This is a genomic window from Buttiauxella sp. A111, from assembly GCF_014189855.1.
Classification (GTDB): domain Bacteria; phylum Pseudomonadota; class Gammaproteobacteria; order Enterobacterales; family Enterobacteriaceae; genus Buttiauxella; species Buttiauxella selenatireducens.
This window is the reverse complement of record NZ_BJFN01000001.1, coordinates 400,794-457,089: the sequence shown is the minus strand read 5'-3', so window position 1 is coordinate 457,089 and position 56,296 is coordinate 400,794. Positions and strand designations below refer to the sequence as shown.

The following is a 56,296-nucleotide window of genomic DNA, read 5'->3' as shown; positions in this document are numbered from 1 at the left end:
CTCATAAACTTAAAAACAGATTAACCATTAAAAGTGTAGGTGTTATGGGTGGTGAGAGGAGGTTAGTTGGAAAGATAAGATTCAAAATAGATGCTCTGCGGATAGGACGAACCACTCAGAAAACCCCTGTCCACGCGGCATCACGGTGAAGTAATGAGCCCTGAGCAAAGCCAATTGCAACGAGAATCAATTGTAAGTATCCGTTTAAACGAACCATACACTTTTAGATATTATCCGACATACTGATTATATTCCCGGGACAACCTGTACTGACCATTTCAATGCAGGAGACGACCATAAGCGACTTAGTCTCTTTTGCAGTAATGCTTGCAACATTACTTATCTTTAGCTTTAACGATACTGCATACGGAGCGGACAAGAGCGCTGTGCCATCTGCTTTTTCACAGAATTCAACCACTACGGATCCAGTCATTCTCTCCTTGCAACATTTCGAACAAATTCAATCTTACCAGGTGACGGTGCGTTCCGTGTCATCTCAGGATGGAACTAAAATCATTCGCTATAGCTATCGGAAACCTGGTTATGTACGGATGGATTTTACCACTCCACATTCCGGTGCGGTCCTAATCTATAGCCCGGTCAATGGCAAAGTTAAATTGTGGCCATTCGGAGTGGGAACAATTCCTGTTTTGAACCTGTCGCCAACAGATTCATTAATACAAGATGGGAATGGTCATCGGGTGGATCATTCAGATTTTAGCGTTTTGTTGAATAATATTCGTAGCCTGCAACATGGAGGGACAACAACCCATATCGGTGAAGAGGTTATTGGGGGGAAATCGACAATACATTTATCCGTGGTTGGCCCCGCGGGAAAGACAGTCGATGGTGTTCATCAATATGAAATTTGGTTAGATAAGCAATACGGATTTCCTGCCAAAGTAGTCAGTTACGCACTGCGTGGAAATATGTTGGAAACCGTCTTAATGGATGGAATGGTTATCAACATCCATTTTCCTCCTGATTTTTTCGCACCTTAATGGGAGCCTTGCTCTATGGCCGAGTATAAGTTTTCCACTATCTGGCGGGTTGAGGCTTCTATCCAGGAGGTGTGGGATATTTTATGCCATCCAGATCTTTGGCCCGAATGGTGGGGAAGTCTTGAGCAGATTATTGAGTTAAAGAAAGGTGATATTCAGGGGATTGGTGCCTTGCATCGTTATACCTGGAAAGGTGTACTCCCTTATCGAATAACCTTTGATATCCATGTATTAAATATTACGCCATTTTGCCTTTTGGAAGGGGAAGCCAGTGGCGAGGTGGAAGGGCGGGGAGTCTGGTCTTTTTCAAACAATGGGGTGGATACTATCGTCAGGTATGATTGGAATATCCGGACTAACACCCGATGGATGAACTACCTCGCTCCGCTGGCGGCACCTGTTTTCCGTTGGAACCACCATATGGTGATGCGTGATGGAGCGAAAGGTTTAGCCCGCAAATTAGGTACACATGTCGAAGTGTATTGATTCGGTAAAACTGTGCCAGCCTATAACGCAGTTAAAACATATCAATGAGATGAGCCAACTCACCATTTCATCTGCATTTTTGGCTACAACTAAACCATATTCTAAGTTATTACCAAAACCATTTTAGGAAATAGGTCAGTATTATCAGTCTGTTAGGGTGGGATCCTACTAATGGTGTTTTTGAATAATAGGTATTAATCGACAATTTAGATGGAAGTTGTGTTTGCCACAGCGACTTCTGTGAGCACCTGAACGGTATAGCCTGATCAATGCGCAAGGTTAAACGAGGTGTTTTGACCAGAAAATGACAAAACTGTGAATCTGCCGTTACTTTTTGAATTTTAGGACTGCTACATTAGTGCTAGTTCCAGAGTGAAACGGAGGTGCCAGAAAGTTTGAAACTGATCCTCAATAGTAAACTGGTGGAGTGGGTGGTGTAACTTGTTGCCACGATACTCTTAGGTGTAAGCCGCATTTAAACGCTTGAAGAAGCGACAAAATTTTACCAGATAACTCGTATCACCTCTCTAAAGGCTGCAGATTTGCAGCCTTTTCTATTTTTATCTCCGGCTCAATTTTTCCCACATGTCTGAGAAAACTTTCCTTTCATTGCGCTTATTGTTTCGTGAGAAGTATAACGGCAGAATCAATAAAAAAATGATTCGCCAAAAATGACTTATAAGGGAGTGAGCATGGTTAATGAAGCACCACGTCTTGAGACAGAGCGTTTAATTCTGCGACATTTTACGCTGGATGATTTCCCGGCGTTAGCCGCCTGTTGGGCTGACCCGGAGATGGTGAAGTTTATTGGTGGAGGCCAACCACAAGGGCCGGAAATGACATGGGCAAGATTGCTGCGTTACATCGGTCACTGGCAGGCCCTCGGTTATGGCTACTGGGCGGTTTTTGAAAAAGAGACTGAACGCTACGTGGGTTCTTTTGGGTTTCAGGATGCTAAACGTGAACTCACTCCAGCACTTGAACTTCCTGAAGCAGGGTGGTCGCTTATCCCTGCCGTACACGGTATGGGTTATGCGCAGGAAGCATTAGGCGCAATTTTAGACTGGGCTGACCGTGAATTGAGCACGCCGACTTGCTGCATTATTGATGATGATAACCATCGTTCCATTCACCTCGCCGAGCGATTTGGCTTCCAGTTCGAACATAACGTTGAGTACCACGGCAAGCAGATAAAAATGTTCATTCGCCAGACCCGCTAACCATTGCCGCACACTGGTTTATAATTGAGCAATAAATAATCAGTGTGGGGTCAGCATGTATCAGCGAATTGACGGTGAGAACTGGCGGCATGTGTTTATTGTCGGGGATCTACACGGCTGCCTTACTGAGCTAATCAGCCAACTCAAACTCCAGCATTTTGATTATCATCAGGATCTTGTTATCTCGGTGGGTGATCTTATTGACCGGGGAGCAAATAGCCCCGGTTGCCTGGCTTTGCTTGGCAGTAAATGGTTTAAAGCTGTGAAGGGCAATCATGAAGCGATGGCTCTGGAAGCGCTGGATGAAGGTGAGGGGATGCTCTGGCAGATGAACGGTGGCGACTGGTATCGGGAGCTAGACGCACCACACCAGCAAAGTGTGCAACAGGCTTTGCAACACTGTCGCGAATTGCCGTTAGTCATTGAGCTTCATACTCACGGCAAGACGCTGGTCATTGCGCATGCAGATTATCCTGCCTCACATTACAGTTGGAATCAGCCAGTAGATGAGCATTTGCTGGTCTGGAGCCGCGATCGACTCAATAAAAATTTACAGGGTCGAGGTGAGGATATTGACGGGGCAGATGAATTCTATTTCGGTCATACACCGCTCAAGGAGGCTGGTCATTTTCACAACCAGTACTACATTGATACGGGCGCGGTGTTTGGGAACAAATTAACCATGGTGCAGGTACAGTAATTTACAACGAACGGTATTCTTGAGCCGGGCGCCAGAAGCCATCGATAAAGTCTTCTATCGGGAAGCATCCACCAGAGCGTATCCGCTGATCATCCATAGCCACCACACATTGCTGTTCGGTGTTAAACACCTCCACCACAATATCTTCGCAGTCACCGTCCAGGTAACAAACAAATAAAACTAACGCGAACATTAACGCCTCTGAGTTGCCCCGTTTGGCTTAATTGTAGGGGATGTCATGGGAAGAGGTGATAATCGGGACCGATTAATTAACCCGCCTGAGCGACGGGTTCATTTGAATCATGCAAGGCGCATGACCCAGGCATCAGATTTTTGGTCGTAACGTTGACGGTAGAGGACTGAATGTTCGCCATCAAGGACGGCGGGAATGCTGGTTTCATCATCCCAGGCATCAAGTTGCATGCACAGGTCAGGGTCAGATTTGCAAGGGATACTCAACGTTCGGTCCCCTTGTTGCTCGCCATGTAATTCTGCATCATCAATTTCGAAGATGCCTATTCGTACGCTGGTTTTCGTCATCTCGCTCTCCTTGGGTCTGGGTATGTGTGGTATGACCAGTGAGGCCTCCCACAATAGAGCGTAGACAAACGTACAAAAACTGCAAATTACATGGCGACGATATTTTTGTGTTTCAGTTCTTTGACGCGAACAGCTTTCCATCCCGAACCAGTTCACGCGGGTAACTGTTTTTCAGCCGCGATCCAACCTTTCTAGCCAGACCAAGGGGTTGGCCTTGCCAGGTAACAATGACCTCGTTAAGTGACGGTGTCACGTCAGGATAAATATCGCGCCCGTGATACCATTCATCGGCCTCAAATTCTGTAAGAGCAAATGCCAGTGGGGAATCACCGGGTACCAGCGCGATAATGGCTTCGTGCTGCCAACGGTATCCTTTGTTGTACTGCTCTGCCAGGCGCAAGCCAATTCGCGAAAAGCGAACCTTGCCGATTAAAGAAATAATCTCTTTTGGGAATAACCAAATTTCTTTATCGCGCTGCCAGAGCTGTTGGTCATCTTGCCAGCTGATTCCTGATTTTTTGGCAGCAGCGGTGACTTCAGCCGCTTGTTTGCCATGCAGAGGGCTAAACGGGAAGTTACCTACTTTATACCCCGGCGCTGGCAGGGCATCGACCGATGATGTTTTACGCAGTCGTGCAACGAAAAAACCTTCGCAATCATAAATCTGCGGGAAAACATGCAGATAGCCTTCTGCCGTAATAGCTTTTCCTGCCTCTGGGAACAAATCGTTAAGCGGCGCGATTTCGACTGCATCAGGCCACTCATCAAGCAACCATTGGCAAATCTGCTGATTTTCTTCGCGGTTTAATGTGCATGTGGAGTAAATCAGTGTGCCACCCGGACGAAGTGCATGAAATGCGCTGGCGATGAGTTCACGTTGTGTATCAGCGATACTGGAGGTGCTTTCGGGCGTCCAGTTACGTAGCGCGTCCGGATCTTTGCGCACCACACCTTCGCCTGAGCAGGGCGCATCGAGCAATATCGCATCAAAGCACTCCGGAAGGGCTGCGCCAAAGACTCTGCCATCAAAATGGGTCAGCGCGACGTTGCTGATTCCGCAACGGCTGATATTGGCGTGCAGTACTTTCACCCGGCTGGCGGAATATTCGTTGGCGAGGATCGCGCCGTGATTGCCCATGCGCGCGGCAATTTGCGTGGTTTTTGAACCGGGTGCTGCGGCGACATCCATAATGCGTTCCGGATGATTATCGTCAGCAAACAGGGCGGCAACCGGCAACATGGAACTGGCTTCCTGAATGTAAAACAGGCCGCTTAAATGCTCCGCCGTGGAGCCAAGAGGCAGACTTTCTTCGTCATCCCGCTCAATCCAGAACCCTTCTGCACACCACGGAACGGGCGTCAGATGCCAGCCATAAGGGGCGACAAGGTCAAGAAAATCGCTGACCGAAATCTTGAGTGTATTAACGCGCAGACTGCGGCGCAGGGGGCGCTGGCAATAATCGATAAAACTTTCGAGCGTTTGATCTGCCGGGAGTGCATCGCGAATAACATCAAGAAAGGCTTGCGGGAGAAAGGCGTTTTGAGAATGAGCCACGAAGGAAGTCCAGAAAAAAGAGAAGGGCGCAGTGTAGCACAAACGCCCCGGCGAGAAACCGGGGCGCTGGTGTTAACGTGGTAGCGCAGTACCCCATTGGCGCCATTCTTTCGGTTCACTTTCCTCGAGCAAGAAGTGTTTACCGGTTTCGGCTTTTGGTGCCAGTGGTGTGCCTGGCGGCGTTGCGAATGCGATACCGCCACGAATGAACTGGCTGAAGGTGCCGGTTTTTACGACACCGCCTGTCAGGCCAAAATCAAGGCTGTAACCCGACGCAAGCCAGAACACTGAGCTATCGCGCACCAAATGCTGGAAGCGCTTACTGATTCGCAAACCGACCATGACGCGATCAGAAAGATTGCCAAGAGTTAAACTGGTCACTGTCCCGACTTCCACACCACGGAACAGAACAGGCGTACCAATGCTTAACGCACCCGCTTCAGGTACTTCCAGCACAATGCTCAGGCCGTCGGAGTAACGGGAGTCGGTGATAGAGGTTTCCTGCAGCTCGAAGTCACGCCGTGGCGCGCCACGTCCTGGTTCAACGTTGATATATGGCTGAAGAATGGTGTCGAGATTGTCCACACCTGAGGCTGAAATTTTCGGCGTCACAACGGAGAAGCGAGTACCGCTACGAGCAAACGTGTCCACAAATTCTGGATAGAGCACGGCTTTAGCTTCGACCTCGCTACGCGATTGCGTAAGATTCAGAGACTCAAGTTGCCCAATGTCAATTCCCAGGTAGCGAATCGGCATGCCCGCAGACAGTTTCCCGGCATCAAAGGTGTGCAACAAAATCTGACTACCGACGGCACGTGCAGCCGTTTCGGACGCGTACAGCATGCGTTTGTCACCCTTTTTCTGGCCGACACTTGCACCACTGAGGTTGTCAAAGCTGATCGCCCCTTTAAGAGCACGAGAAAGTGGAGAGGCTTGTACTGTCAAACCACTGCCGTTGAGTTGTACACGTGCGCCGCCTTCAGCCCAAAACACGCTGTTGGCCGTCAGCAGATTGCGGTATTCCGGCTTGATATTCACGTCGATATCAAAACTATTAGCGCGCGGACGCACACTAATAATCTCGCCGACCTGGAATTTACGGTACAGCACCACGGAGCCGGCTTGAATGTCTGGCAGGCTGGCGGCGGTTAGCGTCAATGTTGTTGTCGGCAGGTCGCTCAGGCTATTTTCTACGGCTTTTTCCAGGTTGGCGTACAGCGGATAACTCTTCTTCATCTCGCCTTTGTTGCCCGGAATAATCCTGATTCCGCCATTCACCCATTCGCCGGCGCTGGCCCCCAAAAATTCGACACCGTCGATACCGACTTTGACATCAAAACGGCTGTTGACGACGAATTTACTGTCGCCCTGAATCAGCTTGCGATATTCGGGTTCAATGGCGGCTGAGAAGGTGACGCCTTTGGCAGACAGGGTGCGTTCAAGAATTTGCCCCACTTGCACGCCATGGAGAATAATCGGCTGACCCGCATCAATACCGTAACTTTCAGGGGCTGTCAGGTTTAGCGTCAGAACGTTCGGTTGTTGCAGCGGCGTTTTATCGCTTGCGAATACCACAAAATGATTTTGCGGTTCACCTTCTCCCGGCACCAATTCAAAGGTACTGCCGGTTAACAGGCTGCTGAGATTGGGATTGCTGAGCGAGATTTTAGGGTTGCGTAACTCAATGCGCGTTCCAGTGCGCATCAGGTTGACGACACTCGGGTCAACGGTCATTTGGCCGGTCACCGTGCTACCAGGATTGAGGGTGAGCTTAGTCAGCGTACCCACTTCCAGGCCCTGATACATCAGCGCCGTCGAGCCAGCTTTTAAGCCGCTACCGTTAGGCAAATCCAGATCGATGATGACGCCACGCTGGCTGTGTGCCAGATCTTCATACAGACCGAATTCATCTTCCGCTTTGGCCTCGGCGGAGTGTTCCGGGGAGTCAAAGGCAATTGCACCGTTCACTAAGGCCGCGAGGCTTTCTAGCTGAACCTGAGCACCGGAGAGGCTGAAATCGGCCTTAACACCCGATACGTTCCAGAATCGGCTGCCTTTTTTCACCAGTTTAGTGAATCGACGGTCAATCAGTACATCAATGGTTACGCCCTGGTTATTGTTGTTAATGGTGTAGTCATACACCCGACCCACCGGAATTTTGCGGTAATAAACCAGCGAACCGCTATTGAGCGAGCCTAAGTCCGGCGCATGAAGATGAATCATCAGCTCGCCATTATTAAGGCGGTATCTTGGCTGGGTATCTAACGCGGTAAAGTGTTCTTGCGGTTTACCTTTGCCCGGCATCATGCCGATATAGTTACCGCCAACCAGAGCATCCAGACCGGAAACACCCGCCAGTGACGCTTTGGGTGTCACCAACCAAAACTGGGTATCTTCGCGTAACGCATCTTTCATGTCGCTTTTGACACTGACTGTCACTTCTATTTTGCGCAAGTCTTTGCTGAGACTGATGCTTTGCACCGTACCCACTTCTACGCCTTGATAACGTACAGGTGTTCGCCCGGCCACAATGCCGTCGGCTGAAAGGAAATCAATGGTCGCTGTGGTGCCGCGTTCTTCCCAGGTCGACCAGATGAGCCAACTGGCAATCATTAAGGCGATAATTGGCAACAACCAGAAGGGCGAAATTCGGCGTTTAGTTTTAATTCGCGCTTCAGTCGGTGAAGCGGGCATTTCCTGACTCATGTGCGTCCCAAAGTAGTCGGCTATCCAGCCATTCAACTGCAAGAATAGTTAAAATAACCGCTGCGCCAAAATAAAACGCAGCCGGTCCCATAGTGAATGCCAATAACTGATCGCGATTAACCAGCGACATCGTAAGCGAAATAACAAAGAGATCGAGGATAGACCAGCGGCCAATCCAGGTAATAAAGCGTAGCAATACTATGCGTGTTCTAAGCCCTCGTTCGCATTTGAAATGAATGCTTATCAACAATGAAATCAACACGATAACTTTGGTGAAGGGCACCAGAATACTGGCAATGAAAACCACTGCTGCCACGGCAACATTACTGTTGCCAAGGGAAATAATACCAGAAAGGATGGTGTCTTCCTGGCGCGAGCCATTGACGTAGAGAATCGAAATCGGCAACAAGTTGGCGGGCAGTAAAAGAATTAACGAGCCGATTAATGCCGCCCACGATTTTTGCAAACTATGGCGACGGCGTACTCGTAATGGCACATGGCAACGGGGACAACGCCCACGTTTATCCGGTACGCCAGTGAAATTGCAAGCGAGGCACACGCGCAGTTGCGCATTCCAGGCGCGAGGAGGGCGTTGTGGATAGAATCGCGACCACAGTTGCTCCACGTTCAAGTGAATCAGGGTTAATAAGCTCAACACGACAAGCGCGATAAACGCCACCAAACCCAGTCCGGGCTGGATGAATGCGAATTCTCTGACTTTGATACAGGCCACGCCGATGGCGACCAGATAAATATCGAGCATGACCCATTCTTTGAGCTTCTCCAGCATCAGTAACACCGGGCGTAAGTTCATCCCCAGAATATTACCGAAATAGAGATAGATAATACCGGCGACAAGCGTGGCAGGAGCTCCTACGGCACAAAACATGACCATTGCGGCCGTCAGAGGATCGCCCTGGCTGGTCATCTGCCAGATACCCTGAAACAGGTTGGCATCGATGCGTGTACCTAATAAATAGATACGGACCAGTGGCTCCGAAAAGGCAACGGGCATCAGTAACAACATCGCAATCGCCATCGCCGCCAGACGAGTGAGTGACCAGTCGCGGCCATGGAACACTTTTGCGTCACAACGGGGGCAGTACGCGCTCTGTGACGATTTAACCAACGGTAATGAGAAAAGTGTATCGCATTGGGGGCAACGCTGATAACGTGCCTGCGGTACAGCATGGCTAATAGCGTGTATTTTCATGTGTCATCGTATGCAGGGAATACCGTTGGCGCATTGGTGCATCTCATCGGAAAACTAAATATTCGTTAAGCGTATATTAATTCATGGAATGATACACCTTGTGGCATAACGCATTTAATGCTTATTTTACTATGCTATGCAGTTAAGTAAGACAACAGACTATGGTTAATCAATGAACAAAGAACAATTTTACGCGGACCTGAACCGCGATTTCAGTGCGTTAATGGCAGGTGAAACAAGTTTTCTGGCAACGTTGGCAAATACCAGCGCATTGTTGTTTGAACGTCTTGAAGGCGTGAACTGGGCAGGGTTCTATTTACTGGAAGGTGACACGCTGGTTTTGGGGCCTTTCCAGGGGAAAATTGCTTGTGTGCGCATTCCGGTCGGTAAAGGCGTATGCGGTACAGCGGTTTCTACCCATAGCATTCAGCGCGTCGAAGATGTGCATGCTTTTGATGGTCACATCGCCTGTGACGCTGCCAGCAATTCCGAAATTGTTCTGCCATTAGCAGTAAATGGCGAATTAATCGGGGTTCTGGACATTGATAGCACTGAGTTTGGTCGCTTTACACCAGAAGACCAACTCGGCTTATCTAAACTGGTAACGCAGCTTTCGCTGACGCTTGCCGACACGGATTTTAAAAAATTCTTCACTCGATAGCATGATAAACAACGGATAACGTGGCATTTGCTGATAGCGTCATTATAATGTCGCCTGTTCATGCCTGCGGATTGTTGGCAATTCCGTTGTAATCAGGAAATTTCATGGAAAATCAACCTAAGTTGAATAGTAGCAAAGAAGTCATCGCCTTTTTGGCAGAGCGTTTCCCACAGTGCTTTAGCGCTGAAGGTGAAGCCCGCCCCCTGAAGATTGGTATCTTCCAGGACTTAGTCGCACGCGTTGAAGGGGAGATGAGCCTCAGTAAAACTCAACTTCGTTCCGCGTTACGTCTTTATACTTCAAGCTGGCGCTACCTGTACGGTATCAAAGTCGGCGCGACCCGTGTTGATCTCGACGGTAACCCATGTGGTGAACTCGATGAGCAGCACGTTGAGCATGCTCGTAAGCAGCTTGAAGAAGCAAAAGCTCGTGTTCAGGCACAGCGTGCAGAACAGCAAGCGAAAAAACGCGAAGCGGCAGCGGCTAACGGTGAAACCGTTACCGAAAAACCTCGTCGTGATCGCAAGCCTCGTCCTGCTCCGCGTCGTCCAGAGACAACAGAGCGTAAACCACGTGCTGAAAAACCGGCTCCTCAGGCTCCGCGTGAAGAAAAACGCACTCCGGTTACGGACATTTCTGCTTTGCAGGTGGGTCAGGCAATCAAAGTCAAAGCGGGTAATAACGCGATGGATGCCACCGTACTGGAAATTACCAAAGATGGCGTCCGTGTACAGCTAACTTCTGGTATGGCAATGATCGTACGCGCAGAACACTTGCAGTTCTGAAACGGAGGCCAGACCCGGGCATGAACAAACTCTTTAAGCGTACGGCTGTCGCTAGTCTGTTGTTTCTTGCAGGTAGCGCACTGGCCGTCGAAAACATAACGCGCGCTGATCAAATCCCGCAGTTAAAGGAAGAGACGCAGCATGCTACGGTGAGTGAGCGTGTAACTTCACGCTTCACTCGTTCGCATTATCGTCAGTTTGATCTGGATGAAAATTTTTCCGCAAAAATTTTCGATCGCTATCTCAATCTCCTCGACTTTAGCCACAACGTACTGCTCGCCAGCGACGTTGAGCAGTTTGTGTCGCGGAAAAAACAGATTGGCGATGAATTGCGCACCGGCAAACTGGACGTATTTTACGATCTTTACAATCTGGCCCAGACGCGTCGTTTTGAACGCTATCAATACGCGCTGAAGGTGCTGGAAAAGCCGATGGATTTCACCGGCAATGACACCTTCAATGTGGATCGCAGCAAATCGCCGTGGCCTGCAAGCGTTGCAGAGTTAAATACCCTGTGGGACAGCAAAGTTAAGTTTGACGAGTTGAGCTTGAAGCTGACCGGTAAAACCGATCAGGAGATTCGTGAAACGCTAACCAAACGCTATCAGTTTGCGATTCGTCGACTGGCGCAGTCCAACAGCGAAGATGTTTTCTCACTGGCAATGACCGCTTTTGCCCACGAAATCGATCCGCATACCAACTATTTGTCACCACGCAATACCGAGCAATTTAATACGGAGATGAGTTTGTCTCTGGAAGGTATTGGTGCGGTTCTGCAAATGGATGACGACTATACCGTTATCAACTCAATGGTTGCGGGCGGTCCGGCGGCGAAAAGCAAAGCGATTACCGTCGGTGATCGTATTGTTGGCGTAGGCCAAACCGGCAAAGCCATGGTCGATGTGATTGGCTGGCGTCTTGATGATGTGGTTGCGCTGATCAAAGGACCAAAAGGCAGCAAGGTTCGTCTGGAAGTCTTACCTGCTGGCAAAGGGACGAAAACACGCATCGTCACGTTAACGCGTGAACGTATCCGTCTTGAAGATCGTGCGGTCAAACTCACCATTAAAACGGTCGGCAAAGATAAAGTCGGCGTGTTGGATATTCCGGGCTTCTATGTTGGTTTGACGGATGACGTCAAAGTCCAGTTGCAGAAGATGGAAAAACAGAACGTGAAGAGCGTGATCATCGATCTGCGTTCTAACGGTGGCGGTGCATTGACCGAAGCCGTCTCACTTTCTGGCCTGTTTATTCCTGGTGGCCCAGTCGTTCAGGTTCGTGATAACAACGGTAAAGTGCGTGAAGACAGCGATACCGATGGTGTTGTGTATTACAAAGGTCCGCTGGTTGTTATGGTTGACCGTTTTAGTGCTTCAGCATCTGAGATTTTCGCTGCAGCGATGCAGGATTATGGCCGTGCACTGATTGTCGGTGAGCCGACCTTTGGTAAAGGCACTGTTCAGCAATATCGTTCACTGAACCGCATTTATGACCAGATGCTGCGCCCTGAGTGGCCTGCTTTAGGCTCTGTGCAATACACTATCCAGAAGTTCTACCGCATTAATGGCGGAAGTACTCAACGTAAAGGTGTTACGCCAGATGTCTTGATGCCAACCGGCACTGAAGAGACCGAAACTGGCGAGAAGTTCGAAGATAATGCGCTCCCGTGGGATAGCATTAATGCCGCAACTTACGTCAAGTCAGGCGATCTGACTCCGTTTGAGCCGCAACTGCTTAAACTGCACCAGGACCGAATTGCAGCCGATCCTGAGTTCCAGTACATCATGAAGGACATTGCTCGTTTCAATGCCCTGAAAGAGAAGCGCAATATTGTCTCTCTGAATCTTGCTCAACGTGAGAAAGAAAACCAGGAAGATGATGCGACGCGTCTGGCTCGTATAAACGATCGCTACAAGAGAGAAGGTAAAGCACCATTGAAGAAACTGGATGACTTACCAAAGGATTATCAAGAACCTGATCCTTATCTCGATGAAACGGTTCATATCGCGCTGGATCTTGCAAAAATGCAGCAAGATAAATCCTCCGAGCAACCGACTCCTGCTAAGTAACTCCCCAACAGGCACAAATTTTTGTGCCTGTTTTTTTTACCTCTATCAAGCCGCGTAAACCAATCTCTTCTTGAATGTAAAGTTATGTATTATTAACGACTTGGTCACGATGAATGCTTGAAAATAGCAAGCTTGCCCCTACGATGTGGGGTAACGCAGAATGCGTATTTTTAACCGAGGTAAAAAGAAAATTATGATGCGTATCGGGCTTTTCCTGTTGACCAACCTTGCAGTCATGGTCGTTTTCGGGCTAGTGCTAAGCCTGACGGGGATCCAGTCGAGCAGCGTGCAGGGTCTGATGATCATGGCGGTGTTGTTTGGCTTTGGTGGTTCAATCATCTCGTTACTGATGTCCAAATGGATGGCGTTACGTTCAGTTGGTGGGGAAGTGATTGAGCAGCCACGTAACGAAACTGAGCGCTGGCTGATGGAAACGGTTCGTCAGCAGTCACAGCAGGCAGGTATCGCCATGCCACAGGTGGCGGTTTACCATGCGCCGGATATTAACGCCTTTGCAACCGGTGCACGCCGTAATGCCTCACTGGTCGCGGTGAGTACGGGTCTGTTGCAAAACATGAGTCGTGACGAAGCTGAAGCGGTTATTGCTCACGAAATTAGCCATATCGCGAATGGCGACATGGTCACGATGACGCTGATTCAAGGTGTGGTGAACACCTTCGTTATCTTCATTTCCCGAATCATCGCGCAGGTGGCTTCTGGCTTCCTGTCAGGTAACCGGGATGAAGGTGAAAGCAGCAACGGTAACCCGTTTGTCTATTTTGCGATTGCGACGGTACTGGAGTTGGTATTCGGTATTCTGGCGAGCATCATCACCATGTGGTTCTCACGTCACCGTGAATTCCACGCTGATGCCGGATCTGCCAAATTGGTCGGTCGTGAAAAAATGATTGCCGCGTTGCAGCGTCTGAAAACCAGCTATGAACCGCAAGAAGCTAGCAGCATGATGGCGTTTTGTATTAATGGTAAGGCGAAGTCCATGAGCGAATTGTTCATGACCCACCCGCCGTTGGACAAACGTATTGAAGCGCTGCGTAACGGCGAATACCTTAAGTAGTCGTGAGCGGTAATAAAAAAGCGTGCCATCGCTGGCACGCTTTTTTTATGCCTGCGAAGCAGCGGGTTGTGATATTCGTAAACTGCTAATGATGGCCGCGACGGTGGCAAAACTACCGGCCAGTAACAAAGAGGCGTGTGTTCCGTGAGTGGTGAAAAGGTTGAACATCAATGCCACCAGGGCTGCACCACAGCTCTGACCTAATAACCGTGCCGTGCCCAACATGCCGCTGGCGCCACCGCTGCGATGGCGTGGTGCAGAAGAAATAATGGTGTGGTTATTAGGCGACTGGAACAGGCCAAAGCCGGCCCCACACAAAAGCATCCGCCATATAATGTCGATATCTGAAGGGTTATGTGGCAAGAGTGCCAATGCAAAGAGACCACATGCCATAATGGTCAGCCCGATCCCACCCAATAGACCTGCATGTACCCGCTCAATAAGATGACCTGCAATAGGGGCCATTATCATCGTCGCAATGGGCCACGGAGTGAGAAGCAGCCCCGTTTCAACTTCACTGCGGCCCAAGGCTGATTGCAAAAAGAAGGGGAGCGAAACCATCGCTAACATTTGCGCGGCAAAGGAACAGACTGAGGTTCCCATAGATAATGAGAATACGGGGATACGCAATAAATCCACAGGTAGCAATGGGAAAGGCAGCTGCAACTGGCGACGGATAAAGAAGAAACCAATGACGACTAAGGCCAACAATTCAGAGAGAATAAGCCACCCTGGCTGCCCCTGTGCAAAGCCACTGATTGCAGAGATGAGCAAGCCAAATGTTAAGGCATTCATGATGGCGCTTGGAATATCAAAGCGTTGGCCCTGTGATTTTTGTTGATTTGGCGGCAGGAAACGCAAAGACAGTAAGAGTGCTACGATGCCAATCGGTACGTTAATCAAAAACAACCATTTCCAGGAAGCCACGGAAAGAATGGCAGCGGCAATTGTTGGCCCGGCAGCAGATGAAACAGCAACAATAAACGAGTTAATTCCCATGCCGCGACCAAGGTATTTTTGCGGATAAATAAGCCGAATGAGCGCGGTATTAACGCTCATTAATGCCGCACCGCCAAACCCCTGCAATACGCGAGCAAATGTCAGCATTGGTAACGAATTCGATAAGGCGCAAAAAAGGGAAGTCACACAAAATAGAATCAACCCGCACTGATATACCCGTCGATAGCCAAAAATATCACCCAGGAATGACATTGATAGTAACGAAATAATTATCGCAATTTGGTAACTGTTCACAATCCAGATGGACTCTGCCGGGCTGGCATTGAGTTCTCGGGCAATGGTGGGAAGGGCGACGTTGGCGATGACACCATCAAGTACTGCCATGGTAATACCTAGCGCAATGGCTAAAATAGCCCCATAGCGCAGCGGTAATGGCAGCCCATCAGCAAGAGTTTTATCCATAGGAAAGTAAGGCTTCACGGAGGCTATATTCGGGGAGAAATAATAATAGCACTAAATTTACGGGATATGTCGCAGATTCGTAACGAAATAGAATAGATCCGTTGCGATGACATGGTAGTCAATTTATACTAAAAACCAGTTCTGATTTTTATAAAACAAATGCGATCGAGGTGATTTAATGGCAATCGCAGATCTGGATAAACAACCTGATTCTGTCTCTTCTGTCCTGAAAGTTTTTGGCATTTTACAGGCTCTTGGCGAAGAACGCGAAATTGGTATTACTGAATTATCGCAACGCGTAATGATGTCAAAAAGCACCGTCTATCGCTTTTTACAGACAATGAAATCCCTGGGTTATGTTGCCCAGGAAGGTGAGTCTGAGAAATACTCGCTTACGCTCAAGCTGTTCGAGCTTGGCGCACGTGCGTTGCAAAACGTTGATTTGATTCGTAGTGCAGACATCCAGATGCGCGAACTGTCGCGTCTGACAAAAGAGACAATCCACCTGGGTGCGTTGGATGAAGACAGTATTGTCTATATCCACAAGATTGACTCAATGTACAACTTGCGTATGTACTCGCGCATTGGTCGTCGTAACCCGCTGTACAGTACCGCAATTGGTAAAGTGCTTCTGGCATGGCGCGATCGTGAAGAAGTCCGTGAAATTCTTGCTGAAGTGGAATACACCCGCAGCACTGAACGTACCATTACCAGCACTGACGAATTGTTAGATGTTCTGGATACTGTTCGCAAGCAAGGTTATGGCGAAGATAACGAAGAACAAGAAGAAGGATTGCGCTGCATCGGCGTTCCTGTATTTGACCGCTTTGGTGTTGTGATTGCGGGTTTAAGTATTTCTTTCCCAACGCTGCGTTTTTCTGAAGATCGTCTTCACGAATATGTCGCGATGTTGCACGACGCTGCACGGACAATCTCTGTGCAAATGGGTTACCACGAATATCCATTCTGATAAAAAACGCCGCTTAAACGCGGCGTTTTTTCCTTCGCTTTTCTACTGCCCGTCATCAATCACTTTGTCACTTTTACGCAATACAGGGCAATCGCTGAGTCCGATAATCCCGCTCTCACTATGAATGAATTGCGCAGTAGTAATATTTCGTGCAGTGAGATACTTGCATTGCAGCCCTAAACCCGCTGCATTTTGATGGCTCCCAATCAGCACGCCGTACCCTGAGAGCAGCAAACCGATCCACAGCAGCACGATTACAAGAAAAGTGCGGATCACAATATGCATAAATACCTCTTATTATTACTTTATTAGAGTGTTTAGCGTAGCGGGTAACGTTCAGGTATCAATATGATGATTCTGAAAGAATATATGCGTTGAGTGATGCCTGGTTTAGGTTGCTTATGCCAGACTTATCTACAAGAACTTATAATGTGGAGAATGCAGTGAAAAAGTACAGGTGGTTCATCTTAGTTGCAGTTTTTTTCGTCTGCTTGCTACTCTGGACTCAGATGGTCAACGTGATGTGCGATCAAGATGTACAATTTTTCAGCGGCATCTGCACGATTAACAAATTTATTCCCTGGTAGACTCTTTTTATCCGCATGATGCTTACCTTAAGGCGCGGCAGGTGTAGAATAGCGCGTTTTACTGAGGTGGTAAGATGAACGAATTAAGTGTTGGCGCGTTGAATATCGTGTCCCTGACAGTCTCCCTGGTGGTGCTGGTTATCGGCCTCGTAATGTGGTTCTTTGTTAACCGTGCGAGTAGTCGTAGTAATGAGCAGATCGAACTGCTTGAAGAGTTATTGGATCAACAGAAACGACAAAATGCGCTGTTACGCCGTTTGTGTGAAGCCAATGAACCGGAAGTCGTGAAGGAAGAACCGCAAGAGATTAAGGAAGAAGACGCGCAGGACGATGATTTTATTCGTCTGGTGGCTGAACGTTAATCCTGACGCACACGTTTGTGTCGCTATGGAGTGACTCATGCGTTGGAAGAATCCCTGGTTTGATCCCCTAAAATCTCATCATCAGATTGACGGTTTTCGTAATCTGGAACCTCACTTACGGAAATCGGGTGATGTTGAGCGTTGGCGAAGAGAGCGGAAAGAACAGGGATTGCCCCATCCACCTGATGGGGGCTATGCAGCCTTCATTAAAAAGTGGTGGCAAAAGGCTGAACTCAAAGGGCACGACAACCGTGTATGGTGGTTAGGCCATGCAACCGTTATGTTGCGCATCAATGGCCGATATTTACTGACTGACCCTGTCTTTTCCCGGCGAGCCTCGCCGCTCTCTTTTGCAGGCCCACAACGTAAGACTCCCCCTCCATTACGCATCAATGAATTGCACCAACTCGATGCGGTTCTGATTTCGCATAATCATTATGATCATCTGGACAGTGCTACCGTTCGTCAGATTGCCTGTCGTTTTCCACAGACACGTTTCTTTGTCCCACTGGGGCTGAAGCAATGGTTTCTCCGCCGAGGAATTCGTTGTGTGACTGAGTTGGATTGGGGTCAGAGCTTTAGCTGGCAGTTGATGACATTCACCGCAGTGCCTGCGCAACACTGGAGCATGCGTTCGTTCTGGGACCGTAATCGCAGTTTATGGTGCGGCTGGATAATCGAATGCGAAAGTTTACGAGTTTGGTTTAGTGGTGATACCGGCTATACCGCAAGTCTGGCAGACATCGCACTTAGCAGGGGCCCTTTAGATGTTGCGATGATTCCGATTGGCGCCTATTCACCACGCTGGTTTATGAGTAGCCATCATATGGATCCGCAGCAGGCAGTTGCGCTATGGCAACAGTTGAACAGACCTTTTGCGGTTCCTATTCACTGGGGGGTGTTTGAGCTGGCCGATGAATCACTGGATATGCCGCCACAAGAGTTGTTGCAAGCTCTGGATAACAATGATGACCAAAGCCGGTTCTTCACACCTCTCCGTATTGGTCAAAGTTTACCCTTTCTTAAAATAATAGTTTAAATATTATCCAGAAAGTTAAAGTGTTATTTGTGACAAGCTAAGATAATTATTTTATATGACTAATATAGCGAAACGTTTTTATTGCCTCTTCGTGAAGCAGGGTGTCATTAAACGTTCATTATTTTGGTGCAATATAAATAGCTTACTGCTCAAGCTTTATTCATTCTGGCAATCGAGCTATTTCATTCTCCTATTTCGATTTTTCTTGAGACGTACGGCATTGCTCGTTTTTTGAATAGCTATGCTAAAAAAATCATAAAGATAATGTCTACTATGTCGTCTTTTTCGCACTTCGTCTGGACGAATAGATAGGTTTGGGCTATGGTAAAAATGTTGTCTACGGTCATCGGCAGTAGGCTCTGAGTCACATTTGTTCGCTGTTAATTTTATGCACATTTTGTGCATTTCATATTGGTGAACAATATGAGTTTCAGAATCTGTGCGACAGATCGATACACACCGAAAAATGGCTTGCCATTGATTGCGTTGTATGTGATAACACGTTGGGTTAAACGAGGTACAGTTCTGTTTATGTGTGGCATTTTCAGTAAAGAAGTTCTGAGTAAACACGTTGACGTTGAATACCGCTTCTCTGCCGAGCCTTATATTAGTGCCTCATGCAGTAATGTCTCTGTTTTAGCTAAGTTATGCCTTCGGGCAAAGAAAACAATCTAAGGAATTTTGCAAAATGGCAAAGATTAAAGGTCAAGTTAAGTGGTTCAACGAGTCTAAAGGTTTTGGTTTCATTACTCCTGCTGACGGCAGCAAAGACGTGTTCGTTCACTTCTCTGCAATCCAGGGTAACGGCTTCAAAACTCTGGCTGAAGGCCAGAACGTTGAGTTCGAAATCCAGGACGGCCAGAAAGGCCCAGCAGCAGTTAACGTAACTGCTATCTAATTCCGTTGAATTAGACCTGGCGCGAATAACGCCAAATTTTGATGAAAGCCCCGCTCTTGTAGCGGGGCTTTTTCATGTTTGAAATCTGATCACTCCTTTTCTATATGTTTCTACAACTCGTACTCAGTTATGTTTTGTAGCAAAGCAGCGCATCTTGTAGCACTGTTCCTGTCCGGTTAATTTCACCATTATGTTTAAATTTTCAATCGCTTAGTTGTTGTTAAGGATTGAACGTGAGAAAAATTGCCCCTGGAATCATGGGTAACTTTATTCAGTGGCGTTTTACTCTACTTTGCATCGCAATTTTTATGTGTCTGATGTTTTTATTAGGGCGCGTAGCCTGGTTGCAAATCATCTCGCCAGATAATCTTGTGAAGCAGGAAGATATGCGTTCTCTACGTGAAGAACCGATTGTGGTTCCTCGCGGTATGATTGAAGACCGTACTGGCCGGCCATTGGCAGTCAGCGTACCGGTAAAAGCTATTTGGGCCGATCCCAAAACGGTGATGGAAAAAGGTGGCGTGCAAGTGAATAGCCGCTGGCAGGCGCTTGCGACGACGCTGAATATGCCTCTTAATGACATTGCCGCTCGTATTCGACGTAATCCTTCCGACAGGTTTATCTACCTTGCCCGTCAACTTGACCCACAACAGGCTCAATATATTGAGAGTTTAAAACTGCCGGGGATCTCATTACGCGATGAGTCACGTCGTTTTTATCCCGCGGGACATGTCGCGGCGAATTTGCTTGGCTTTACAAATATTGATGACCAGGGCATTGAAGGCATTGAGAAGAGTTTCAACCGCCAGCTTACAGGGAGGGCGGGTGAGCGATTAGTCCGTAAAGACCGACATGGTCACGTCATTGAAAATATTACCGAAAATCCGGCAAGCCCCGCACATAACCTGATGCTAAGCATTGATGAGCGCCTGCAAACGGTGACTGAGGATGCGTTAAGCAACGCGGTATCATGGAATAAAGCCGAATCTGCCGCAGCGGTCATCCTTGATGTTAATACCGGTGAAGTGCTGGCGATGGCAAGTTGCCCGACGTTTAACCCGAATAACCGTGAAGGCGCTACGTTGAACGATTTCCGTAATCGGGCAATAAGTGACACTTTTGAGCCCGGTTCAACCGTCAAACCAATGGTCGTTATGACCGCCTTGCAACAAGGCATTGTGCAACCGGACAGCGTTGTAGATACCCATCCGTATACAATAGACGGGCATCGCATTCGGGATGTGGGTTTTTATCCGCAGCTGACTCTGACGGGGATTTTGCAAAAATCGAGCGACACCGGGGTATCACGTCTTTCTCTGGCAATGCCTATCCAAAAACTACTGGATACTTATCAAAACTTTGGCTTTGGTTCCGCGACAGGGCTGGGTCTGACGGGGGAATCCAGCGGTTTTCTGCCGCATCGAAAATTCTGGGGAGAGCTGGATCGAGCAACCTTTTCCTTCGGCTACGGTTTGATGGTCACACCGCTACAACTCGCCCATGTTTACGCAACCATCGGCAGCTATGGGATATCCAGACCGCTGTCGATTACCCGCGTTGACCCTCCTGTTGTTGGGCAACGGGTTATGCCGGAAGTCATTGCTCATCAGGTTGAACATATGATGGAAAGCGTGGCGTTACCGGGTGGGGGCGGTGTAAAAGCGGCTGTTCGCGGATATCGAGTGGCGATAAAAACGGGCACGGCCAAAAAGATTGGCGATGATGGTAAGTACATCAATAAATATATTGCTTACACCGCAGGTGTAGCGCCAGCCAGCAACCCGCGCTTTGCATTGGTCGTCGTGATTAACGATCCAGAAAATGGGGCTTACTATGGCGGGGCCGTTTCGGCTCCGGTATTTAGCCAGATTATGAGCGAGGTCTTGCGTCTGGAAAATATTAAACCCGATGGTTTATCCGAGGGTGACCCCAATTTAATGGTGTTAAATAAGCCCATCGCAGATAACTCAGCCGGTTAGTGGCTTTTCGAAACAGGGCGTTTAGCGTTACACTTGCGCCCTTTATTATTGCCTGGAGTTCCCATGTCCTATCTTTGCCCGCTTTGTCATGCGCCGCTTGCAGCCGTTGGGAAGAGTTTTCTTTGCCCAGATGGCCATCAATTCGATAAAGCGAAAGAAGGGTACGTGAATTTGCTGCCCGTTCAGCATAAGCGTTCTAAGGATCCAGGTGACAGCAGCGAAATGATGCAGGCGCGTAGAGCATTTCTCGATGCCGGACATTACCAGCCTTTGCGCGAGGCTATTTGCCTGCAACTTGAGCAAGCCGCTCCGGTTACCTTGCTGGATATTGGTTGTGGAGAAGGGTATTACACAGCCGGTTTTGCGCAGGTTGTCGCAAAAAAAAGTGGCACCACATGGGGATTAGATGTCGCCAAAATAGCGATTCGCTATGCAGCGAAACGTTATCCGCAGGTACAGTTCTGCGTCGCATCGAGTCATCGTTTGCCGTTTGCAGATAATAGCCTGGATGCGGTAGTCCGAATTTTTGCACCATGCAAAGCCGAAGAGCTCGCTCGCGTTGTAAAACCCGGTGGCATTGTCATCACTGCGACACCTGGCCCACGCCATTTAATGCAGCTTAAAGGCCAAATCTATGACAATGTGATGCTACACAGCAGCGAAGCTGAAGCCTTGCCGGGCTTTGTGGTGGAACATGTGCAAAGTATTGGCTGGACGATGACGTTGCAAGGTAGCGAAGTGGTTGCCTTGCTGCAAATGACGCCGTTTGCCTGGCGAGCACGCCCGGAAGTGTGGCAAGCCTTAGCGGCTGAAACGGCATTCAATTGCGAAACGGATTTTGTTGTTCGCGTCTGGCGACGCGAAACCTTAGCTTAAGGTACTGAAATGGCTGTACAGGATCTGACAGCCAATCCCGATAAGCACCAGGCCGCCGAGGATTTCGGCGCGCTTCCCAAGCATCGGGCCAATAAAGCGGCCCAGCATCATACCCAGCGTGGACATGATCATGGTCGCGCAGCCAATCGCCAACGCGGTTTCAATAATATTGACTTGCAGGAAGGCAAGACCCACACCCACGGCCATCGCATCAAGGCTGGTGGCAATTGCGGTCGTGACTAGCAGCCAGAAACCGTGGCGCTGCAGTTTTGGCGCATCTTCATCATCGTTACCCCGCACACCTTCGTAGATCATTCTGATGCCGAGAAACACCAGCAAAATGAAGGCGACCCAATGGTTCCATTCCAGCACGACTTTGCTTGCCAAAAGACCCAGGCACCAGCCGATAAGTGGGGTGAGTGTTTCGATTACACCAAAGATAAGACCGGTACGTAAGGCTTCAGAGAATTTAGGTTTATGGAGCGAGGCACCTTTCCCGATTGATGCAGCAAAAGCATCCATCGACATGCCAAAAGCGAGAATAATTGTAGCGGAGAGATTCATGCAAACGCCTCAGTTGGGAATATCCATATACACGCTAGCCATCCCCAACTTAAATGATGGTAACGTGCCTATGGTCTCGCCTACTCAGAATCTGAGTCGTACATGCCACGTTCTTAGAACGAGTATGTTGACATGTACATTTTCACGGGCGTGAAAATCGGCTACTCCCCAACGACGGGCGCAACCTTAACATATTTTTCAAAGATAAAACAATAATTGAAAGCTATTATTCTTGACATTTAAATGATAACGATTTTCATTTACTTTAATAGGTAAATAAAAGGTTAAAATAACAACATGCAAACTGTGCGAAATAGCATCGGCTATATTTTATTAGCCTCAGATACTATATAAAATATAGTCTTTGCTATGTTTGCAATCTATTGATTATCAATCATTAATTTATAAATTTTCTCAAGATCATCAATATTTTTCACCCGGATGAGCAAGCGTCGCTGTTCTAATTGCATAACCAGTACGCCGTCTTCAGATAAATTCATTTCTTTAATTCTGGAATATAAAATCCAGACATTTGCGAAGAAGAAGCCTTCTGTTTTGAACAGCAATTTAGGTTGGCGAATCCAGGAAATATAAATAGCTATCAAAGCCAGTGCAGATAATAACCACGTCGTGAGGGGGGTGCCGTGAGTGGTCACGTTGTTATAGATGAGGATTGCAACCAGCCCCACAAAGATGGTGCTGTCGATGCGGTTGCGGCGAAGCAGGGTGATTTTAAGAAGCGTTTTGCCCTTGAGCTTATCCATGATGAATTCATCGTAAACCGCCCAGGCAAGTAGCAGAACAATGAACACAAGCAAGACTATATCCGTTAACGTCATAACCAAACCCTTTCTACAATAAAAAACCGGGGGCAGGTGGACTGACCCCCGGTTAAATTCACAAGCTTATTACAGACCCAGCAGGCCGATTGCGTAACCGACAATACCGATAACAAAGAAGCCCATGATAATCCACAGCGCGTTGACTTTCTTACGCAGCAGCCACATACAAGCAAAGGTTAACAGCAGTGGAACGAGGCCAGGCATCAACTGATCAAGAATCGTTTGAACCGTAGTCACTTTAACTGCGCCAGTCTGGTCGGTTATCTTCGACACGACGAGCGGTATGTTAACGTGCGTCCACTTGTTAACCAGCGCCCCCATGACAAACAGGCCGAGAATTGACGCCCCCTCTGTCAGTTTTTGCAGGAAGCCACCGCCCATATCTTTAACGATATCGATCCCTTTGCGATACCCGTAAGCCACACCGTAATAACGAGTCAGCAAACGTACTGCGTTGAACAGGATGAAGAACAACAAAGGACCTAACAGGCTACCGCTCATCGCAATACCGGCACCCAGTGCTGCGAATACCGGACGTACAGTACCCCAGAAGATTGGGTCGCCCACGCCCGCCAGCGGCCCCATCAAACCAACTTTGATACCGTTAATGGCACCATCATCAATTTCTGCACCGTTCGCACGTTGTTCTTCCATCGCAAGCGTAACGCCCAGAACTGGAGCGGCCACATATGGATGGGTATTAAAGAATTCCAGGTGACGCTTAATCGCTTGTTTACGAGCATCGTTATTCTCAGGATACAGGCGTTTGATTGCCGGAATCATGGAGAAGCAGAAGCCCAGCGCTTGCATACGTTCGAAGTTCCATGAACCCTGGAACAGGTTAGAACGCAGGAATACGCCACGAATATCACCTGGGGTGAGTTTCTTCTCGGTAGTCGTTGTTTTGGTGGTATCAACCATTTCGCTCACCTATTAATCTAATTCGTTATCGAGATCGTTAGAACCAGCAACCTGCGCTGGGGCTGCGGAACGGTTGTATTTCGGGCTGAGTTGGATGTACAGAATTGCCATCACAGCACCAATCACACCCAATGCAACCAGGTTGAAGTTGGTAAATGCCGCGGTTACGAAGCCCAGATAGAAGAATGGCATCAGGTAGCCTGCGCGCATCATGTTGATGACCATCGCATAACCAACCACCACGATCATGCCACCGGCGATGTTCAGACCGCTGGTGACCACTTCAGGAATGGCATTCAGCATGTTCTGCACTTCGCTGGTACCGACGGAGATTGCGACGATAACGGCAGGAATTGCGATACGCATTGCTTGCAAGAACAGAGAGGAAACGTGAATCCAGGAGAGCGCGGATAGGTTGCCATTTTCGGCGGCCTTATCAGCGGCATGCTGGAAGCCCACGGTAATAGTACGAACGATAATGGTCAGTACCTGGCCTGCTGCTGCCAGCGGGATGGCCAGCGCGATACCGGAACCAATGCCCTGGTGTCCGGCTATAACCAGAATGGTGGAGATAATCGACGCAAGAGCCGCATCGGGCGCAACCGCCGCACCGATGTTCATCCAACCCAGCGCGATCATTTCAAGGGTACCACCGATAATAATACCGGTTTTCATATCACCCAGTACCAGACCAATTAAGGTACAGGCGACCAGCGGACGGTGGAACTGAAATTCATCGAGCACCGACTCCATACCGGCAATACAGGCTACGATAAACACCAGCACAATCTGAAGAGTGGTAATCTCCATTGTACTTCTCCTTAAACGTGTGACTTATGTGTGAAAACTGAGTAACCCGTTGTCTTTCAAGCTGCATGTGTGTTGGCTACGTTCTTCCTGCAACTCGAAATCCATTGGGTATACGTTAGTAATTAACTTTTCACCTTCGCGATCAGGTCCATCATTTTCAATTTTTGATCGGTTGAAACTTTACGCGCTTCCAGCTCAATGCCACGCTCGTTCAGCTTCTTAAAGGCTTCAATATCTTTTTCATCGACAGAAATCGCGTTGTTCACCTGGGTTTTACCCTGGCGGAACGCCATACCACCGATGTTGACTGACTTAATATTCACACCACCTTCCACGACGCGTTCAACATCGGTTGGGTTGGTGAAAAGCAGCATCACACGGTCGCCTGCATATTTCGGGTTGTTGTAAACACGGATCATCTTGGCGACATCAACGACGTGAGCCGTCACACCAGGAGGAGCAACTTGCGTCAACAGTGTTTTACGCACGGTATCGGCAGCCACTTCATCACTGACAACAATAATACGCGTTACGTTGGTTTCTTTGGTCCAGCGGGTCGCGACTTGACCATGAATCAAACGGTCATCAATACGGGCCAAACCAATATTCATGTAATCATTTGGACCCATTGGTTTAGCCGGGGTTGCTGCTTTAGGGGCAGCGACTGGCGCAACAGGTGCGGCTTTTTCAACAGGTTTTGCTTTCAGGGCTTTCACCCCTTCACGGCCTGTTTCTACCGCCAGTGCCACTAACTCATCAAAAGAAGGGTTATCATCACGGGCCATCAAGGTTTCAACCAGCATCGGAATATTGACCCCGGCGACGACCTCGTAATGCTCTTTATCGACGACAATACGGCTTGCCGCATTAAATGGGCTACCGCCCCAGGTATCGACGAGAAACAGCACACCTTTGTCGGTGTTCAGGTTTGCCAGTTGAGCGTTATATTTTTCGATCAAAGTTTCGGCGTTTTCACCGGGAACGAAATCTATCCAGCCAACATTTTCTTGTTCGCCTAATAGCATTTCTGCGGTTTTCAGCAATTGTTCTGCTGCCCAGCCATGCGTGCCTATGACAATAGCAATAGTCACTTGCTACCTCCTGTGTTGGTCATAACCACACCCTTAAAATGGGTGTTTTGTAGATTATCCGTTTCATTGAGCGAATCGATTCAGATAACGGTATGAGTAAAGATGTGTAACTTGAGACGGATTTATTTTAGACAGTGAAAAAATTATTTTATGTGATGAAGATCCGTAATTTAGCTTTGTTTCAAACATATTGAACTACTCCCTAAATTATGAGTCTGGTCAATGACAGTAAAATTGCAAAATCAGGTAAATCTTTGCAAAAGGGGTTTTTGCTCTGATATTGTTTATATCCCGTTTAATAACTAAGGAGTAAAGGGCAGTAGCCCACCGTATGGACCGTCACCGACGTCTTTTCATTATCAGGTCTGAATCTTCAGCCTTTCACATTGGCGTAGCACGCCCCGTAAATACCTTAGCTCAACTTTCTGCATCCGCATTTTGCGGGTTGCTATTGAGTCATTCCCAAAGCAGGAGCTTGTCATGGAACTCTTAATGGATCCCCAAATATGGGTGGGTTTACTGACGCTTATTGTTCTGGAAATCGTGCTGGGTATTGATAACCTGGTCTTTATTGCGATTCTTGCAGACAAACTTCCACCAAAACAAAGAGATAAAGCAAGACTTATCGGTTTATCACTGGCTTTAGTGATGAGGCTGGGCTTGTTGTCGTTAATCTCATGGATGGTGACGCTCACCCAACCGCTGTTTAGCGTCGCTAATCTGACGTTTTCCGGTCGCGATCTCATCATGTTATTCGGTGGCTTATTCTTGCTGTTTAAAGCCACAACCGAGCTGCATGAACGGTTGGAGAATCGCCAGCATGACGATGGGCATGGGAAAGGTTATGCCAGCTTCTGGGTCGTGGTGCTGCAGATTGTGGTGCTCGATGCGGTGTTCTCGCTCGATGCGGTGATTACCGCGGTGGGGATGGTGAATCACCTGCCTGTGATGATGGCAGCAGTCGTGATTGCGATGGGTGTGATGCTGATGGCATCAAAACCGTTAACGAATTTTGTTAACCAACATCCAACGGTCGTGGTGCTGTGTCTGAGCTTCTTATTAATGATCGGTCTGAGCCTGGTTGCTGAAGGCTTTGGTTTCCATATTCCTAAGGGCTACCTGTACGCGGCAATTGGTTTCTCAATCATCATTGAGTTCTTTAATCAGATTGCGCGTCGCAACTTTATTCGTCATCAGTCAAATGTACCGCTACGTGCCCGAACAGCTGACGCGATTTTGCGCCTGATGAATGGCAAGCGCCAACAGCGTGCGGCAAATGAAGACCATAAAACGATCACGCCAATTGAAGCGGAATCTTTCGCTGAAGAAGAGCGTTACATGATCAACGGTGTTTTGACGCTGGCTTCCCGTTCGTTGCGCAGCATTATGACACCGCGCGGTGAAATCTCCTGGGTTGATGCCGATAAATCGACAGCCGAAATCCGCGAGCAACTGCTGGAATCGCCGCACAGTTTATTCCCGATTTGTCGCGGGGAGTTGGATGAAATCATCGGTATCGTGCGTGCGAAAGAGTTGCTGGTGGCGCTTGAAAACGGTGGTGATGTGGCAGCAATCGCCGCGCAGTATCCTGCGATTGTGGTGCCTGAAACCCTTGATCCGATAAACTTACTGGGCGTATTACGTCGTGCTCGCGGTAGCTTCGTTATCGTGAACAACGAGTTTGGTGTGGTTCAAGGACTGGTCACACCGCTGGATGTGTTAGAAGCCATTGCGGGTGAATTCCCGGATGCGGACGAAACTCCAGAAATTGTGCGTGATGGTGACGGTTGGTTGGTGAAAGGTTCCACGGACCTGCACGCGATTCAGCAACATCTGGATATCAACACGCTGGTCAATGATGGCGAAGATATCGCCTCGATTGCCGGTTTGGTTATCTCGGTGAATGGTCAGATCCCGAAAGCAGGCGATGTGATTGAACTGGCTCCGCTTCGCATCGAGATTGTCGAAGCGAACGATTACCGCGTGGACTTAGTCCGAGTGGTGAAAGAACGCTCCGAACATGAAGACGAAGAAGAGTAATCAGCGCAGCGGAACGACTGAAACTGGGTGACCTCTACGGCGCGGGGGGCGTGTGTTCCCCCTTAGCCAGCGAGGAAACTCGCTTAGTGGCATCGGTCGCGCGTATAGATAACCCTGCAATACATTCACGCCGTGGCTGCGCAGATACTCTGCCTGCTGCGGCGTTTCAACGCCCTCAGCCACCAGGTCGATTTCCAGTCGCTGTGCCAGTGCGATAATAATATCGGTCACCGTCGAGTTCACCGCATCTGTCCCGATAGCCGCAGTAAACGACTTATCAATTTTTAGTACATTTGGATTAAGTGTTTCCAGATAGGCTAATGAACTCTGTCCAGTGCCAAAATCATCTATCGCCAAATCCACTCCCATACGATGTAAGTCGCGCACCACCCGGTGGTCCACATCCGGCAACGCATCTCGTTCTGTTAACTCCAGCGTCAATTTCTGAAGCGGATGGGCAGGGAACCATGAGCTGCGTAAATCGGTAATAATCTCACCTTCATGGAAATGGCTGGCAGCCACATTGAGTCCGATATGGAAATGACAAGATTTTGGAAATATATCAAGGTGGCGAACCGTTTCATCCAGCACATAGCGGGTCAATGGGGCAATCAGGTTTTGCTGCTCAGCCAGGGGAATAAACACGTCGGGAGAAATCCATCCCTGACGCGGATTATTCCATCGCAATAGCAACTCCACCCCCACACATTGAAGATTTCGGGCATTCACCAGCGGCTGGCAGAATACCTCGAATTCATGCGAGGCTAAGCCAACATTAATTTCCCACGAAAAACTCATGCGATTAGCAGTCGCAAGCCAGGCGATATAACCGATCAACATACTGAGAATCAACGCCAGTGGCAGCTGAGTGGGCAAATTGCTTAATGCCAGTGCTCCGGGAGACGGTCCGATAGTCGTGACGGAAAAGGCAAATCGATTGGAAGCCATTTCATGGCTGACTTGCCCATCCTCAATCGTAATTCGCTGCAACAGGCCTTCGCCATATTCCAGATGCGAATCAGCAACGTTGAGTACAGCGCGTGACACCCATGGGCGTTCAGGCTCAAGAATTAATCCGGTCAGCAATTCAATATTAATGATTTGCATGACCCCATCACTGCTACTGTTTGCCAAAGGTACCCAGGACAACAAAATCGGAGTTCCTTTCAATAACGAACGGTCTATCGAGAGAAACAGCAAGGGAAGAGCTGACGGTAATCGTGGTTGCAGCAAATTAATAGGGACATTGCGGCTGCCAAAAACACTTGAGCAATAAAGAATACCGTCCTTAATTAGCCCGATTGTGCGCACGGTTTGCAAGCGTGCCGCAAGTTCACGCATTTTTAGTTGAGCGTTCTCACAAGGCAGTCCAATAAGAGGAATAAGCGCATTATTGACCCCCTCAAGCGGGGTCAGAATATTTTCAAGCGTGCTGATTATGCGTTGATTGAAGGTCAGAAAATGCTGTTCATTCACTTTTCGCTCTGCGACAAAGCGTGCGCTAAGGGTCAACACGAGCGCCAGAACAGCTAACCCGATACACACAATTAAGCGCCTGCGGCGATAGCCTCGTAATATACGTTGAGCTGTCTGCATCGGTGATCACCTTGTGTAGAACCACGACCGAAATCGGCACGCAGAACACTCAAAGTGTAGTGGGGGTTTGGAAACACGATCGTAAAATCATACTTTTAGATGAACGCTAATTGATGCGCTCGCACAAGCGTCGCAAGCACGACGCCTGTCATTTTTCGATGTTTAGACCAGCAATGGGCTTATTAAACTTAGATGTGTTTTTACGCCGACTTTCAGCGCGTCTTCATCTAACAGGAAATGCGGATTGTGCACATTCCACACTGCACCTATATCGGGATTTCTGCAGCCGACAAAAATAAAGCATCCGGGAACATGCTGTTGGTAGGAAGAGAAATCCTCACTGCCGAATAATGGTGTCGTCACCGTTTGCAGTGTCTGAGGCGGGAAATTTAGATGGATAACGTTACGTGCGATTTCGCAGGCAGAAGGGTGGTTGTTCCCCACGGCATAGCCTGATTGCCATTGAATTTCAAAACTGGCTCCGTGGGCTGCAACAATTCCGGCTATTACCTGCTCCATCAACTCTGGGACACGCTCTCTGACTTGTTGATTATGTGTGCGTAATGTTCCCGCAAGCCGAGCGCTATTCGGAATAACATTGTAACTCTCACCTGACTGGAAAGTGGCGATAGTCAAAACGGGGGCGTGAAGCGGGTCGAGCTTACGAGCAACAATTTGCTGTAATGCGTTGACAATTTCTGCGCCGATGACAATGGGGTCAACACACAGGTGAGGCATAGATCCATGACCACCTTTGCCGGTAATCACAATATCGAAATTATCGCTTGATGCGCTGAAGACACCTTCTTTCAGGGACAGGGTCTGCGTGGGTTTATCAGGCATAACATGCAGACCAAAAATGTATTCTACATCCTGCAAGACGCCCAGACTGACCAGTTCCTGAGCACCGCCTGGCGGCACCTCTTCAGCATGCTGGAAAATAAAGCGCACCGAACCTTTAAGCCTGTCCTGGTAGTGACAAAGCACTTTTGCAGCCCCCATTAACATCGCCGCATGGGCATCATGTCCGCAGGCATGCATCACGCCAGGCTTGCATGATGTGAAGGATTCGCCACTCTCTTCCTGAATTGGCAAGGCATCAATATCTGCTCTTAAAGCCCACACAGGGCCAGGATGCCCCCCACGCAACTCTGCTACGACGCTATTAGGTGTTAAACGGCGTATTTCCAGCGGGCCAAAGCTTGCCAGTTCTGCGGCAATAAAATCCGCCGTGGCTTGTTCCTGAAAAGAGAGATCCGGATGAGCATGGATATGTTGACGCCAGCGAGACACGTCACGTGCAACTTCATCAGCAAGAATATCAATATTAAACGTCATAATGGCTCCGTTATTCGGTCACAGTATTTAGCGTGCGTTTTTTTGCCATCAAAGGTATGACGGCAAGCGCTGCGCAAATCATCGACAAAGAAAGGAAAATGAAAGTGGTGTAGTAGTCATGGCTGATACCAATCAGATAGCCCATTACGATTGGCGAAACAAAGCCGCCCAGAGTCCCTCCGGTGTTAATCAAACCCATCGCTGCTCCCATGGTTTCGACCGGTAAGCGTTTCATCGGCAAGGTAAAGACCGTGACGAAACTTCCCATCAAAAAGACCTGACCGAGGAATAAAAATACGCTGGCGGTGACAGGTGAAGGCATGTGGTAAATGGTGAAAATGCATAGTGCGCTGACAATGGAACAGGCGATAATCACTAAGGGTTCACGGCCCTGGAAATATTTACCAACCAGCCAACCGGTTCCCAGTGAAGAGATCCACAGACCCAACCCGCCCACTGCAATCACCAGACCTGAAGTTTCAAGCGGCATATTGCGTTGCTGCACTAAAAACTTTGGCAGCCAGGCCATCAGCCCGTAGCTTGGAATATTGATGCAAAAAATAGAGACAAATAGCAGTAACACGATGGGGTTTTTCAACAGTGAACGGTAGCTGACCGTAGAAGCAGTTCTTGCAGCAGCCTGGTGTTTGCGGACCAGCATAAAAATAATCACCGCAACCGCGCAGGCTATCAAGCCCAGACCAGCAAATGACCCTCGCCAGCCGATATGCGTTAACGCACTAACCGCCAGCATTGGGCCGATTGTCATCGCAAGACCTGCGGAAGAGAGCAGGATCGATTGGGCAAACGTGCGTTTCTCAATGCTGAAGTTGCTGACCACGGCTTTAGCGCAAGAACAGGGATACCCTGAATGACCGATGCCTGAAAGAAAACGAAACAGGATCAACATACCAAAACTGAAGCCCAGCAGGCCAAAACACAGCGCAAAGCCCCCGAGCAGACAGAGCGATACCACCAACATGATGCGAAAGCCAATGCGGTCGTTTAGCCAGCCTGCGGGTATCTGAAACAATGAGTAAGACAAAAAGAAAATACCGGTGATGTAACCTAACTGCTCAGTGGAAACGCCAAACTCTTTTTCGATAGGCAATAACGCGAAGCCCATCACTGTTTTATCAATATAGACAATGACATAACCGAGAAATAACAGGAAAATCATCAAGGTGTGGTTTTTTTTCATCATGCAGAGCCCTGTGCTGAGTTCTGTTCATATAAGCAGCCCGGGTCATCCAGCAAAAGATGTCATTATGTTTGAGGTGATGCTTTTTATTGATAGGGGGAGTGGATGAAATACTTGCCGAAAATGCAGCAATTACATGTCTTCAGACAAGTGGTACGTAGCCGCAGCATCCGTGGCGCATCACGAGCAATGGGGCAATCCCAACCCGCAGTGAGCCGAACTTTACGAGAGCTGGAGCAAATTTTATCAGTACAACTTTTTTTGCGTGGCAACGAAGGCATCACCTTAACCGAAGCGGGAGAGGCGTTTTCTCGACGAGTTGAGTGGATCCTTGAGGAGTTACAGCGAGCTGCTGAAGAGGTGGAACAAATTAGTCATTTTTCACAGGGCAAGTTGACTATCGGATTCTCGTCGCTCATTGCCCTAAGCGTTTTTCCCACTGTTGCAGATAGTTTTAAATCGCGATTACCGCAGGCGAGTTTGCATATCAAAGAAGGACAACTGGCAACACTGCTCCCGTTGCTTCAACAAGGTGAACTCGACCTGGCGATTGGGACAATAAATCCGGCCAAAGTTCCCGAAGATGTCATTATCGAGCCTTTGTTTAGCGCACCTTTTTGTGTGATTGCCCGCCGTGGACACCCACTGGAGGAGGCGGCGTCTTTGTCAGATTTACGCCGTGCAAAATGGTTGTTGCCAGAGGCAAATATTGGTTATTACCAACAGCTTCAGGATGAGTTCAATGAGTTTTACGGCCAGATACACGTGGCACCCATTCGAACTGACTCAGTGATTTGCGGGCTAAACATGGTACTGCACTCGGATTATTTGACGATTGTCGCCAGAGCGATGAGTACACCATTGTTTTTACAGGACAAACTGACAGTTTTGCCGATAACGACGTTACCGTCGGCGCAATACTGCGTTATCTGGTCGCAGAAGTCAGAACTGACCGCCACAGCGCGACAATTTTTATTAGCGCTGCGGCAGGAGTGTCAGAATTACCCGTGGTAGAGTGGCCCTCAAATGAGAGGGCCGGAAGGGATTAGTCACACTGTACTTTAATTGCCAGGCCGCCACGTGATGTCTCGCGGTACTTCGCATTCATGTCTTTGCCCGTTTCGTACATCGTTTCAATGACTTTATCGAGAGAAACGCGCGGCTCACTGGTGCGGCGCATTGCCATACGCGTGGCGTTGATGGCTTTCACGGAAGCAATGGCGTTACGTTCGATACACGGCACTTGAACCTGACCCGCAACTGGGTCGCAAGTCAGGCCGAGGTTGTGTTCCATACCAATTTCAGCCGCAACACAGACTTGCTCTGGGCTGGCACCCAGGATTTCAGCCAGGCCAGCCGCTGCCATTGAGCAGGCCACACCCACTTCACCCTGACAACCCACTTCAGCGCCAGAGATAGAGGCGTTCATCTTATACAGCGCACCAATGGCACCAGAAGCGAGGAAGTAACGGATGTAAGTATCTGGGCTGACCGACTCGATAAAGTGGTCATAGTACGCCAACACGGCCGGTACAATCCCGCAGGCACCGTTGGTTGGAGCGGTAACGACACGTCCACCTGCAGCGTTTTCTTCGTTAACCGCCAGCGCAAACATGTTTACCCAGTCAACAACATTCATTGGGTCATTGGATAGCTTATCACTGGACACCAGCATGCGGCGCAACGCTGAAGCACGACGCGGTACACGCAACGGGCCAGGTAATACGCCTTCGGTGTTTACACCACGGTCGATACAGGCGCGCATGGTTTGCCAGACGTTAGAGAAATACTCTTCAATCTCTTTACGGCTGTGCAGAGCCAGTTCGTTTTGCATAATGACGCCGGACAAGGACATGCCGGTATCTTTGCAGTGCTGAAGCATTTCTTGCGCAGAATTGAACGAGTAAGGCACTACCACTTCGTTAGTTGCGTCTTTGCCGAAATTCTCTTCATCGACGATAAAACCACCGCCGATGGAGTAGTAGGTTTTGCTGTAGATGACTTTATCGCCGCTGTACGCATGGATAGACATACCGTTTTCATGAAGCGACAGGTTGTCGTTGCGGAAACACATGCCGGTATCTTTTGGGAAATCGACTTCATGACGACCCTGTGCCAGCCACAAACGTTCACGCGTTTCTACATCGCGGATAAATGCGGGAATGGAATCAATATCAACAGTGGCAGGTTCGTTACCTGCAAGACCCATAATGATAGCGATATCAGTATGGTGGCCTTTACCTGTCAGAGAAAGAGAACCGTAGACATCGACAGCGATGCGTGTCGTGTCTTCAAGTAATCCTTTTTCGACCAGATCATCGACAAACAACTTACCGGCCTTCATCGGACCGACGGTATGGGAACTGGATGGCCCAATGCCGACTTTGAACATGTCGAATATGCTAATCACACTAAAACTCCTTTCAGGACACCGGCTAAATAAAATTTGCTGCTGTGAAATCGCAGCTGACTAGTTTAAAAATTTATTGCTCACCGTAGTAAACTATTCACATGAATTAAACTAATGCTTAACCTTAGCTTGCCTAATCTTAACCAAAAACCACAAAACCACGACCAGATACTTCTCTAAATATAGCCCTGATTGCAGAATTAAAGAGTGATCAAGCTTCCACGCCTATCTGTAAAGCCAACTCGCGGATAATTCCGGCAGTCATGCCCCAGACAAAGTAGTGCTGATACCAGGAAAGCCAGACGCGATGGGCGTTACCGCGACGATGAATATCCAACGGATGGTAGCGTCCCAGGGTGAGTGCTTCCATCAGGGGCATTTCAAAAACTGCCGCCACTTCATCTTCACAGGCCCGATAAGGTAAATCGGGAGGGATGATGCCGACAACTGGCGTAACCTGAAAACCCGTGACGCTATCCACTGGCGGCAAAGTGCCGATAACATCAACGCAGTCTGGCGATATAGCCACTTCTTCCCAGGCTTCTCGCAGCGCTGCGGCAATGAGCGACTCGTCAGTGTCATCCACCGCTCCGCCAGGAAAGGCAACTTGCCCGGCATGTTTGCGCAGCAGGGCTGAACGTTGGGTCAACAGCAGCCCAGGTTGTGGGCGGCGCACAATCGGGATCAGTACCGCAGCCTGGCGCTTATTCCCGCTCATGCGTGTTACAGGCGGCTGCAATAGCTGAAAACGCGATAAAAAATCGCTCATGCTCAAGGATGAACCGGACATGAAATCACTTCTCTAGTTGCGGAAGAATACGGTTAACTTTATCAAAAGTTTCCTGATATTCCGCAGATTCAACACTATCAGCCACAATACCGCCACCTGCCGAGCAGTAAAGTTTGCCCCCTTCGGCGGTTAGCGTCCTGATAGTAATACTGGTATCCATATTCCCGCAGAAGCTCAAATAACCAATGCTCCCGCACCAGACATTACGCCGTTGTGGCTCAAGCTCTTCAATGACTTCCATGGCGCGCACTTTCGGTGCGCCGGTGATCGATCCACCAGGGAAACAGGCGCGCAGTAAATCTGTAGCCTTGAGATGCGACGGCAATTGCGCGGTTATGGTGCTCACCAGATGATGTACGGCAGGAAACGGTTCGACAACAAACAACTCAGGGACCTTTACGCTACCCGGTACGGCAACACGGCCAATGTCATTGCGCAGCAAATCCACGATCATCAGATTTTCGGCGCGATCTTTCGGTGAATTTGCCAGTTTTTCAGCCTGCTGAGCATCAGCCAGCGGATCTTCAAGGCGAGGCAACGTCCCTTTTATCGGGCGAGTCTGAATGTTGTCGCCTTCCAGCAGAATAAATCGCTCAGGTGACAGGCTTAAAATGACGCTGTCAGGTAAACGAATAAAGGCACTAAACGGCGCGCGGTTAGCCGCATTCAACCGTTCAAAGGCTTGCCATTCATCTCCTTCATAGCGAGCATGAAAGCGCTGCGCCAGGTTCACCTGGTAGCAATCGCCACTTTTGAGATATTCCTGTACCTGGCGAAATTTAAGTCCATACTGCTCGCGGGTCATATTGGACTGCCACGCGCTCGTCAGGCGGAAAGGTTGACCTGGGCTGTACGGAGTCAGCGTGTCAAGAAACTGTTGGCGAGCATCGATATTCCCCCAACACAGCAATGTCAGACACTGTTTCTGGTGGTCAGCTATCAACGCCCAATCATAAATGCCAATCGCCATATCGGGTGTTGTAAGATCGCGTTGTGCCTGCTCAGGTAATTTTTCGAAATGGCGACCCAGGTCATAACCAAATAAACCCAGAGCTCCACCTAAGAAGGGGAGTTCCGGGTGTGTTGCCGGTTGATAACCAAAACTGTCCAGGGTTTGCTGTAACCACTGCAAAGGATCGCCGTGATGCGTCGAACTGTTGCCTTCAACGCAGATTGTCGTTTCAGCGCCGCGTGTCACTACTGTTGCCCGAGGCTCGGCAACCAGAATATCAAAGCGATTATGGGGATGGTCGGCGAAGCCGGAATGCAAGAGCATGGCCCACGGTTGCTGTGCTAACGCTTTGAAAGTGTGTTGGACAGCATCGGGATGCCACGGCAAAGTTCGAAAAGTTAGAGTCTGCAACGTCATAAACCACAACTAAGAAAGAGACAAATCATCCTGCCAGACAAGGGAACCCTCTGGAAACCCTGAAAGCAGCGTGAAATAATTAACCCAGGCAATGTAACAGGAGTCGAAAATGTTTGCAGGATTACCCTCATTATCCCATGAGCAACAGCAGAAAGCTGTAGAACGTATTCAGGAACTGATGGCCCAGGGCATGAGCAGTGGCGAAGCGATTACGCTCGTCGCCGCAGAAATTCGAGCCAACCATACCGGCGAGATGGTCGCAGTCCGCTTTGAGGATGACGATGTCGGCAATGCGGAAAGTGACGATGAGGACGCGAATGAGGACACTGAAGAGCGATACGTCGATCGTTATGAAGAAGACGAAGAGTAAGAGTGCGGGCCGGAGCCCGCATTCTGTCAAACTGCCGCGATAATCTTAATTTCTACTTTATAACGCGGGTTCATCAATTTTGCCTGCACGGTACAACGTACCGGCGCATGACCCGCAACAACCCATTCATCCCAGGCTTTATTCATCGCTGCAAAGTCGGCACTTTCTGGCAGGAAAATGGTTGCGTCGAGGATCTTACTTTTATCGCTGCCTTGTTCCTGAAGCACTGTGTCGATTTGCGCAAGTGTGTTGGCAGTTTGCTCGTAAGCATCCACATCAAGGTTCTCTGGCACACCGGTGTAATACAACGTGTTGTTATGAATAACCGCATCAGACCAACGTGCTTCCGGTTTTATACGTACAATACTCATCACTATTTCCCTGGCTATTTGCTCATATTGCGCCACAGCCTGCCACAATCCGCTGACGGCTTCCACTGGCTTAACAACTCACAGGCTGACATAATCACTGTCAATAAACCCAGGGGGTAATGTGATAGACGATTTTGCAGCAGACGGCCAACTCGCCACGGCGATAGCGGGTTTTAAACCGCGTGAACCACAACGCCAGATGGCACAAGCTGTCACCAATGCTATCGCTTCGGGGCGTGAACTGGTGGTGGAGGCGGGTACTGGTACAGGTAAAACCTATGCGTATCTGGCTCCGGCTTTGCGTTCAGGCAAAAAAGTCATTATCTCCACGGGATCAAAAGCATTACAGGATCAGCTCTTCTCTCGCGATTTACCTACTGTTGCGCGAGCGCTGGATTTCAAAGGGCGGCTGGCACTGCTAAAAGGGCGCTCGAACTATTTATGCCTCGAACGTTTAGAGCAGCAGGCTCTGGCGGGGGGGGATTTGCAGGTCCAGACGCTAAGCGACATCGTCAAATTACGCGGTTGGGCGATAGAAACCGTGGACGGTGATATCAGCACTTGCGCAAGTGTAGCCGAAGATTCCACTGTCTGGCCGATGGTGACCAGCACTAACGATAACTGCCTGGGTCAAGATTGCCCACTGTACAAAGACTGTTTTGTGGTGAAAGCGCGTAAAAAAGCGATGGATTCTGACGTGGTCGTCGTCAACCATCACCTTTTTTTGGCCGATATGGTGGTTAAAGAGGGCGGTTTTGGCGAGCTGATTCCTGAAGCTGAAGTCATGATTTTCGATGAAGCCCACCAAATCCCCGACATTGCGAGCCAGTACTTTGGGCAGTCTGTCTCCAGCCGCCAGCTTCTGGATATTGCGAAAGACATCTCAATTGCTTACCGCACGGAAGTGCGTGATGCGCAGCAACTACAAAAGAGTGCCGACCGACTGGCGCAAAGCACCCAGGATTTTCGTCTGCAAATGGGTGATCCGGGATATCGCGGAAACTTGCGTGAATTACTGGCGGAACCGTCAGTTCAACGTGCGCTACTGCTGCTCGATGACGCGCTCGAATTATGTTACGACGTGGCAAAACTCTCACTTGGGCGCTCTGCATTACTCGATGCCGCTTTTGAACGCACAGTGATTTTGCGTGGACGCATTAAGCGCCTGAAAGAGGTCGATACCCCGGGTTACAGCTACTGGTATGAATGTAACGCTCGTAACTTCACCCTGGCGCTGACACCGCTTTCAGTCGCCGATAAATTCCAGGAAGTGATAAGCCAGAAAGCGGGAACCTGGATTTTTACCTCGGCAACGCTTTCAGTAAACGACCAGCTCAGCCACTTTACCGAACGCCTCGGTATTGCCAACGCAGAAACCTTGTTACTCGCCAGCCCGTTTGATTATGCCACTCAGGCACTGTTGTGCGTGCCGCGTGGCTTGCCAACACCGAATCAACCGGCTGCGGGCAAGCATCTGGCAAAAATGCTCAAGCCGCTTATTGAAGCCAACAATGGCCGGTGCTTTATGCTGTGCACTTCTCACTCGATGATGCGCGATTTGGCCGAACAATTCCGCGCCACGATGACATTACCGGTGTTGTTGCAGGGAGAAACCAGCAAAGGCCAACTGTTGCAGCAATTTGTGGATGCGGGTAACGCCTTGTTGGTCGCCACAAGCAGTTTTTGGGAAGGTGTGGATGTGCGTGGTGACGCGCTCTCGCTGGTCATTATCGACAAGCTGCCGTTCACTTCCCCAGACGATCCTTTGCTAAAAGCACGTATGGAAGATTGCCGCCTGCGTGGGGGGGATCCTTTCGAGGACGTGCAGCTCCCGGATGCTGTTATTACTTTAAAACAAGGTGTTGGGCGTTTAATCCGTGATGTTGATGACCGGGGGGTATTGGTGATTTGCGATAATCGCCTGGTGATGCGCCCGTACGGTGCCGTATTCCTCAATAGTCTTCCACCTACACCGCGCACACGGGATATTAATCGGGCAGTTGACTTCCTTAACCACCGCTCGGCGCAGTAATTTGTGCCATGCTATGGTATGATGCGCGCCGATTTTTGACCTTTATTTCCTGCCAGAGGTTGGCAATACCATGCGAATTTTAGCCATCGATACCGCGACAGAGGCATGTTCGGTTGCCCTGTATAATGAAGGGGCGATCCGTGCCCATTTCGAACTCTGCCCACGTGAACATACCCAACGCATTTTACCGCTGGTACGCGACATACTGAATGAGGGAGACGTTGGTCTGACCGCATTGAATGCGCTTGCTTACGGCCGTGGCCCAGGTAGTTTTACTGGCGTGCGTATCGGTATTGGTATTGCGCAAGGGTTGGCTCTGGGTGCTGAATTGCCGATGATTGGCGTTTCGACGCTGGCCACCATGGCGCAAGGTGCGTGGCGTTTGACGAAAGCGACCCGCGTGCTGGCTGCTATCGACGCGCGAATGGGCGAAGTATATTGGGCTGAATATCAGCGTGACGAACACGGCGTCTGGCACGGCGAGGAAACTGAAGCCGTGCTGAAACCTGAAGCTGTTACCGAACGTTTGAAGCAACTTCAGGGCGAATGGGCGACAGTAGGAACTGGCTGGCAGGCTTGGCCAGATATGGCGCAAGGCAGTGAATTACTCATCCGCGATGGTGAAGTCACTCTTCCTGCAGCAGAAGATATGTTACCTCTGGCGATTCAGGCATTAAATGATGGTTGTACGGTGGCGGTAGAACATGCCGAACCGGTTTATCTGCGTAACGAAGTGACATGGAAGAAGCTTCCAGGCAGAGAATAGTTTCCAACGTTTTCGTGCAGCGAAACTGCGTTAAGGAGAAAGGATATGGCTGGTTTGAATGTCAGAATTGTAACCCGATTATTTGCAGTTGCTGCCGTAGTGATGCTTAGCGGTTGTGTCACCATCCCCGATGCGATTAAAGGCACCAGTGCCACGCCCCAACAAGATTTAGCGCGCGTGATGAACGCGCCGCAACTCTACGTTGGGCAAGAAGCGCGATTTGGCGGGCGAGTGGTGAACATCGATAACAAACAAGGCAAAACACGGCTGGAAATTGCCACGGTTAGCCTCGATGACGGCGCGCGCCCGCAATTGGGTGAGCCTTCAAGAGGGCGTATTTACGCTGACGTAAATGGCTTCCTCGATCCAGTAGACTTCCGTGGACAATTAGTCACCGTAGTTGGCCCAATCACCGGCGTGGTTGAAGGCAAAGTAGGCGAAACTGCCTATCGATATATGGTGATGCAGGTAAATGGCTATAAACGCTGGCGTGTCACGCAACAAATTGTCATGCCACCACAACCCATCGACCCGTGGTTCTGGGGCGGGCCGTATCCTTATCGTGGGCGTTATGGCTACGGCGGGATGTGGGGCGGCGGTGGATGGTATAATCCAGGCCCTGCACAGGTACAGACTATCGTAACTGAGTAATTGTTTGTTTTACCGAGCTAAATAGGCAGCGGCATGTCCGCTGTCTATTTATTTAAACAATCGAATAAAAATAATTAGTGATGTGCTTCGCAACCTTAAATCAGTCTAATTAATAAACTGGTACGCTGAGTTAATATTATGTTAACGACGTGTTTCTATATTGGGGTTGTGATGACGACGAATAATAAATTCAGAGGTGGATCCTTGAAGAAGGTTTGGCTTAACCGCTACCCAGCCGATGTTGCGGCTGAGATAAATCCTGACCGTTATCAGTCCCTGGTTGATATGTTTGAGCAAGCAACGGCACGTTATGCCGATCAGCCTGCATTCGTGAATATGGGCGAAGTGATGACGTTCCGTAAGCTGGAAGAGCGAAGCCGTGCTTTTGCTGCATATTTACAGCAGGGTCTTGGCCTGCAGAAGGGCGATCGCGTTGCGCTAATGATGCCGAATCTGTTGCAGTACCCCGTTGCGTTGTTTGGTATTTTGCGTGCGGGTATGGTGGTCGTAAACGTCAACCCATTGTACACCCCGCGTGAGCTTGAACATCAACTCAACGATAGCGGTGCAAGCGCCATTGTGATTGTCTCTAACTTTGCGCACACCCTGGAAAAGGTTGTCGAAAAGACCCAGGTAAAACACGTTATTTTGACCCGCATGGGCGATCAGCTTTCCGCGGCAAAAGGCACCCTGGTCAACTTCGTTGTTAAGTACGTCAAACGTTTGGTGCCGAAGTACCATCTGCCTGATGCCATTTCGTTCCGCAGTGCGCTGCAACAGGGTTATCGCCTCCAGTACATTAAGCCTGAAATTGTGAGTGCTGACCTCGCGTTCCTGCAATATACCGGTGGCACGACGGGAGTTGCCAAAGGGGCGATGCTGACACACCGCAACATGTTGGCGAACCTTGAGCAAGTCAGAGCGGCATATAGCCCATTATTGTTTGAGCGCAAAGAGCTGGTGGTGACGGCGTTACCGCTTTATCACATTTTTGCCCTGACGATGAACTGCCTGCTGTTTATTGAGATTGGCGGGCAGAACCTGCTGATAACTAACCCGCGTGATATTCCGGGGCTGGTGAAAGAACTGGCGAAGTATCCGTTTACTGCCATGACCGGCGTTAACACGCTATTTAATGCGTTACTCAACAACAAAGAATTCCAACAACTCGACTTCTCAAGCCTGCATCTTTCTGCAGGAGGGGGAATGCCGGTGCAACATGCCGTTGCTGAACGCTGGGAAAAACTGACGGGCCGTTTTCTGCTTGAAGGCTACGGTTTGACCGAGTGTGCACCGCTGGTGAGTGCGAATCCGCATGACATGGATTACCACAGTGGGAGTATTGGTTTGCCGGTGCCATCAACCGAAGTGAAGATGATTGATGACGAAGGTGAGGAAGTGCCTCCTGGTGAGCCGGGCGAACTGTGCGTGAAAGGGCCGCAGGTGATGCTGGGCTACTGGCAGCGCCCTGATGCGACGGATGAAATTTTGCAAGACGGTTGGCTGCGTACCGGAGATATTGCGGTCATGGACGAAGAGGGCTTTATGCGCATCGTCGACCGTAAGAAAGATATGATTCTGGTTTCGGGTTTTAACGTCTACCCGAACGAAATCGAAGATGTCGTCATGCAGCATAGCGGTGTGCTTGAAGTCGCGGCAGTCGGTGTCCCAAGTGGCGCATCCGGCGAAGCAGTAAAAATCTTCGTCGTAAAAAAAGATCCTTCTTTAACCGAAGAGGCATTGGTTGTTTTTTGCCGCCGCCACCTCACAGGTTACAAAGTACCGAAGCTAGTTGAGTTCCGCGAAGAGCTGCCAAAATCAAACGTTGGCAAAATTTTACGACGAGAACTACGTGACGAATCGGTCAGTAAAGGCAACAATAACGCCTGAGCTCCGAGTCAGTCGCCCTAACGCCGGTTCTGCCGGCGTTTTTTATGGGCGCAAACCTAAGAGAACTGAATTTGACTTACCAAATGATTATTACCGATGAAGCCCTTGCCTCCGTGTGCGAAGCGGCTCGTCACTTTCCCGCTATTGCGCTGGATACCGAATTTGTCCGTACCCGCACTTACTATCCACAACTGGGTTTGATCCAGTTGTACGACGGTGAGACGGCTTCGCTTATCGACCCGTTAACCATCACTGACTGGTCACCGTTTAAAGCGTTGCTACAAGACAAGGCGGTGATTAAATTTCTGCACGCAGGTAGCGAAGATCTGGAAGTATTCCTCAATGCGTTTGGCATGTTGCCGGACCCGTTTATTGATACGCAGATTCTGGCGGCATTTAGTGGACGCCCGCTCTCTTGTGGTTTTGCCACTATCGTTGAGTCCTTCACGGGTATTGCGCTGGATAAAAGTGAATCTCGTACCGACTGGCTTGCGCGCCCGCTGACTGAGCGCCAGTGTGATTATGCTGCCGCAGATGTGCTGTATTTGCTGCCTATTGCGCACAAGTTGATGGAAGAGACACAAGCCGCAGGTTGGATGGAGGCGGCGCTGGATGAATGTAACCTGATGGCGGCACGTCGTCAGGATGTACTGGATCCCGAAGAAGCATGGCGTGAAATCGGCAACGCATGGCAGTTAAGAACTCGCCAGCTGGCTTGTCTGAAGAAACTGGCTTCATGGCGTCTGCGCAAAGCGCGCGAACGCGATATGGCTGTCAATTTCGTGGTTCGCGAAGAACATCTTTGGCAGGTTGCGCGTTACATGCCAGGGTCGTTGGGTGAGCTGGAACATCTGGGTCTGAGCGGTAGCGAAATCCGATTCCACGGCAAAGCGCTGTTGGCGATGGTTGAAGAAGCTCAGGCGTTATCTGAAGATGAATTACCAGAACCATTAAGCAATCTGGTCGATATGCCGGGTTATCGCCGTGTATTTAAAGCGATTAAGGCGTTAGTACAGCAAGTGAGTGAGACTTGTGGTTTAAGCGCTGAATTGCTTGCTTCGCGTCGACAAATTAACCAGTTGTTGAACTGGCACTGGCAATTAAAATCACAAACGATGCAGCCGGAATTAATCAGTGGATGGCGTGGGCAAGTAATGGGCGAAGCGTTAAAAACATTGCTGGCAGATTATTAATATACGAAGCGCTATTAAGAATAGTCTGAATTAATATCGGGTTGTCATAACAAAAAAATAAACCCCAGGATTATTCCAGGGGTTTATTTCGAGAAAATCAATTACGCAGATTTGGTTGTTGCTTCCTGTGTTTCTGGCAACGTCACGTTAAGTTCCAGAACAGAAATATCGTCATCTTTTTGATCGAGAACGACGGTTAACATCTCTGGATCGATTTTTACGTATTTGCAGATCACTTCCAGAATATCGCGTTTTAGCTGCGGTAAATAATGCGGTTCACTATCACCACGGCGGCGTTCTGCAACGATAATTTGCAGGCGTTCTTTTGCAATGTTGGCGGTGTTCTTTTTCCGTGAGAGAAAAAAGTCTAATAATGCCATAACTTATCCTCCGAACAGGCGTTTGAGGAAGCCTTTCTTCTCTTCTTCAATGAAGCGGAAAGGGCGATCTTCGCCAAGCAGGCGTTCAACAGTATCTGCGTAAGCTTTACCAGCGTCAGCTTCCTGGTCAAGAATGACCGGCTCACCCTGGTTTGACGCGCGCAGAACAGATTGATCTTCCGGGATAACCCCAACCAATGGAATGCGTAGGATTTCCAGCACATCTTCCATGCTTAGCATATCCCCGCGCGTCACACGGCCTGGGTTGTAGCGAGTTAACAGCAGATGTTCTTTAATCGGCGACTCACCGTTTTCTGCACGGCGAGATTTAGACGAAAGAATACCCAGAATGCGGTCAGAGTCGCGGACGGACGACACTTCCGGGTTGGTGGTGATAATCGCTTCATCGGCGAAATAGAGCGCCATTAATGCGCCTGTTTCAATACCCGCAGGGGAATCACAAACGATAAATTCGAAGTCCATATTTTTCAGGTCTTCAAGCACTTTCGCCACGCCTTCGCGAGTGAGGGCGTCTTTATCGCGAGTCTGCGATGCCGGGAGAATATAGAGCTGCTCGGTGCGTTTATCTCTGATTAACGCCTGATTAAGTGTGGCATCGCCTTGAATAACGTTGACGAAATCGTAAACCACACGACGCTCGCAGCCCATAATCAAATCCAGGTTACGCAGGCCAATATCAAAATCGATTACGACGGTTTTTCTTCCCTTCTGGGCCAAACCCGTAGCGATGGCCGCGCTGGACGTGGTCTTACCGACGCCCCCTTTACCCGATGTAACAACAATAATGCGTGCCATAAAGGAATTCCTTGTTAAAAGGGCTTAATTCAAAGGTTGAACGGAGAGAGCACCACTGGCCAAACTCAAGCGTGCCGCTTTCCCATAATAATCAGCTGGTATTTGTTCACTCAGCCAGTATTCACCCGCTATTGAGACCAGCTCAGCAGCAAGATTTGTACAGAATATTTGTGCTTCACGATCGCCGCTGGCACCCGCCAGGGCACGGCCACGCATCATGCCGTAAACATGAATATTACCATCAGCTATAAGTTCTGCACCGGCACTGACGTGATTGGTGATAATCAAATCACAGTTTGGTGCATAAATACGCTGTCCGGAGCGAACCGGGGTATCAATCAAACGCGTTTTTGTGACCGAGTTAACAATTGGCTCGACAGGGGCTGCAACCTCAGCGGGCACGGCTTTAGCACGTGAATTTTTTTCTTTCCCTTCGGTCAGCAATGGCAAGCCGGCACGCTCAATTTCTTTTTTTAGCGCTTCGTCTTTACAGCCACTAATACCGACAACCCGCAATCCGGAAGAAACGACAGCTTGCTGGACATTTTTCCAGTTAACTGAACCATCCAGACTGGCAACATTCACCACCACAGGTGCATTTTTCAGAAAGGCGGGAGCCTGGGATACTTTTTCCTGAAGGGCCTGGAGAATCACCTCGGGTTGCGCATCATGTAAATGAAGCACTGATAAGGTAAAACTGCTGCCTTTTAACTCGATTGGCGTGTTTGACATCCTGGCCTTACTCAATTGGGTATAATCCCCACTGATGTGGGACGATATTCCGAAGTACATATGGCATGTTATAGTCACAGGTATATTCAGGCAAGCCACCATCTGGCGAAAATAGAGTAAAAAAAATGTTTTGTGTGATCTACAGAAGTAGCAAACGTGACCAGACATATCTCTATGTCGAAAAAAAAGACGATTTCTCTCGAGTTCCCGAAGAATTGATGAAAGGTTTTGGCGTACCCCAATTGGCGATGTTATTACCGCTTGATGGGAGTAAAAAACTGGCCAGTGCCGATATCGAAAAAGTAAAACAGGCACTCAAAGACGAGGGCTATTATTTGCAATTGCCACCGCCGCCAGAAAGTTTGTTAAAAATGCATCTCGAAAATAGTCCGAAAAAATAAGTTTCGGACGAGTGCCAAATCTTTCCTATACATAAAGGTAGATGATACTTAGAACAAATCACCGCGGGGAAAATGATGAAAACTCCAGCAATTTGTTTAACGGTCATCGCCTTTATGCTTAGCAGTTTGGGCGCAACATCTGCCGAGGAGCAGGCGCAATCCCTTGTTAACACACCGATTGCACCTAAGTCTGAAGCTGCACCCGCGCCAATCACACTTGCACAGCAGGGGCGTGATCCCGCCGAATTCCCCGCTTATGTTGAAACCCTTAAAGCGCAGGCCAGGGCGCAGGGCATTAGCGGCAACACCATCAACAGCGCATTCGCAAACGTCCATTTTGTTGATCGGGTCATAAAATCTGACCAGAACCAGCTTGAAAAGAAAATCATGCTTGATGAATATCTGACGCGGGTTATTACACCGGAAAAGATTGAAAAAGCACGCGCTCAGTATCAGCAGCATCGAAGCGAATTAGAGCAAATCAGTAAACGGACTGAGGTGCAAAGTCAGTACATCGTGTCGCTGTGGGCGATGGAAAGTCATTTTGGTGAAATACAGGGAAAAGAAGACATCATTTCTGCCCTTGCAACGCTTGCCTTTGAAGGACGACGGGAGGCCTTTTTCACAAAAGAGTTGATGGCGGCTTTGAAAATTCTCGATCAGGGGCACATCAACGTAGCGGAGCTGAAAGGCTCGTGGGCGGGTGCGATGGGGCAGAACCAGTTTATGCCTACTTCGTATCTGCACTACGGTGCTGATGGCGATGGTGACGGTAAAATTGATATCTGGCAGAGCACCAGCGATGTTTTTGCTTCCACAGCCAATTATCTGAAAACTGAAGGTTGGAAAGCGGGGGGCTCATGGGGCAAAGAAGTCGTCTTACCAAAGGATTTCGATAGCGCCATTGCGGGCACTAAAACCAACCAGGGCAAAACCGTCAGTCAGTGGCAGAAATTAGGTATCACACTTAAAGATGGAACGCCATTGCACGCCTCTAAACAAAAAGCCTGGATCGTGACACCGGAGGACAATCAGGGGCGTTCATTTCTGGTCTACAACAACTTCCGCACAATTATGCACTGGAACCGTTCTTACTACTTTGCGATAAGCATCGGTATGATGGCGGATGCAATCGCACGATAACGTAGATTCATCAGTATTCAGTGGCGTTTTTTTTCTCTAGTATCAAATGCAGTTAACACAACGACGCAGAGGAAAGGCATGTATCAGCATCATAATTGGCAGGGTGCGCTGCTGGATTTTCCGGTCAGCAAAGTAGTGTGCGTAGGGAGTAACTACGCAAAACATATCAAAGAGATGGGCAGTGCGACACCAGACGAACCGGTGTTGTTCATTAAACCCGAAAGTGCGCTGTGCGATATTCGTCAGCCTCTGGTTCTGCCTCAGGATTTTGGTTCTGTTCACCACGAAGTAGAACTGGCGATTCTGATTGGTTCAACCTTGAGAAAGGCAACGGATGAACATGTGAGTAAGGCTATTGCGGGATACGGCGTAGCGCTTGATCTTACGTTGCGTGATTTACAAGGCAAACTGAAAAAAGCGGGCCAACCGTGGGAAAAGGCCAAAGGATTCGATAATTCGTGCCCGATTTCTGGTTTTGTTCCGGCCAGTGAATTTAACGGCGATCCGCAAAATACCGCGCTTGGCTTGAAGATCAATGGTGAAATCCGCCAGCAGGGCAGTACCTCCGATATGATCCACAAGATTGTCCCGTTAATTGCATATATGAGCCGATACTTCACCTTACGTGCCGGAGATGTCATTCTCACTGGCACCCCGGAGGGCGTTGGGCCGCTGAGCAGCGGTGATGAACTCGAAGTTAGCTTCGCTAACCACAGTCTGACCACGCGCGTTCTATAATCAATTTGCCGCCGGCGGGCGGCAAAACTTGCATCTCAGGCTCAGAGTGTTTATAAGGTGCGCTTGTTTTTATTACGGGACACCATCATGACTACAGCGCCGTTCTGGCAGTGCAAAACACTTGACGAAATGAGTGACGCGGAGTGGGAATCTCTCTGCGACGGCTGCGGCCAGTGCTGTTTGCATAAATTGATGGACGAAGATACGGATGAAATCTATTTCACCAACGTCGCCTGTAAGCAACTGAACATCAAAACGTGCCAGTGTAAAAACTATGCCCGTCGCTTTGACTACGAACCAGACTGTATCAAGCTCACGCGCGACAACCTGCCGACCTTCGAATGGTTGCCGCACACCTGTGCATATCGTCTGTTAGCAGAAGGTAATAATTTACCTGCATGGCATCCGTTGTTGACCGGTTCTAAAGCTGCCATGCACGGCGAGCGCATTTCGGTAAGACACATCGCCGTTAAAGAGTCCGAAGTTCGTGACTGGCAAGACCATATCCTGAATAAACCGGAGTGGGCTGATTGATTCATTGATTTAAAAGGAGTTTTGCCTTACTGCGATATTGCCTGGGGCATCTGTGGGACATCTTCGTTAAAATTAGCATACAGAATGCTCATCTGATCACCGTTGTTGTTGCTCATCCACTTTCCGTAAACGTTGTAAACCATCTGCGCTGTGGCGTGACGCATTTGTGCGGCGATAAAGTTCGGGTTGGCCCCCGCGCTTAATGCCCAGCATGCAAATGTGTGTCTCGATTCGTATGCTTTCCGGTGGCGTATAAGGTCAAGAACCTCGAATTGCTTGGCAAGCACATTAGCGTCCAGGCATTCAAAGAGCAGGTAGATCAGAAGGTCACAGCAACTCACAACATCATGTCGGTGCCGACTTGTGCGAGCGTTGACGAGTGGGAAGCCGCTGCGCAGAAACAACAGAGCGAGGTTTTAGGTGGATGAATTACAAGGCCGTCTGGAAACCTTTGCCGGGGTCGCAGTCACTATCCCTTAGCTGCCCATGCAACGAGATATTGTATGAAGGCACTCGCGGGCCGGGAAAGACCGCCGCTCAGTTAGCTAGATTCCGCAAGAATGTCGGCATTGGTTACGGTTCGTTCTGGCGCGGTGTGATATTCGATACCGAGTATAAAAACCTCACCGACATCATTACCCAATCCAAGCGTATGTATCGCCTGTTCAACGATGGCGCTCGCTATCTGGTATCAGCCAGTGAATTACGTTGGTTGTGGCCTACTGGTGAAGAGCTTCTTTTCCGGTTCGGCAAAGAAGAGGCTGACTACTGGGATTATAACGGCCAGGAGTTCCCGTTCATCGGCTTCAACGAACTGACTAAGCAGCAATAACCAGAATTCTACGAGATGATGTTCTCTTGCCGTCGTTCATCATTCAGGCCTGATGACTACCCACTCGACGATGGTTCGATTATTAAGCCAATCCCGCTTGAGACATTCAGCACGACCAACCCGTTTGGCATCGGCCATACGTGGGTTAAGAAACGCTTCATTGAGCCAGCACCGCGCGGCACCATCATTCGCGAAACGCAGAAGGTGTTTAACCCGCAGACGGAACGCGAAGAGGACGTAACACTAACTCGTGTCGCTATTCACGGTTCGTTCAAAGAGAACCCGTATCTCGACCCGCAATACATCGCCACGCTGATGAACATCAAAGACCCCAATCGCCGCAAAGCATGGGTCGAAGGTTCATGGGATGTGACGAGCGGTGGTCGCTTTGACCATCTGTGGAATGAATCTCTGCACGTTATCAAGCCATTCACCATCCCGGAAAGTTGGACGGTTGACCGCTCTCACGACTGGGGCGAGTCGAAGCCATTCGCGAACCTGTGGTGGGCACAGTCTGACGGCACTGAGGCAACCCTACCCGATGGTCGCAAGTTCTGCCCTCCGACCGGTTCATTGATTCTGATTGGTGAGTGGTATGGCTGGCCGTGCACGCCAGCTTTATGCATCTGGATTAAGCAAGTCAGGAAATACCAAACGGCATCATCTCTGGTGCGAGTTTGGTTACCCTGAGCGCCTCGACTTCGACCACTTCTACAACATGTATGAGCGTAACGGGGCGGCGTTCGGTGCCGTGCATAAGCTCCTCGACGCATGCTGGATTGATAAGCCGGTTATGTGAGTGATATCAGCCTGTACGCCAGTGATGTGACCGTTTCTCTGACTATCAAAAACCCACTCAATGCCAATATCGGCATTCTGTACAACGTCGAAGAGTTTCCGGGGCTGCAAAATGCATAAAACTGAATTTGTGGAAAGGGTGATTGGCATCCCTTGGCTTAACCGCGCCTGCACGTTTGAAGCCGCAGATTGTTGGGGCCTGGTCGTTCTCTATTACCGGCACGTTCTCGGCATTGAGCTGCACCATTCGCCTGACTACGAAGCAGGTGGGGACTTCATAACGTGCTTTGAAAGCGAGGTTGTGTATTGGCAGCGGGCAAACCAATTCAGGGACGGCGATATCTTCATTGCTTACTACGGTGCACAGCCGGTGCATGTCGGGCTGATTGTCGATGGCAGAGCGCTGCATAGCCGGGGTGAGTGCGGCAGTGTCCGATCTGACCAGAACCGAACTATTCAGAAATTATTTACCAGGGTGGAGTATTTAAAGTATGCCGGTAATCGAAATACAGAGAGTGCCGGGGCTACCGAAGCAACGGATAGAAGCGCCAGCGGGGACGAAGTTCAGCGAGTGGCTTGAAAAGGCGGGTGTACATTCTGATGTTCGGGTCATTATTAATGGTAGGGAGTTGAAGGATGACGATGATATTGATTTCATCATTACCGCCGACGACCGAATTATCATATTTGACCAGCCAAAATCCGGCGATCTCGCCAAAACACTTCTTAACCCACTCGAGCATTTCAACCCGATAAAATTCACCAAGAAGGTAATGGGTTCGCTTGTTAAGCAGCCAAATGCTGGCGGAGCATCAGGGCAAAGTAAGACATCGCCAAATAACAGCCTTAAGGGGCAAACTAACATCACTCGAAACGGCGAGGCGCGCCCTGATAATTACGGCCTAATCCGTGCATATCCTGACCTGATTCAGCAGGCTATTTTTGAATATGTGAACAACAAGAAGGAAGTCACACAGTTCATGAATTTCGGCCTAGGCAAGTACGACATCAGCCAGGTTAGATATTCAGAGACTAATGTTGGTTCAATGGCAGGTGCGTCTTACACGATTTACCAGCCAGGAGATGTGATCGGCACTATTTACGAAGGTTATGAGTTCGACGATGTGGATGGGCAGGAAGTGCCCGGCAAGAACGAGGATACTGGTGTACCAATAGAGACTGCCACAGCAACAACGATGATCAGTGGTAGCTATGCCGGTGGTCAGATTGCTGTAAAAATCGTGAAACAGGCAAGTTTTGACTATTTCATGGGGCTGACATTACCGCATGCTGCTTCTTTCGTTCTCAATATCACCTACCCGGTGCCTGGCGGGACCAAAACGGAAGACGTTACGCTGTTTGGCAACCTTATCAGTGCTGTGCAGACTAACGATGGCGCAGTGGTTTCACCAACGTTCTATTACACATTCACCTTCGACAGCATCAACGGCTCAAGTGCGTCGTACATCACGACCGCCACCATTAACAACACGAAGTTCATTTTAAATGACAATGCTGCGCTGATTGTCGGTCCGTTCTTTTCCCCTATCGATTCCGATCAGCTTTGGGTTCACACCAGTTCGGGTCTTGGTGGTAACAGTGAAACGAACTGGCAACTGCAGATATGGAAAGTGGATTCACAGAACAACCAGATACCCGGCACCACCCAGACATTCACCTACCGACAGACCACGCCGCATGACTCAACCAGCGAGACGTTTTACCGCACTGACAAGATAACCCCTGTAGCCGGGCGCGGACGCTACTCGCTGTCATTCCACCGGACTGATAACTCAAGCGACGCAAGCAAGCTGGAGGTCGAAGAGGTGCACGCGGTCAATATCAGGACCAATGTCAGCCACCCGAAAGACACAACGGCAATCATCAAAGTTCGTGCAACGGAGAACTCAACCGGACGCGAACTGAAATATAACGCGTTGATTAACCGCTACACCATCAGCTATTCACTCAGCACGCAGTCGGTTGATTACACACTTCGTCCTTCGCGTCGGTTTGCTGATGCCGCGGCGCATACTTGGCTCGTTATGGGTGGCCAGCCAGAGACTATTATCGACCTTTACGGGCTCTATCAGATTCAGGCTGAAATTGATGCCATAGATCCAAGACTTGGGCGCTTCGATAACACCTTTGATGACGAAGACGTTTCGCTTGGTGCTCGCCTGGAGACTATCTGCGATGCGGCAAGCGTAACAGCCTTCTGGGATGATGGAGTGATGTCGTTTGTTCGTGACAAGAAGCGAACAAGTCCGGCGACGGTGTTTAACCGTAACAACACAGTTGAGACTGGCTATTCACTAAGTTACGACATGACACTGCCTGGTGGCTTTGATGGTGTTGAAGTGCAATTCCGCAACCCATCAACCAACAAACAGGACTTCATCCGTTACCGGATAAGCAATGGCGCCATAGTTTCCGGATCGCCAGTCAAGGCGAAGAAGTTCGAGATGATGTACATCCGCGATGCATACCAGGCAAACGAGAGGGCACTCAGAGAATGCAAGCGGCTCATTTACTCACGAATGGCAATGAGCATAACCGTCATGGCTGACGGGGAATGGGTGAACGTGGGTGACATGGTTCAGATTGTCGATACATACGACACCAATCAGCAATCGGGCTATATCGTGTCCCGCAGTGGTAACGACTTCGAAACCAGCGAGCGAATTAACTTTGCAGGCTCAATGTTTGTTGTGATCACCGACTACAACGGAGCTCCAACCGCACGCTACCCGGCACAACCTCTCACTGATACCGCTTTTGGATTCAGCGCTGCGATACCCAACATTGAGCTTAATATTAACGACGGTATGACTGTGCAGTCACCGTCGCGATACTTCATTGCATCATCTGAAGAACTGGATGCCACGCAATGGGAAATTACGGACAAGACACCTGGTACTGACGGAACAACTTCTTTAACCGTTAGCGAATACAGTGACCTGATTTACTCTTAACAAAACTTTTATCCCAACTTAGAACCCGGCCACGGCGCCGGGTTTTTTTATGGAAAAATTATGGCGACTACACCTACTCATCTACCTGTACCAAGCGAAAAGCCGCAAGATCTGAAATTTAATGCCGGTAAAATTGACGAGTTCGTTACGTCAATGGGCTGGACGTACACGGACCGCTTCGGGAATAAGCACTACACCATTGAGGGCATTAATTACCTTGCTCAGCAGGTTATGTCAGCCTTCGGTTATGTGACGCTTGCGGGCGTGAACTTCACTACGGGTGCTGTCATAAATAACCCAAATGAAGTTTTACTGGATGTATCAACTGGCGAGTACTACAAATGGACGGGGAGTTTTGCGTCAGGGGCCAAAGTTGTTTCCGCGAACTCGACGCCATCCTCCACGGGGGGAATTGGTCCAGGAAAATGGTTAGGTGTAGGGGATGCATCTTTGCGCTCCGATCTCACTGAAACGACCAAAATATTTAATACATTTTCTGCGGTTAACTCTTCTAACATAAGCACCTTATTTGGTTGCATTATAACCAAAGGCCGCTTAGCCATTGGTGATGGTGGTGACGGGATATATGTCAGAAATGGCAGCGGGAGCGCTGGTGATACAGACGGTGGTAGTTACTTTGTAACGGCTGGCAGAGCAAAATTTGAACTGGTATCACCAGCCACCATTGCTACATTCGGTGGGGTTCCTGGGCAGGATTATCGCTCCGCGCTTGATAAGCAGAAAACATATGTCTCAACTAAAGATAAGGTGATTCGTGTATTCACCAAAAATGTAGTGTCGCCAACCTTCACGCCTGAAATCCCCGCAGGCTACTGGAATGGATTCACTCTTGATGTTGGTGAAAACGTCACTATCAACACTATCAACACTATCAACACTATCAACACTATCAACACTGGCAGCGATGAAGCAGTTAAATCACCATTAGTGAAACTGGTTCGTCCTGTTAAATTATTCTTCACTGGCAACAGTACCGGTTATTTACTGCGACCTAATGCGGGTATTACTAAGGTGAATATACTCTGCTGAATACTGCCACTACACCACCGACCCCGCCGCAAATAAATAATGCCAACTACACAGATAATAAATCACTATTTTGCGACATCCCGGATAAGGAAACTCCAGTTCAGACGGTGTTTACATCAAACTGGAGTTTTTTAGCCGGAACATGGCCTATGGGGACTTTGGCTGATACACCAGCAGCGGTATTAACCGGCGATAATGTTTCAATTGTTGCACCTAACGGGACGTTAGTATGCGGGGCATATAGCAGAGTAAAACCAGGAGATGAATACTTCGTTTCTATGTATGCAGGAGATAATACTCAGGGGGCTCCATGCGTTGTCGTGGAAGCCGAAAATATGCGATGGATTTATTATGAAGATCTGTTTGGCAGTGGTCATCTTATTGAAGGAACAATTGGTGGTGCGTACACCACAAAAGATGTTGTATACAAAGGCTCATCAACCCATGCATCACAATGGCTTAAAAACTCAATTGCTTCAGTAAGAATTGATACGCTTAAATCATTTACAATTCTCGTAAATGGTATTGAACGTGCAACTATTCGTCAGACCGGGAGGATAATCAGTCGAGTAGGCTATGGCTCTTTCGGCGCAAACAACAAGTACATGTCATTGTTTACCCATATATAATTGAAAACAGACAGTATTATTCAGCAAAACCAATAAATATCGCCATTGTTGGTGATTCGATAACTGATACGTCAATGGGTAACGGATGGGCACAATGCGCACAACAGGCACTGGAAGGTGCACACGGAATACGTGTAGGAAGAATGCAAACTATCGCCATAAATGGTTATGCCTCTGCCTCTGGTGATATTATCAATGTGTTTAATGCGACTTCTTTAACAGATATTAATGTCGTACTGTTCCAGATTGGTGTTAATGATATTCAAAGGCAATCTGGCTATATAGCGTTAAGGGATAACGTTAAACAGATGATGATCACCGCAAACAATTTGGGTATTCCCTGTATAATATCTCTACCAACTCAATACTATACGCGAGATCATAGCGTTACTCTCACTGGTATTGTTGGTTACGGTCAACCGGCTGTTAACTATGAACTCGGCGCGCTATACAGGGCGATCCTTGCCAGCACTGTGGCCGTACGTAATACAGAATTAGTCCAGCCTTTAAACGCGTTGAACACGGGGTCACTTGATGATCTTGGTCCGATAGTAGCCGAATACCTTCTGACAAATCAGGACCCAATGGTGATGGATAACATTCACCCTACAACTTATGGTCGTATTTTACTGGGGTTGTCGAATGTCCGTGCTATAGCTTCCCATATGTTTGGTCGTCGTAAAGACCCCATCATCAACCACTGGATGCCTGCGACGTGGGGAGCTAATAACTGGTCTGTAACATCACTGGTAAGAGCATCAGTGACATCCTATCCTGATGGGAAAATATCTCTGACAGGAAATATTGCTAATCTTGGAACCGGAGTCACTGCGGATGGAACAACTGTGTGTAATATCCCAGTTAGTATTGCTCCGTTGC

The 56,296-nt window shown here is 49.0% G+C and carries 54 protein-coding genes, 5 pseudogenes and 1 riboswitch (1 of these 60 running past the window's edge); of the genes and pseudogenes, 36 read left to right on the top strand and 23 right to left on the bottom strand.

The window, feature by feature from the left end; genetic code table 11:
- Positions 1–323 precede the first annotated feature (323 nt).
- The 4 genes from BSPA111_RS02065 (at position 324) to BSPA111_RS02050 (ending at position 3,407) form a co-directional block, all read left to right on the top strand.
- Positions 324–1,001, top strand: a complete 678-nt coding sequence (locus BSPA111_RS02065) for a DUF1571 domain-containing protein (RefSeq protein ID WP_183270265.1) — start codon at positions 324–326, stop codon at positions 999–1,001.
- Positions 1,002–1,016: 15 nt separating this feature from the next.
- A complete protein-coding gene (locus BSPA111_RS02060; RefSeq protein WP_183269551.1) occupies positions 1,017–1,487 on the top strand; it encodes an SRPBCC family protein in 471 nt (156 codons plus the stop codon).
- A gap of 692 nt (positions 1,488–2,179) precedes the next feature.
- Positions 2,180–2,707 (top strand): GNAT family N-acetyltransferase, encoded by a 528-nt coding sequence (locus BSPA111_RS02055; protein WP_183269550.1) that lies wholly within the window; start codon positions 2,180–2,182, stop codon positions 2,705–2,707.
- Positions 2,708–2,762: 55 nt separating this feature from the next.
- A complete protein-coding gene (locus BSPA111_RS02050) occupies positions 2,763–3,407 on the top strand; it encodes a metallophosphoesterase (protein WP_183269549.1) in 645 nt (214 codons plus the stop codon).
- 1 nt (position 3,408) lies between these two features.
- Here BSPA111_RS02050 and BSPA111_RS02045 read toward each other — a convergent pair whose 3' ends face one another.
- The 5 genes from BSPA111_RS02045 to yebS form a co-directional block, all read right to left on the bottom strand.
- A complete protein-coding gene (locus BSPA111_RS02045) occupies positions 3,409–3,600 on the bottom strand; it encodes a YebW family protein (RefSeq protein ID WP_183269548.1) in 192 nt (63 codons plus the stop codon).
- 107 nt (positions 3,601–3,707) lie between these two features.
- A complete protein-coding gene (locus BSPA111_RS02040; RefSeq protein WP_183269547.1) occupies positions 3,708–3,947 on the bottom strand; it encodes a YebV family protein in 240 nt (79 codons plus the stop codon).
- 112 nt (positions 3,948–4,059) lie between these two features.
- Positions 4,060–5,502: a 16S rRNA (cytosine(1407)-C(5))-methyltransferase RsmF gene (gene rsmF, locus BSPA111_RS02035; protein WP_183269546.1), complete on the bottom strand. Its 1,443-nt coding sequence runs from the start codon at positions 5,500–5,502 to the stop codon at positions 4,060–4,062.
- Positions 5,503–5,574: 72 nt separating this feature from the next.
- The gene (locus tag BSPA111_RS02030) at positions 5,575–8,208 is read right to left on the bottom strand and encodes a PqiB family protein (RefSeq protein WP_183269545.1); all 2,634 of its coding nucleotides are present in this window, start codon (positions 8,206–8,208) and stop codon (positions 5,575–5,577) included.
- The gene (gene yebS, locus BSPA111_RS02025) at positions 8,177–9,421 is read right to left on the bottom strand and encodes a membrane integrity lipid transport subunit YebS (protein ID WP_183269544.1); all 1,245 of its coding nucleotides are present in this window, start codon (positions 9,419–9,421) and stop codon (positions 8,177–8,179) included. The genes BSPA111_RS02030 and yebS overlap by 32 nt, the downstream gene beginning before the upstream one ends.
- A 172-nt stretch (positions 9,422–9,593) precedes the next feature.
- On the opposite strand from yebS, the gene BSPA111_RS02020 reads away from it, so the two are divergent.
- The 4 genes from BSPA111_RS02020 to htpX all read left to right on the top strand — a co-directional run bounded on the left by BSPA111_RS02020 (position 9,594) and on the right by htpX (position 14,011).
- Entirely contained in the window at positions 9,594–10,082 is a 489-nt protein-coding gene (locus BSPA111_RS02020) for a GAF domain-containing protein (protein WP_183269543.1), read from the top strand.
- Between the two features lie 104 nt (positions 10,083–10,186).
- A complete protein-coding gene (proQ, locus tag BSPA111_RS02015) occupies positions 10,187–10,867 on the top strand; it encodes an RNA chaperone ProQ (RefSeq protein WP_183269542.1) in 681 nt (226 codons plus the stop codon).
- A 20-nt stretch (positions 10,868–10,887) separates the two neighbouring features.
- The gene (prc, locus tag BSPA111_RS02010; RefSeq protein ID WP_183269541.1) at positions 10,888–12,936 is read left to right on the top strand and encodes a carboxy terminal-processing peptidase; all 2,049 of its coding nucleotides are present in this window, start codon (positions 10,888–10,890) and stop codon (positions 12,934–12,936) included.
- Positions 12,937–13,129: 193 nt separating this feature from the next.
- On the top strand, positions 13,130–14,011 hold the full coding sequence (gene htpX, locus BSPA111_RS02005; RefSeq protein ID WP_183270264.1) for a protease HtpX: 882 nt from the start codon (positions 13,130–13,132) through the stop codon (positions 14,009–14,011).
- A 45-nt stretch (positions 14,012–14,056) separates the two neighbouring features.
- Here the strand turns inward: htpX and BSPA111_RS02000 are convergent, their stop codons facing one another.
- Positions 14,057–15,433 carry an MFS transporter gene (locus BSPA111_RS02000; protein WP_183269540.1) on the bottom strand — a complete coding sequence of 459 codons (1,377 nt, stop codon included), beginning with the start codon at positions 15,431–15,433 and terminating at the stop codon, positions 14,057–14,059.
- Positions 15,434–15,611: 178 nt separating this feature from the next.
- Here BSPA111_RS02000 and kdgR point away from each other — a divergent pair, with 178 nt between their 5' ends.
- On the top strand, positions 15,612–16,403 hold the full coding sequence (kdgR, locus tag BSPA111_RS01995) for a DNA-binding transcriptional regulator KdgR (protein ID WP_183269539.1): 792 nt from the start codon (positions 15,612–15,614) through the stop codon (positions 16,401–16,403).
- Positions 16,404–16,445: 42 nt separating this feature from the next.
- Here kdgR and BSPA111_RS01990 read toward each other — a convergent pair whose 3' ends face one another.
- Positions 16,446–16,688, bottom strand: a complete 243-nt coding sequence (locus BSPA111_RS01990; RefSeq protein WP_183269538.1) for a YobH family protein — start codon at positions 16,686–16,688, stop codon at positions 16,446–16,448.
- Positions 16,689–16,846: 158 nt separating this feature from the next.
- Here BSPA111_RS01990 and mgrB point away from each other — a divergent pair, with 158 nt between their 5' ends.
- The 7 genes from mgrB (at position 16,847) to rlmA (ending at position 22,144) form a co-directional block, all read left to right on the top strand.
- Entirely contained in the window at positions 16,847–16,990 is a 144-nt protein-coding gene (mgrB, locus tag BSPA111_RS01985) for a PhoP/PhoQ regulator MgrB (RefSeq protein WP_121815636.1), read from the top strand.
- Positions 16,991–17,064: 74 nt separating this feature from the next.
- Complete coding sequence (locus BSPA111_RS01980; protein ID WP_183269537.1) at positions 17,065–17,352, top strand: YebO family protein; 288 nt, start codon at positions 17,065–17,067, stop codon at positions 17,350–17,352.
- 37 nt (positions 17,353–17,389) lie between these two features.
- On the top strand, positions 17,390–18,391 hold the full coding sequence (locus BSPA111_RS01975; RefSeq protein WP_183269536.1) for an MBL fold metallo-hydrolase: 1,002 nt from the start codon (positions 17,390–17,392) through the stop codon (positions 18,389–18,391).
- Between the two features lie 531 nt (positions 18,392–18,922).
- Positions 18,923–19,066 (top strand): DUF2627 domain-containing protein, encoded by a 144-nt coding sequence (locus BSPA111_RS01970; protein WP_074388558.1) that lies wholly within the window; start codon positions 18,923–18,925, stop codon positions 19,064–19,066.
- A gap of 13 nt (positions 19,067–19,079) precedes the next feature.
- Positions 19,080–19,289, top strand: a complete 210-nt coding sequence (cspE, locus tag BSPA111_RS01965) for a transcription antiterminator/RNA stability regulator CspE (protein ID WP_001062678.1) — start codon at positions 19,080–19,082, stop codon at positions 19,287–19,289.
- A gap of 257 nt (positions 19,290–19,546) precedes the next feature.
- Complete coding sequence (gene ftsI, locus BSPA111_RS01960; protein WP_183270263.1) at positions 19,547–21,268, top strand: peptidoglycan glycosyltransferase FtsI; 1,722 nt, start codon at positions 19,547–19,549, stop codon at positions 21,266–21,268.
- A gap of 63 nt (positions 21,269–21,331) precedes the next feature.
- Positions 21,332–22,144, top strand: coding sequence for a 23S rRNA (guanine(745)-N(1))-methyltransferase (gene rlmA / locus BSPA111_RS01955; protein ID WP_183269535.1), 813 nt, complete (start codon positions 21,332–21,334; stop codon positions 22,142–22,144).
- Here rlmA and mntP read toward each other — a convergent pair.
- The 5 genes from mntP to manX form a co-directional block, all read right to left on the bottom strand.
- Complete coding sequence (gene mntP / locus BSPA111_RS01950; protein ID WP_183269534.1) at positions 22,136–22,708, bottom strand: manganese efflux pump MntP; 573 nt, start codon at positions 22,706–22,708, stop codon at positions 22,136–22,138. The genes rlmA and mntP overlap by 9 nt on opposite strands.
- Before the next feature lie 82 nt (positions 22,709–22,790).
- A riboswitch (yybP-ykoY riboswitch) is annotated at positions 22,791–22,890 on the bottom strand.
- Between the two features lie 198 nt (positions 22,891–23,088).
- Positions 23,089–23,547 carry a DUF986 family protein gene (locus tag BSPA111_RS01945; RefSeq protein WP_183269533.1) on the bottom strand — a complete coding sequence of 153 codons (459 nt, stop codon included), beginning with the start codon at positions 23,545–23,547 and terminating at the stop codon, positions 23,089–23,091.
- A gap of 69 nt (positions 23,548–23,616) precedes the next feature.
- On the bottom strand, positions 23,617–24,471 hold the full coding sequence (locus BSPA111_RS01940; protein WP_034495941.1) for a PTS mannose transporter subunit IID: 855 nt from the start codon (positions 24,469–24,471) through the stop codon (positions 23,617–23,619).
- Between the two features lie 12 nt (positions 24,472–24,483).
- The gene (locus tag BSPA111_RS01935; protein WP_183269532.1) at positions 24,484–25,281 is read right to left on the bottom strand and encodes a PTS mannose/fructose/sorbose transporter subunit IIC; all 798 of its coding nucleotides are present in this window, start codon (positions 25,279–25,281) and stop codon (positions 24,484–24,486) included.
- Between the two features lie 122 nt (positions 25,282–25,403).
- Positions 25,404–26,372: a PTS mannose transporter subunit IIAB gene (gene manX / locus BSPA111_RS01930; protein ID WP_183269531.1), complete on the bottom strand. Its 969-nt coding sequence runs from the start codon at positions 26,370–26,372 to the stop codon at positions 25,404–25,406.
- 480 nt (positions 26,373–26,852) lie between these two features.
- Between manX and yoaE the strand changes: the two genes are divergently transcribed.
- Positions 26,853–28,412: a CNNM family cation transport protein YoaE gene (gene yoaE, locus BSPA111_RS01925; protein ID WP_183269530.1), complete on the top strand. Its 1,560-nt coding sequence runs from the start codon at positions 26,853–26,855 to the stop codon at positions 28,410–28,412.
- Here the strand turns inward: yoaE and BSPA111_RS01920 are convergent, their stop codons facing one another.
- The 3 genes from BSPA111_RS01920 to BSPA111_RS01910 form a co-directional block, all read right to left on the bottom strand.
- A complete protein-coding gene (locus BSPA111_RS01920; RefSeq protein WP_183269529.1) occupies positions 28,413–30,008 on the bottom strand; it encodes an EAL domain-containing protein in 1,596 nt (531 codons plus the stop codon). It abuts the gene before it with no gap.
- Between the two features lie 162 nt (positions 30,009–30,170).
- Positions 30,171–31,346 (bottom strand): amidohydrolase, encoded by a 1,176-nt coding sequence (locus tag BSPA111_RS01915; protein ID WP_183269528.1) that lies wholly within the window; start codon positions 31,344–31,346, stop codon positions 30,171–30,173.
- 10 nt (positions 31,347–31,356) lie between these two features.
- Positions 31,357–32,550, bottom strand: coding sequence for an MFS transporter (locus tag BSPA111_RS01910; RefSeq protein WP_255459209.1), 1,194 nt, complete (start codon positions 32,548–32,550; stop codon positions 31,357–31,359).
- A gap of 102 nt (positions 32,551–32,652) precedes the next feature.
- Here BSPA111_RS01910 and BSPA111_RS01905 point away from each other — a divergent pair, with 102 nt between their 5' ends.
- Positions 32,653–33,561 carry a LysR substrate-binding domain-containing protein gene (locus BSPA111_RS01905; protein WP_183269527.1) on the top strand — a complete coding sequence of 303 codons (909 nt, stop codon included), beginning with the start codon at positions 32,653–32,655 and terminating at the stop codon, positions 33,559–33,561.
- 31 nt (positions 33,562–33,592) lie between these two features.
- Here BSPA111_RS01905 and sdaA read toward each other — a convergent pair whose 3' ends face one another.
- The 3 genes from sdaA to pabB all read right to left on the bottom strand — a co-directional run bounded on the left by sdaA (position 33,593) and on the right by pabB (position 37,116).
- Positions 33,593–34,957 (bottom strand): L-serine ammonia-lyase, encoded by a 1,365-nt coding sequence (gene sdaA, locus BSPA111_RS01900; RefSeq protein WP_183269526.1) that lies wholly within the window; start codon positions 34,955–34,957, stop codon positions 33,593–33,595.
- A 211-nt stretch (positions 34,958–35,168) separates the two neighbouring features.
- Entirely contained in the window at positions 35,169–35,747 is a 579-nt protein-coding gene (locus BSPA111_RS01895) for a CoA pyrophosphatase (protein ID WP_183269525.1), read from the bottom strand.
- A 4-nt stretch (positions 35,748–35,751) separates the two neighbouring features.
- Complete coding sequence (gene pabB, locus BSPA111_RS01890) at positions 35,752–37,116, bottom strand: aminodeoxychorismate synthase component 1 (protein WP_183269524.1); 1,365 nt, start codon at positions 37,114–37,116, stop codon at positions 35,752–35,754.
- A gap of 109 nt (positions 37,117–37,225) precedes the next feature.
- Between pabB and BSPA111_RS01885 the strand changes: the two are divergent.
- Positions 37,226–37,399 (top strand): annotated as a pseudogene (locus BSPA111_RS01885) (YoaH family protein); the annotation flags it as partial.
- 113 nt (positions 37,400–37,512) lie between these two features.
- On the opposite strand, the gene BSPA111_RS01880 reads toward BSPA111_RS01885, so the two are convergent.
- Positions 37,513–37,857, bottom strand: a complete 345-nt coding sequence (locus BSPA111_RS01880; protein WP_183269522.1) for a RidA family protein — start codon at positions 37,855–37,857, stop codon at positions 37,513–37,515.
- A gap of 121 nt (positions 37,858–37,978) precedes the next feature.
- Here BSPA111_RS01880 and BSPA111_RS01875 point away from each other — a divergent pair, with 121 nt between their 5' ends.
- From BSPA111_RS01875 to rnd, 5 genes are all read left to right on the top strand, one after another.
- On the top strand, positions 37,979–39,889 hold the full coding sequence (locus BSPA111_RS01875) for an ATP-dependent DNA helicase (RefSeq protein WP_183269521.1): 1,911 nt from the start codon (positions 37,979–37,981) through the stop codon (positions 39,887–39,889).
- Between the two features lie 70 nt (positions 39,890–39,959).
- Positions 39,960–40,655, top strand: a complete 696-nt coding sequence (tsaB, locus tag BSPA111_RS01870; RefSeq protein ID WP_183269520.1) for a tRNA (adenosine(37)-N6)-threonylcarbamoyltransferase complex dimerization subunit type 1 TsaB — start codon at positions 39,960–39,962, stop codon at positions 40,653–40,655.
- Positions 40,656–40,700: 45 nt separating this feature from the next.
- Complete coding sequence (locus BSPA111_RS01865; RefSeq protein WP_183269519.1) at positions 40,701–41,306, top strand: Slp family lipoprotein; 606 nt, start codon at positions 40,701–40,703, stop codon at positions 41,304–41,306.
- 204 nt (positions 41,307–41,510) lie between these two features.
- Positions 41,511–43,196, top strand: a complete 1,686-nt coding sequence (gene fadD / locus BSPA111_RS01860; protein WP_183269518.1) for a long-chain-fatty-acid--CoA ligase FadD — start codon at positions 41,511–41,513, stop codon at positions 43,194–43,196.
- A gap of 71 nt (positions 43,197–43,267) precedes the next feature.
- Positions 43,268–44,389 carry a ribonuclease D gene (gene rnd, locus BSPA111_RS01855; protein WP_183270261.1) on the top strand — a complete coding sequence of 374 codons (1,122 nt, stop codon included), beginning with the start codon at positions 43,268–43,270 and terminating at the stop codon, positions 44,387–44,389.
- A gap of 101 nt (positions 44,390–44,490) precedes the next feature.
- Here the strand turns inward: rnd and minE are convergent, their stop codons facing one another.
- From minE to minC, 3 genes are read right to left on the bottom strand one after another with little or no spacing between them, the layout of a single operon-like run.
- Complete coding sequence (minE, locus tag BSPA111_RS01850; RefSeq protein WP_034455225.1) at positions 44,491–44,769, bottom strand: cell division topological specificity factor MinE; 279 nt, start codon at positions 44,767–44,769, stop codon at positions 44,491–44,493.
- Between the two features lie 3 nt (positions 44,770–44,772).
- A complete protein-coding gene (gene minD, locus BSPA111_RS01845; RefSeq protein WP_183269517.1) occupies positions 44,773–45,585 on the bottom strand; it encodes a septum site-determining protein MinD in 813 nt (270 codons plus the stop codon).
- Between the two features lie 24 nt (positions 45,586–45,609).
- Positions 45,610–46,317, bottom strand: coding sequence for a septum site-determining protein MinC (gene minC, locus BSPA111_RS01840; protein ID WP_183269516.1), 708 nt, complete (start codon positions 46,315–46,317; stop codon positions 45,610–45,612).
- 125 nt (positions 46,318–46,442) lie between these two features.
- On the opposite strand from minC, the gene BSPA111_RS01835 reads away from it, so the two are divergent.
- From BSPA111_RS01835 to BSPA111_RS01820, 4 genes are all read left to right on the top strand, one after another.
- Positions 46,443–46,718 (top strand): YcgL domain-containing protein, encoded by a 276-nt coding sequence (locus BSPA111_RS01835; RefSeq protein ID WP_183269515.1) that lies wholly within the window; start codon positions 46,443–46,445, stop codon positions 46,716–46,718.
- Positions 46,719–46,793: 75 nt separating this feature from the next.
- A complete protein-coding gene (locus BSPA111_RS01830) occupies positions 46,794–47,861 on the top strand; it encodes a lytic transglycosylase domain-containing protein (protein WP_183269514.1) in 1,068 nt (355 codons plus the stop codon).
- A 78-nt stretch (positions 47,862–47,939) separates the two neighbouring features.
- Positions 47,940–48,599 carry a fumarylacetoacetate hydrolase family protein gene (locus BSPA111_RS01825; RefSeq protein WP_183269513.1) on the top strand — a complete coding sequence of 220 codons (660 nt, stop codon included), beginning with the start codon at positions 47,940–47,942 and terminating at the stop codon, positions 48,597–48,599.
- Positions 48,600–48,686: 87 nt separating this feature from the next.
- Positions 48,687–49,133: a YcgN family cysteine cluster protein gene (locus BSPA111_RS01820; protein WP_183269512.1), complete on the top strand. Its 447-nt coding sequence runs from the start codon at positions 48,687–48,689 to the stop codon at positions 49,131–49,133.
- Positions 49,134–49,159: 26 nt separating this feature from the next.
- On the opposite strand, the pseudogene BSPA111_RS22590 reads toward BSPA111_RS01820, so the two are convergent.
- A pseudogene (locus BSPA111_RS22590) lies at positions 49,160–49,387 on the bottom strand (site-specific integrase); the annotation flags it as partial.
- Between BSPA111_RS22590 and BSPA111_RS22585 the strand changes: the two are divergent.
- The 8 genes and pseudogenes from BSPA111_RS22585 to BSPA111_RS22565 form a co-directional block, all read left to right on the top strand.
- Positions 49,388–49,561, top strand: a pseudogene (locus tag BSPA111_RS22585) (terminase small subunit); the annotation flags it as partial.
- Positions 49,558–50,571, top strand: a pseudogene (locus tag BSPA111_RS01815) (terminase); the annotation flags it as partial. The pseudogenes BSPA111_RS22585 and BSPA111_RS01815, both read left to right, overlap by 4 nt.
- A 189-nt stretch (positions 50,572–50,760) precedes the next feature.
- Positions 50,761–50,883, top strand: coding sequence for a hypothetical protein (locus tag BSPA111_RS22580; protein WP_255459206.1), 123 nt, complete (start codon positions 50,761–50,763; stop codon positions 50,881–50,883).
- The gene (locus BSPA111_RS01810) at positions 50,876–51,343 is read left to right on the top strand and encodes an NlpC/P60 family protein (protein ID WP_183269511.1); all 468 of its coding nucleotides are present in this window, start codon (positions 50,876–50,878) and stop codon (positions 51,341–51,343) included. The genes BSPA111_RS22580 and BSPA111_RS01810 overlap by 8 nt, the downstream gene beginning before the upstream one ends.
- Positions 51,255–53,738 carry a host specificity factor TipJ family phage tail protein gene (locus tag BSPA111_RS01805; protein ID WP_183269510.1) on the top strand — a complete coding sequence of 828 codons (2,484 nt, stop codon included), beginning with the start codon at positions 51,255–51,257 and terminating at the stop codon, positions 53,736–53,738. Before BSPA111_RS01810 ends, BSPA111_RS01805 begins: the two co-directional genes overlap by 89 nt.
- A gap of 60 nt (positions 53,739–53,798) precedes the next feature.
- Positions 53,799–54,197, top strand: a pseudogene (locus tag BSPA111_RS22575) (hypothetical protein); the annotation flags it as partial.
- Positions 54,198–54,937: 740 nt separating this feature from the next.
- Positions 54,938–55,417 (top strand): hypothetical protein, encoded by a 480-nt coding sequence (locus BSPA111_RS22570; protein ID WP_255459205.1) that lies wholly within the window; start codon positions 54,938–54,940, stop codon positions 55,415–55,417.
- Between the two features lie 74 nt (positions 55,418–55,491).
- Positions 55,492–56,296 carry the 5' portion of an SGNH/GDSL hydrolase family protein gene (locus BSPA111_RS22565; protein ID WP_255459204.1) on the top strand. The gene runs 143 nt beyond the window's last position, so only the first 805 of its 948 coding nucleotides appear in the window; the start codon lies at positions 55,492–55,494; its stop codon lies off the right edge, out of view.

Excerpts from the sequence above, each read along its gene's own strand:
- proQ (WP_183269542.1), top strand. The coding sequence starts at position 10,187 with ATGGAAAATCAACCTAAGTTGAATAGTAGCAAAGAAGTCATCGCCTTT.
- kdgR (WP_183269539.1), top strand. The coding sequence starts at position 15,612 with ATGGCAATCGCAGATCTGGATAAACAACCTGATTCTGTCTCTTCTGTC.
- mntP (WP_183269534.1), bottom strand. The coding sequence starts at position 22,708 with ATGAATCTCTCCGCTACAATTATTCTCGCTTTTGGCATGTCGATGGAT.
- BSPA111_RS02040 (WP_183269547.1), bottom strand. The coding sequence starts at position 3,947 with ATGACGAAAACCAGCGTACGAATAGGCATCTTCGAAATTGATGATGCA.
- BSPA111_RS01975 (WP_183269536.1), top strand. The coding sequence starts at position 17,390 with ATGCGTTGGAAGAATCCCTGGTTTGATCCCCTAAAATCTCATCATCAG.
- minC (WP_183269516.1), bottom strand. The coding sequence starts at position 46,317 with ATGTCAAACACGCCAATCGAGTTAAAAGGCAGCAGTTTTACCTTATCA.
- BSPA111_RS01940 (WP_034495941.1), bottom strand. The coding sequence starts at position 24,471 with ATGGTTGATACCACCAAAACAACGACTACCGAGAAGAAACTCACCCCA.
- htpX (WP_183270264.1), top strand. The coding sequence starts at position 13,130 with ATGATGCGTATCGGGCTTTTCCTGTTGACCAACCTTGCAGTCATGGTC.
- pabB (WP_183269524.1), bottom strand. The coding sequence starts at position 37,116 with ATGACGTTGCAGACTCTAACTTTTCGAACTTTGCCGTGGCATCCCGAT.
- prc (WP_183269541.1), top strand. The coding sequence starts at position 10,888 with ATGAACAAACTCTTTAAGCGTACGGCTGTCGCTAGTCTGTTGTTTCTT.
- BSPA111_RS01830 (WP_183269514.1), top strand. The coding sequence starts at position 46,794 with ATGAAAACTCCAGCAATTTGTTTAACGGTCATCGCCTTTATGCTTAGC.
- BSPA111_RS01920 (WP_183269529.1), bottom strand. The coding sequence starts at position 30,008 with ATGCAGACAGCTCAACGTATATTACGAGGCTATCGCCGCAGGCGCTTA.
- BSPA111_RS02030 (WP_183269545.1), bottom strand. The coding sequence starts at position 8,208 with ATGAGTCAGGAAATGCCCGCTTCACCGACTGAAGCGCGAATTAAAACT.
- BSPA111_RS01835 (WP_183269515.1), top strand. The coding sequence starts at position 46,443 with ATGTTTTGTGTGATCTACAGAAGTAGCAAACGTGACCAGACATATCTC.
- BSPA111_RS01970 (WP_074388558.1), top strand. The coding sequence starts at position 18,923 with ATGTGTGGCATTTTCAGTAAAGAAGTTCTGAGTAAACACGTTGACGTT.
- BSPA111_RS01805 (WP_183269510.1), top strand. The coding sequence starts at position 51,255 with ATGCCGGTAATCGAAATACAGAGAGTGCCGGGGCTACCGAAGCAACGG.
- BSPA111_RS02000 (WP_183269540.1), bottom strand. The coding sequence starts at position 15,433 with ATGGATAAAACTCTTGCTGATGGGCTGCCATTACCGCTGCGCTATGGG.
- BSPA111_RS01945 (WP_183269533.1), bottom strand. The coding sequence starts at position 23,547 with ATGACGTTAACGGATATAGTCTTGCTTGTGTTCATTGTTCTGCTACTT.
- BSPA111_RS02045 (WP_183269548.1), bottom strand. The coding sequence starts at position 3,600 with ATGTTCGCGTTAGTTTTATTTGTTTGTTACCTGGACGGTGACTGCGAA.
- BSPA111_RS01895 (WP_183269525.1), bottom strand. The coding sequence starts at position 35,747 with ATGTCCGGTTCATCCTTGAGCATGAGCGATTTTTTATCGCGTTTTCAG.
- BSPA111_RS02060 (WP_183269551.1), top strand. The coding sequence starts at position 1,017 with ATGGCCGAGTATAAGTTTTCCACTATCTGGCGGGTTGAGGCTTCTATC.
- yoaE (WP_183269530.1), top strand. The coding sequence starts at position 26,853 with ATGGAACTCTTAATGGATCCCCAAATATGGGTGGGTTTACTGACGCTT.
- BSPA111_RS01935 (WP_183269532.1), bottom strand. The coding sequence starts at position 25,281 with ATGGAGATTACCACTCTTCAGATTGTGCTGGTGTTTATCGTAGCCTGT.
- yebS (WP_183269544.1), bottom strand. The coding sequence starts at position 9,421 with ATGAAAATACACGCTATTAGCCATGCTGTACCGCAGGCACGTTATCAG.
- BSPA111_RS01915 (WP_183269528.1), bottom strand. The coding sequence starts at position 31,346 with ATGACGTTTAATATTGATATTCTTGCTGATGAAGTTGCACGTGACGTG.
- BSPA111_RS01905 (WP_183269527.1), top strand. The coding sequence starts at position 32,653 with ATGAAATACTTGCCGAAAATGCAGCAATTACATGTCTTCAGACAAGTG.
- BSPA111_RS01820 (WP_183269512.1), top strand. The coding sequence starts at position 48,687 with ATGACTACAGCGCCGTTCTGGCAGTGCAAAACACTTGACGAAATGAGT.
- minD (WP_183269517.1), bottom strand. The coding sequence starts at position 45,585 with ATGGCACGCATTATTGTTGTTACATCGGGTAAAGGGGGCGTCGGTAAG.
- tsaB (WP_183269520.1), top strand. The coding sequence starts at position 39,960 with ATGCGAATTTTAGCCATCGATACCGCGACAGAGGCATGTTCGGTTGCC.
- BSPA111_RS02020 (WP_183269543.1), top strand. The coding sequence starts at position 9,594 with ATGAACAAAGAACAATTTTACGCGGACCTGAACCGCGATTTCAGTGCG.
- rlmA (WP_183269535.1), top strand. The coding sequence starts at position 21,332 with ATGTCCTATCTTTGCCCGCTTTGTCATGCGCCGCTTGCAGCCGTTGGG.
- BSPA111_RS01990 (WP_183269538.1), bottom strand. The coding sequence starts at position 16,688 with ATGCATATTGTGATCCGCACTTTTCTTGTAATCGTGCTGCTGTGGATC.
- BSPA111_RS01910 (WP_255459209.1), bottom strand. The coding sequence starts at position 32,550 with ATGATGAAAAAAAACCACACCTTGATGATTTTCCTGTTATTTCTCGGT.
- BSPA111_RS01880 (WP_183269522.1), bottom strand. The coding sequence starts at position 37,857 with ATGAGTATTGTACGTATAAAACCGGAAGCACGTTGGTCTGATGCGGTT.
- BSPA111_RS01865 (WP_183269519.1), top strand. The coding sequence starts at position 40,701 with ATGGCTGGTTTGAATGTCAGAATTGTAACCCGATTATTTGCAGTTGCT.
- BSPA111_RS01825 (WP_183269513.1), top strand. The coding sequence starts at position 47,940 with ATGTATCAGCATCATAATTGGCAGGGTGCGCTGCTGGATTTTCCGGTC.
- BSPA111_RS01810 (WP_183269511.1), top strand. The coding sequence starts at position 50,876 with ATGCATAAAACTGAATTTGTGGAAAGGGTGATTGGCATCCCTTGGCTT.
- minE (WP_034455225.1), bottom strand. The coding sequence starts at position 44,769 with ATGGCATTATTAGACTTTTTTCTCTCACGGAAAAAGAACACCGCCAAC.
- BSPA111_RS02050 (WP_183269549.1), top strand. The coding sequence starts at position 2,763 with ATGTATCAGCGAATTGACGGTGAGAACTGGCGGCATGTGTTTATTGTC.
- BSPA111_RS01980 (WP_183269537.1), top strand. The coding sequence starts at position 17,065 with ATGAACGAATTAAGTGTTGGCGCGTTGAATATCGTGTCCCTGACAGTC.
- cspE (WP_001062678.1), top strand. The coding sequence starts at position 19,080 with ATGGCAAAGATTAAAGGTCAAGTTAAGTGGTTCAACGAGTCTAAAGGT.
- ftsI (WP_183270263.1), top strand. The coding sequence starts at position 19,547 with ATGGGTAACTTTATTCAGTGGCGTTTTACTCTACTTTGCATCGCAATT.
- BSPA111_RS22570 (WP_255459205.1), top strand. The coding sequence starts at position 54,938 with ATGGGGACTTTGGCTGATACACCAGCAGCGGTATTAACCGGCGATAAT.
- BSPA111_RS02065 (WP_183270265.1), top strand. The coding sequence starts at position 324 with ATGCTTGCAACATTACTTATCTTTAGCTTTAACGATACTGCATACGGA.
- BSPA111_RS02055 (WP_183269550.1), top strand. The coding sequence starts at position 2,180 with ATGGTTAATGAAGCACCACGTCTTGAGACAGAGCGTTTAATTCTGCGA.